The sequence below is a fragment of the Proteiniphilum saccharofermentans genome, from assembly GCF_900095135.1.
Classification (GTDB): Bacteria; Bacteroidota; Bacteroidia; order Bacteroidales; family Dysgonomonadaceae; genus Proteiniphilum; species Proteiniphilum saccharofermentans.
Genome location: NZ_LT605205.1, coordinates 922,742 through 980,412, shown reverse-complemented (window position 1 = coordinate 980,412; position 57,671 = coordinate 922,742). Strand labels below are relative to the sequence as shown.

Annotated in this window: 54 protein-coding genes, 1 tRNA gene and 2 pseudogenes (1 of these 57 cut by a window edge); 24 read left to right on the top strand and 33 right to left on the bottom strand. The window is 42.0% G+C overall.

What is annotated here, in order from left to right:
• Positions 1-70 precede the first annotated feature (70 nt).
• Complete coding sequence (locus PSM36_RS03885; RefSeq protein ID WP_076929025.1) at positions 71-1,705, top strand: ABC-F family ATP-binding cassette domain-containing protein; 1,635 nt, start codon at positions 71-73, stop codon at positions 1,703-1,705.
• 29 nt (positions 1,706-1,734) lie between these two features.
• Here PSM36_RS03885 and trhO read toward each other — a convergent pair whose 3' ends face one another.
• Positions 1,735-2,784, bottom strand: coding sequence for an oxygen-dependent tRNA uridine(34) hydroxylase TrhO (gene trhO / locus PSM36_RS03880; RefSeq protein ID WP_076929023.1), 1,050 nt, complete (start codon positions 2,782-2,784; stop codon positions 1,735-1,737).
• Positions 2,785-3,263: 479 nt separating this feature from the next.
• Between trhO and PSM36_RS03870 the strand changes: the two genes are divergently transcribed.
• Entirely contained in the window at positions 3,264-4,097 is an 834-nt protein-coding gene (locus PSM36_RS03870) for a DNA-formamidopyrimidine glycosylase family protein (RefSeq protein WP_076929019.1), read from the top strand.
• A gap of 84 nt (positions 4,098-4,181) precedes the next feature.
• On the opposite strand, the gene PSM36_RS03865 is transcribed toward PSM36_RS03870, so the two are convergent.
• Complete coding sequence (locus tag PSM36_RS03865) at positions 4,182-4,745, bottom strand: class I SAM-dependent methyltransferase (RefSeq protein WP_076929017.1); 564 nt, start codon at positions 4,743-4,745, stop codon at positions 4,182-4,184.
• A gap of 263 nt (positions 4,746-5,008) precedes the next feature.
• Here PSM36_RS03865 and PSM36_RS03860 point away from each other — a divergent pair.
• Positions 5,009-5,653, top strand: a pseudogene (locus tag PSM36_RS03860) (GNAT family N-acetyltransferase); the annotation flags it as partial.
• A gap of 16 nt (positions 5,654-5,669) precedes the next feature.
• Here the strand turns inward: PSM36_RS03860 and PSM36_RS03855 are convergent.
• Positions 5,670-7,376, bottom strand: a complete 1,707-nt coding sequence (locus PSM36_RS03855; protein ID WP_076929013.1) for a transposase — start codon at positions 7,374-7,376, stop codon at positions 5,670-5,672.
• Positions 7,377-7,581: 205 nt separating this feature from the next.
• On the opposite strand from PSM36_RS03855, the gene PSM36_RS17290 reads away from it, so the two are divergent.
• Positions 7,582-7,692: a hypothetical protein gene (locus PSM36_RS17290; RefSeq protein WP_154670957.1), complete on the top strand. Its 111-nt coding sequence runs from the start codon at positions 7,582-7,584 to the stop codon at positions 7,690-7,692.
• A 450-nt stretch (positions 7,693-8,142) separates the two neighbouring features.
• Here PSM36_RS17290 and PSM36_RS03845 read toward each other — a convergent pair whose 3' ends face one another.
• The 3 genes from PSM36_RS03845 to PSM36_RS03835 are packed head-to-tail and all read right to left on the bottom strand — an operon-like array spanning position 8,143 to position 12,185.
• Positions 8,143-9,744, bottom strand: coding sequence for a hypothetical protein (locus PSM36_RS03845; protein ID WP_076929010.1), 1,602 nt, complete (start codon positions 9,742-9,744; stop codon positions 8,143-8,145).
• Between the two features lie 18 nt (positions 9,745-9,762).
• Complete coding sequence (locus PSM36_RS03840) at positions 9,763-10,683, bottom strand: hypothetical protein (protein ID WP_076929008.1); 921 nt, start codon at positions 10,681-10,683, stop codon at positions 9,763-9,765.
• 5 nt (positions 10,684-10,688) lie between these two features.
• Positions 10,689-12,185, bottom strand: coding sequence for an RNA-binding domain-containing protein (locus PSM36_RS03835; RefSeq protein WP_076932028.1), 1,497 nt, complete (start codon positions 12,183-12,185; stop codon positions 10,689-10,691).
• Between the two features lie 410 nt (positions 12,186-12,595).
• Between PSM36_RS03835 and PSM36_RS03830 the strand changes: the two genes are divergently transcribed.
• The 9 genes from PSM36_RS03830 to PSM36_RS03790 all read left to right on the top strand — a co-directional run bounded on the left by PSM36_RS03830 (position 12,596) and on the right by PSM36_RS03790 (position 20,063).
• Positions 12,596-13,885 carry a site-specific integrase gene (locus PSM36_RS03830; RefSeq protein ID WP_076932027.1) on the top strand — a complete coding sequence of 430 codons (1,290 nt, stop codon included), beginning with the start codon at positions 12,596-12,598 and terminating at the stop codon, positions 13,883-13,885.
• A 157-nt stretch (positions 13,886-14,042) separates the two neighbouring features.
• Complete coding sequence (locus PSM36_RS03825; RefSeq protein ID WP_076929005.1) at positions 14,043-15,272, top strand: ATP-binding protein; 1,230 nt, start codon at positions 14,043-14,045, stop codon at positions 15,270-15,272.
• Positions 15,273-15,464: 192 nt separating this feature from the next.
• Entirely contained in the window at positions 15,465-16,160 is a 696-nt protein-coding gene (locus tag PSM36_RS03820) for a hypothetical protein (protein ID WP_076929002.1), read from the top strand.
• An 8-nt stretch (positions 16,161-16,168) separates the two neighbouring features.
• The gene (locus PSM36_RS03815) at positions 16,169-16,396 is read left to right on the top strand and encodes a hypothetical protein (RefSeq protein WP_083710918.1); all 228 of its coding nucleotides are present in this window, start codon (positions 16,169-16,171) and stop codon (positions 16,394-16,396) included.
• Positions 16,397-16,401: 5 nt separating this feature from the next.
• Positions 16,402-17,451, top strand: coding sequence for an integrase core domain-containing protein (locus tag PSM36_RS03810; RefSeq protein WP_076928998.1), 1,050 nt, complete (start codon positions 16,402-16,404; stop codon positions 17,449-17,451).
• A 96-nt stretch (positions 17,452-17,547) separates the two neighbouring features.
• Positions 17,548-17,829: a hypothetical protein gene (locus PSM36_RS03805; protein ID WP_076928996.1), complete on the top strand. Its 282-nt coding sequence runs from the start codon at positions 17,548-17,550 to the stop codon at positions 17,827-17,829.
• On the top strand, positions 17,810-18,454 hold the full coding sequence (locus PSM36_RS03800; RefSeq protein WP_076928989.1) for a hypothetical protein: 645 nt from the start codon (positions 17,810-17,812) through the stop codon (positions 18,452-18,454). The genes PSM36_RS03805 and PSM36_RS03800 overlap by 20 nt, the downstream gene beginning before the upstream one ends.
• A 53-nt stretch (positions 18,455-18,507) precedes the next feature.
• Entirely contained in the window at positions 18,508-18,807 is a 300-nt protein-coding gene (locus PSM36_RS03795; protein WP_076928987.1) for a hypothetical protein, read from the top strand.
• A 92-nt stretch (positions 18,808-18,899) separates the two neighbouring features.
• A complete protein-coding gene (locus PSM36_RS03790; protein WP_076928794.1) occupies positions 18,900-20,063 on the top strand; it encodes an IS4 family transposase in 1,164 nt (387 codons plus the stop codon).
• Between the two features lie 321 nt (positions 20,064-20,384).
• Here the strand turns inward: PSM36_RS03790 and PSM36_RS03780 are convergent, their stop codons facing one another.
• The 4 genes from PSM36_RS03780 to PSM36_RS03765 form a co-directional block, all read right to left on the bottom strand.
• Complete coding sequence (locus PSM36_RS03780; RefSeq protein WP_076928983.1) at positions 20,385-21,533, bottom strand: site-specific integrase; 1,149 nt, start codon at positions 21,531-21,533, stop codon at positions 20,385-20,387.
• Between the two features lie 142 nt (positions 21,534-21,675).
• Positions 21,676-21,749 (bottom strand) — tRNA-Asp (locus tag PSM36_RS03775).
• Between the two features lie 377 nt (positions 21,750-22,126).
• The gene (locus tag PSM36_RS03770; RefSeq protein WP_076928981.1) at positions 22,127-24,250 is read right to left on the bottom strand and encodes a S9 family peptidase; all 2,124 of its coding nucleotides are present in this window, start codon (positions 24,248-24,250) and stop codon (positions 22,127-22,129) included.
• A 41-nt stretch (positions 24,251-24,291) separates the two neighbouring features.
• Positions 24,292-24,948, bottom strand: a complete 657-nt coding sequence (locus tag PSM36_RS03765) for an ABC transporter ATP-binding protein (RefSeq protein ID WP_019539606.1) — start codon at positions 24,946-24,948, stop codon at positions 24,292-24,294.
• Between the two features lie 130 nt (positions 24,949-25,078).
• Between PSM36_RS03765 and pdxH the strand changes: the two genes are divergently transcribed.
• Positions 25,079-25,717: a pyridoxamine 5'-phosphate oxidase gene (pdxH, locus tag PSM36_RS03760; protein WP_076928979.1), complete on the top strand. Its 639-nt coding sequence runs from the start codon at positions 25,079-25,081 to the stop codon at positions 25,715-25,717.
• A 71-nt stretch (positions 25,718-25,788) separates the two neighbouring features.
• On the opposite strand, the gene tsaB is transcribed toward pdxH, so the two are convergent.
• The 3 genes from tsaB to PSM36_RS03745 form a co-directional block, all read right to left on the bottom strand.
• On the bottom strand, positions 25,789-26,487 hold the full coding sequence (gene tsaB / locus PSM36_RS03755) for a tRNA (adenosine(37)-N6)-threonylcarbamoyltransferase complex dimerization subunit type 1 TsaB (RefSeq protein ID WP_076928977.1): 699 nt from the start codon (positions 26,485-26,487) through the stop codon (positions 25,789-25,791).
• Positions 26,488-26,609: 122 nt separating this feature from the next.
• The gene (locus tag PSM36_RS03750; protein WP_076928974.1) at positions 26,610-26,924 is read right to left on the bottom strand and encodes an RNA recognition motif domain-containing protein; all 315 of its coding nucleotides are present in this window, start codon (positions 26,922-26,924) and stop codon (positions 26,610-26,612) included.
• A 203-nt stretch (positions 26,925-27,127) separates the two neighbouring features.
• Positions 27,128-29,221 (bottom strand): M3 family metallopeptidase, encoded by a 2,094-nt coding sequence (locus PSM36_RS03745; protein ID WP_076928972.1) that lies wholly within the window; start codon positions 29,219-29,221, stop codon positions 27,128-27,130.
• 313 nt (positions 29,222-29,534) lie between these two features.
• On the opposite strand from PSM36_RS03745, the gene PSM36_RS03740 reads away from it, so the two are divergent.
• The 6 genes from PSM36_RS03740 to PSM36_RS03715 all read left to right on the top strand — a co-directional run bounded on the left by PSM36_RS03740 (position 29,535) and on the right by PSM36_RS03715 (position 37,519).
• Positions 29,535-30,947 (top strand): PhoH family protein, encoded by a 1,413-nt coding sequence (locus PSM36_RS03740; RefSeq protein ID WP_232001512.1) that lies wholly within the window; start codon positions 29,535-29,537, stop codon positions 30,945-30,947.
• Positions 30,948-31,087: 140 nt separating this feature from the next.
• Positions 31,088-32,452: a histidine--tRNA ligase gene (gene hisS, locus PSM36_RS03735; protein ID WP_076928970.1), complete on the top strand. Its 1,365-nt coding sequence runs from the start codon at positions 31,088-31,090 to the stop codon at positions 32,450-32,452.
• Positions 32,453-34,372 (top strand): ABC-F family ATP-binding cassette domain-containing protein, encoded by a 1,920-nt coding sequence (locus PSM36_RS03730; protein WP_076928966.1) that lies wholly within the window; start codon positions 32,453-32,455, stop codon positions 34,370-34,372. It abuts the gene before it with no gap.
• A 111-nt stretch (positions 34,373-34,483) separates the two neighbouring features.
• On the top strand, positions 34,484-35,026 hold the full coding sequence (locus PSM36_RS03725) for a 1-acyl-sn-glycerol-3-phosphate acyltransferase (RefSeq protein ID WP_076928963.1): 543 nt from the start codon (positions 34,484-34,486) through the stop codon (positions 35,024-35,026).
• A gap of 121 nt (positions 35,027-35,147) precedes the next feature.
• A complete protein-coding gene (locus PSM36_RS03720) occupies positions 35,148-35,642 on the top strand; it encodes a hypothetical protein (RefSeq protein WP_232001511.1) in 495 nt (164 codons plus the stop codon).
• Positions 35,643-35,677: 35 nt separating this feature from the next.
• Positions 35,678-37,519, top strand: a complete 1,842-nt coding sequence (locus tag PSM36_RS03715) for an HAD-IA family hydrolase (RefSeq protein ID WP_076928960.1) — start codon at positions 35,678-35,680, stop codon at positions 37,517-37,519.
• A gap of 99 nt (positions 37,520-37,618) precedes the next feature.
• On the opposite strand, the gene dinB is transcribed toward PSM36_RS03715, so the two are convergent.
• Positions 37,619-38,704 (bottom strand): DNA polymerase IV, encoded by a 1,086-nt coding sequence (dinB, locus tag PSM36_RS03710; RefSeq protein WP_076928957.1) that lies wholly within the window; start codon positions 38,702-38,704, stop codon positions 37,619-37,621.
• Between the two features lie 214 nt (positions 38,705-38,918).
• Here dinB and PSM36_RS03705 point away from each other — a divergent pair, with 214 nt between their 5' ends.
• Positions 38,919-39,542, top strand: a complete 624-nt coding sequence (locus PSM36_RS03705) for a YiiX/YebB-like N1pC/P60 family cysteine hydrolase (protein ID WP_083710917.1) — start codon at positions 38,919-38,921, stop codon at positions 39,540-39,542.
• 64 nt (positions 39,543-39,606) lie between these two features.
• On the opposite strand, the gene PSM36_RS03700 is transcribed toward PSM36_RS03705, so the two are convergent.
• From PSM36_RS03700 to PSM36_RS03675, 6 genes are all read right to left on the bottom strand, one after another.
• Entirely contained in the window at positions 39,607-39,792 is a 186-nt protein-coding gene (locus tag PSM36_RS03700; protein ID WP_019539593.1) for a hypothetical protein, read from the bottom strand.
• A gap of 139 nt (positions 39,793-39,931) precedes the next feature.
• On the bottom strand, positions 39,932-40,990 hold the full coding sequence (locus PSM36_RS03695; RefSeq protein ID WP_076928955.1) for a winged helix DNA-binding domain-containing protein: 1,059 nt from the start codon (positions 40,988-40,990) through the stop codon (positions 39,932-39,934).
• 101 nt (positions 40,991-41,091) lie between these two features.
• Positions 41,092-41,598: a cupin domain-containing protein gene (locus PSM36_RS03690; protein WP_232001510.1), complete on the bottom strand. Its 507-nt coding sequence runs from the start codon at positions 41,596-41,598 to the stop codon at positions 41,092-41,094.
• 11 nt (positions 41,599-41,609) lie between these two features.
• Positions 41,610-42,170: an alpha/beta hydrolase gene (locus PSM36_RS03685; protein ID WP_076928953.1), complete on the bottom strand. Its 561-nt coding sequence runs from the start codon at positions 42,168-42,170 to the stop codon at positions 41,610-41,612.
• Between the two features lie 19 nt (positions 42,171-42,189).
• Positions 42,190-42,906, bottom strand: coding sequence for a carboxymuconolactone decarboxylase family protein (locus tag PSM36_RS03680; RefSeq protein WP_076932022.1), 717 nt, complete (start codon positions 42,904-42,906; stop codon positions 42,190-42,192).
• Positions 42,907-42,947: 41 nt separating this feature from the next.
• Positions 42,948-44,018, bottom strand: coding sequence for an alpha/beta hydrolase (locus tag PSM36_RS03675; protein WP_076928951.1), 1,071 nt, complete (start codon positions 44,016-44,018; stop codon positions 42,948-42,950).
• 214 nt (positions 44,019-44,232) lie between these two features.
• Between PSM36_RS03675 and PSM36_RS03670 the strand changes: the two genes are divergently transcribed.
• Positions 44,233-45,138: a helix-turn-helix domain-containing protein gene (locus tag PSM36_RS03670; protein ID WP_076932021.1), complete on the top strand. Its 906-nt coding sequence runs from the start codon at positions 44,233-44,235 to the stop codon at positions 45,136-45,138.
• On the opposite strand, the gene arsB is transcribed toward PSM36_RS03670, so the two are convergent.
• The 9 genes from arsB to PSM36_RS03625 all read right to left on the bottom strand — a co-directional run bounded on the left by arsB (position 45,131) and on the right by PSM36_RS03625 (position 51,684).
• Positions 45,131-46,174 (bottom strand): ACR3 family arsenite efflux transporter, encoded by a 1,044-nt coding sequence (arsB, locus tag PSM36_RS03665; protein ID WP_076932020.1) that lies wholly within the window; start codon positions 46,172-46,174, stop codon positions 45,131-45,133. The two genes, PSM36_RS03670 and arsB, sit on opposite strands and share 8 nt — an antisense overlap.
• A 15-nt stretch (positions 46,175-46,189) precedes the next feature.
• A complete protein-coding gene (locus PSM36_RS03660; protein WP_076928949.1) occupies positions 46,190-46,624 on the bottom strand; it encodes an arsenate reductase ArsC in 435 nt (144 codons plus the stop codon).
• A gap of 177 nt (positions 46,625-46,801) precedes the next feature.
• Positions 46,802-47,122, bottom strand: coding sequence for an ArsR/SmtB family transcription factor (locus PSM36_RS03655; protein ID WP_076928947.1), 321 nt, complete (start codon positions 47,120-47,122; stop codon positions 46,802-46,804).
• A 572-nt stretch (positions 47,123-47,694) separates the two neighbouring features.
• Positions 47,695-47,931, bottom strand: a complete 237-nt coding sequence (locus PSM36_RS03650; protein ID WP_232001508.1) for a four-helix bundle copper-binding protein — start codon at positions 47,929-47,931, stop codon at positions 47,695-47,697.
• A gap of 106 nt (positions 47,932-48,037) precedes the next feature.
• Positions 48,038-49,210 (bottom strand): IS4 family transposase, encoded by a 1,173-nt coding sequence (locus PSM36_RS03645; protein WP_076928944.1) that lies wholly within the window; start codon positions 49,208-49,210, stop codon positions 48,038-48,040.
• Positions 49,211-49,447: 237 nt separating this feature from the next.
• Positions 49,448-49,645 carry a CsbD family protein gene (locus tag PSM36_RS03640; protein WP_076928941.1) on the bottom strand — a complete coding sequence of 66 codons (198 nt, stop codon included), beginning with the start codon at positions 49,643-49,645 and terminating at the stop codon, positions 49,448-49,450.
• Between the two features lie 349 nt (positions 49,646-49,994).
• On the bottom strand, positions 49,995-50,696 hold the full coding sequence (locus tag PSM36_RS03635) for a type 1 glutamine amidotransferase (RefSeq protein WP_076928938.1): 702 nt from the start codon (positions 50,694-50,696) through the stop codon (positions 49,995-49,997).
• Position 50,697: 1 nt separating this feature from the next.
• Positions 50,698-51,177 (bottom strand): DUF6265 family protein, encoded by a 480-nt coding sequence (locus tag PSM36_RS03630; RefSeq protein WP_076928935.1) that lies wholly within the window; start codon positions 51,175-51,177, stop codon positions 50,698-50,700.
• Positions 51,178-51,396: 219 nt separating this feature from the next.
• Positions 51,397-51,684, bottom strand: a complete 288-nt coding sequence (locus PSM36_RS03625; RefSeq protein ID WP_232001507.1) for an RNA polymerase sigma factor — start codon at positions 51,682-51,684, stop codon at positions 51,397-51,399.
• Between the two features lie 183 nt (positions 51,685-51,867).
• Here PSM36_RS03625 and PSM36_RS03620 point away from each other — a divergent pair, with 183 nt between their 5' ends.
• Positions 51,868-53,001, top strand: coding sequence for an ATP-binding protein (locus tag PSM36_RS03620; protein WP_026327336.1), 1,134 nt, complete (start codon positions 51,868-51,870; stop codon positions 52,999-53,001).
• Positions 53,002-53,071: 70 nt separating this feature from the next.
• A pseudogene (locus tag PSM36_RS17685) lies at positions 53,072-53,215 on the top strand (SAM-dependent methyltransferase); the annotation flags it as partial.
• A 10-nt stretch (positions 53,216-53,225) separates the two neighbouring features.
• On the opposite strand, the gene PSM36_RS03610 reads toward PSM36_RS17685, so the two are convergent.
• The 4 genes from PSM36_RS03610 to PSM36_RS03595 form a co-directional block, all read right to left on the bottom strand.
• On the bottom strand, positions 53,226-53,825 hold the full coding sequence (locus PSM36_RS03610; protein ID WP_076928933.1) for an NAD(P)H-dependent oxidoreductase: 600 nt from the start codon (positions 53,823-53,825) through the stop codon (positions 53,226-53,228).
• A 241-nt stretch (positions 53,826-54,066) separates the two neighbouring features.
• Positions 54,067-55,293 (bottom strand): TlpA disulfide reductase family protein, encoded by a 1,227-nt coding sequence (locus PSM36_RS03605; RefSeq protein ID WP_076928931.1) that lies wholly within the window; start codon positions 55,291-55,293, stop codon positions 54,067-54,069.
• A 149-nt stretch (positions 55,294-55,442) separates the two neighbouring features.
• Positions 55,443-56,972 (bottom strand): SusD/RagB family nutrient-binding outer membrane lipoprotein, encoded by a 1,530-nt coding sequence (locus PSM36_RS03600; RefSeq protein ID WP_076928928.1) that lies wholly within the window; start codon positions 56,970-56,972, stop codon positions 55,443-55,445.
• 78 nt (positions 56,973-57,050) lie between these two features.
• On the bottom strand, positions 57,051-57,671 hold the 3' portion of the coding sequence (locus PSM36_RS03595) for a SusC/RagA family TonB-linked outer membrane protein (protein ID WP_076928926.1). Its footprint extends 2,577 nt past the window's final position; 621 of the gene's 3,198 nt are visible here — the last part of the coding sequence; its start codon lies beyond the right edge, outside the window; the stop codon is at positions 57,051-57,053.

The following is a 57,671-nucleotide window of genomic DNA, read 5'->3' as shown; positions in this document are numbered from 1 at the left end:
TTGAAGAAATAAAAGTATACTTAGTCGATTTCAAAACGTATCTTTGCACCCTGAAAAATAAAACAAGATTATGGTATTAGTCGATGGATTGGCCGTAGAGTTCGGGGGAGCGGCATTATTTTCGGACATCTCTTTTGTAATAAATCCCAAAGACCGCATTGCCCTGATGGGTAAAAACGGTGCGGGAAAATCCACATTGCTGAAAATTCTGGCAGGCGTGAGGCAACCGACCAGAGGGAGAGTTTCCACACCCAAAGATTTCACCATTGCGTATCTTCCGCAACACCTGATGACCGAAGATGAACGCACTGTTTTCGAGGAAACAGCACAGGCCTTTTCGCGTATCCATCAACTGGAAGAGGAAATTGCAAGCATCAACAACCAACTTACCGTACGCACCGATTATGAATCGGACGAATATATGCAACTCATCGAACGCGTTTCCGCATTGAGCGAAAAATTTTATGGTGTCGAAGAGATCAACTACGATGCAGCTGTGGAAAAAACGCTGCTTGGATTAGGATTTGTGCGAAGCGATTTCAACCGGATGACATCGGAATTCAGCGGCGGATGGCGTATGCGCATAGAACTGGCAAAAATCCTTTTGCAGGATCCTGACCTTATTTTGCTTGATGAGCCCACTAACCACCTCGATATCGATTCCGTTGAATGGTTCGAAGATTTCCTTATCAACAGTGCCAAAGCAGTGGTGGTTATTTCGCACGACCGTGCATTTGTAGATAATATCACCAACCGCACCATAGAAATTACCATGGGGCGTACTTACGACTACAAAGCAACCTACTCGCACTACCTTGAATTGCGGAAGGAACGCCGCGAACAGCAACAAAAGCAGTATGACGACCAACAGAAAATGATTGCCGAAACCAAAGAGTTTATCGAACGGTTTAAAGGTACCTATTCGAAAACATTACAGGTGCAGTCGCGTGTGAAAATGTTGGAGAAACTGGAGCTGGTGGAGGTCGATGAAGTGGATACATCGGCCCTGAAACTGCGATTTCCTCCGGCGCCGCGTTCGGGAAGCTACCCTGTTATTGCAGAGAATGTAAGTAAATCGTACGGTGAAAAATTGATTTTCAACGATGTGAATTTCACCATCGAACGGGGAGAAAAAGTGGCATTCGTCGGCCGCAACGGTGAAGGGAAATCCACACTCGTAAAATGTATCATGGAAGAAACCGGTTTCGAAGGGAATCTGCAATTAGGACATAACGTGAAGATCGGCTATTTCGCACAAAACCAGGCATCGCTTTTGGATGAGGAATTGACCGTTTTTCAGACCATCGATGATATTACCGTCGGCGATATCCGGACAAAAATCAGGGATATTCTGGGGGCATTCATGTTCGGACGGGAAGATATCGACAAGAAAGTGAAAGTTCTCTCGGGAGGCGAACGCACCCGCCTGGCGATGATAAAACTGCTGCTCGAACCGGTCAACCTGCTTATTCTCGATGAGCCGACCAACCACCTCGACCTGAAGACCAAAGATATCCTGAAACAGGCGCTGGTCGATTTCGATGGTACGTTGATTGTTGTATCGCACGACCGCGATTTCCTGAATGGTCTGGTGAAAAAAGTATACGAATTCGGCAACCGGAAAGTAGCCGAACATCTCGAAGATATCTACGGATTCCTGAAGAAAAAGAAGATGGAGAACCTCCGGGAAATAGAACGGAAATAGTTCGTTAAACAAGTGCAAAGTGCATTTATTTACTTTGCCGAAACCTGTTTTTTACGAAGCAGTGGGTTGTTTCTCGATTTATTAAAAATCATTCGTCCGCGATCAGTCCCTTTCCGCAATTTTCTACTTTCTTCTTCCGGTAGTTGAACCACCTGTTTGCATTCGTCGGAACAGCATCCGTCCATCTCTGCCGCACATTTTTCGCATTGGATAAATAACAGGTGACAGCCCTCGTTTTTACAGTTGGTATGTGTATCGCACGGCTCTCCACACTGGTGGCACCGGGCAATCACATCCTCCGTAATACGTTCGCCTAACCGTTCATCGAACACGAAATTCTTCCCTATAAATTTCACCGGAAGATTTTCTTCACGCGCTTTGCGAACGTATTCAATAATACCACCTTCCACATGGTACACGTTCTTAAATCCATTATGAAGCATATAGGCACTCGCCTTTTCACAACGGATACCGCCTGTGCAGTACATCACAATATTTTTATCCTTGTGCTCTTTCAGCATCTCCACCGCCATCGGCAACTGTTCGCGGAACGTGTCGGAAGGGACTTCAACCGCATTTTCAAAATGCCCCACTTCATATTCGTAATGGTTACGCATATCTACCACGACCGTGTCGGGATCCTGCGTGATCTCATTATACTCTTTGGCTTTGAGGTATTTTCCCGTCCTGGAAGGGTCGAATGCCGGATCGTCGATACCGTCGGCAACCACCTTGTTGCGCACTTTCATGCGTAACACCCAGAATGATTTGCCGTCGTCATCCACCGCGATATTCAAACGGATACCGTTCAACGCCGGATCGGCGCCATACAGGATATCACGAAAAGCATCCAGATTGCTTTCGGGGACGGAGATTTGTCCGTTAATCCCTTCATGTGCAATATAGACGCGGCCGAACACCTTTATGGCATCGAACTTTACATAAAGGTCATCCCTGAATTGACGCGGATCAGTAATATGAAAATATTTGTAGAATGAAATCGTAATACGAGGTTCAGTTTCCCGCAACATCCGCAACTTAAGTTCAGCGTTGGAAATACGATTATGAAGTACAGGCATGATAAATAAACTCTTTTTAAAAACTATTCCCACCGGACAGGTGCAGTCCAATCAGTCCAAAGTGTACCATGGATGAGAACAGCCGGAAATTCTGTGAAACGAGCATAAAAACCGTTCTTATACAAGAACATGACTAAAAGCGAGTTTCATATGACTAAAATGATAAACATATATGTGCCGGATTATCCCATTTACAGGATAACTATGCATTCGGCACGACAAAAATACAACAAGAATATCTATTATTTAGTTTATTCTGTAAAAGTTTATGATTTTCCATCGTATAAAAAGAGTAAAAAAACAGACCGTCTTTTTTATTTTGTATCTATGTAGAAAAATACCTGTTTCAGGCAACCATATCCGGAGTAGGTATTGTATCTTTGTGGTATGGATCAGACTGTTGACATGCAATATTGCCAGAGTTGCGGTATGCCGCTCCGGAAATATATATATCCATTGAAAAATAAAACCAGAATAGTATGTTAGAATTACCCGAAGTACTGACTCTCAGCAAACAGGCCAATAACATGCTGAGCGGCAAAACAATCACACAAGTGTTCAATGCCACCAAGCCGCATAAATTTACATTCTATAACGGCAACCCGAAGGAATACGGAAAACTGCTTGTCGGCAAAACCATACTTTCCTCCGAAGGGTATGGCATGTTTGTAGACTTCAGCCTTTCGGACAACGCCCTGATCAATATCGGCGACGGGGTTATTGCCCGTTATTACAATCCGGACGACAAGATACCTGCCAATTACCAGTTGTTGCTGACGTTCGATGACGGATCGTTCCTTGCGTTCTCAGTCGCCATGTACGGATTTATCAACGCCTATCCTGATCGAAATATCGATAATAAATATTACAAGTTAAGCAGGGAGAGTATTTCTCCGATAAGCAACGACTATGGTGAGGAAGAATTTGAAAAACTATTTGTCGAAGCGAAAAAAACATTGAGTGCCAAAGCCCTGCTGGCCACTGAACAACGTATTCCAGGTGTAGGCAACGGTGTGACGCAGGATATTTTGTTCAACGCGCGGATCAACCCAAAGCAGAAAATATCAATCCTGTCGGACAGGAAAAAGGAAGTTCTCTTCAAATCCCTGAAAGATACCCTGATAGATATGACCATTGAAGGTGGACGTGATACGCAGACAGACCTATACGGCAATAACGGAGGTTACCGGACAATCATGTCTGCCAAGACATGGAAAAATCCCTGTCCCCGCTGTGGCGGTACCATCGTAAAAGAAGCTTATTTAGGCGGTTCAGTTTATTACTGCCCCGAATGCCAAAGAATTGAAGAATAAATTATCTCTTCACAAAATCATTCCACCCCACTCTCCTCCTATTGTCTCCGGCATTACTTATACAAGGATGTTGGACAATTGGGTCTATTTTCCAATTTTCATAACAACACTTCTGCTAAAAAATATCTTCGGTCGCCGGCAAACGACAAATCCATTGTTTATCATTCTGATCACTATGCTTTTAAACACGTCTTTTGAGACGTGCATTTTCTGTTCAGAAATTAAAATTTCCGTATTTGGTTTCATTACTTCTTTCAGGGCCTGAATGATATGGTCTATGTGTTTCATTTCGTGGAAAGAGTAAAAGGCAAGGATAAAATCTACTTTCTCTGAAAATCCGAGGCTTTGTGGCTCGTTCTTAAGAATTTGGATTCGCTCTTTCAGTTCGCTGCCTTTCAACTTTTGTTTCAATATTTCAAGCATCCCTTCTTGCACATCAACCGCTATGACTTTTCCTTCTTCGCCAACTAATTTTGCAATTTCAAGTGTAAAAAAACCGGGGCCACAACCTAAGTCAAGGACTGTCATGCCTTGCCGAATATATTTCTTCAGTATTCTCCTCGGATTTTGCAGTAATCTGCGAAATCGGCTCTCCAACGCACTTGCGTTTTCTAACGGATGTAAATGTGTATTGTTTTGGTTATTCATTAGAAACCTTACTGTTTACTTATTACTGACAAAAGTAGTAGTTATTTGACAATCAGCAAAAATCAACTAATATGCAGGCATTAATAACAAAAAATAAAATTTCACACTGAGATATTTCAAAAATATCATCCGGGAAGTATATTACAATAAAATTGGCGGTATTGGACAACAATTATTATGTTGAATTGCATACCTTTGCCTTAAATAATAAAGAAGTATGCACAATACCATTGAAAATATATACACCAATAAAATAGAAAATTATGGAAAATAATTACATCACTCTTACAAAGGAAAACATTGACAAAGAGCATATTTGCTGTGCTCTTTCCGATAAAAAATGCAGGGAAGGCTATGAACTCAAAAAAGCATGGCTAAAGAAGGAGTTTGATAACGGATATGTTTTCAGGCGACTGGATGTACATGCAAAAGTCTTCATAGAGTACGTTTCCGCTGAAAAAGCATGGATTCCGGTCAGTGCACCCAACTATCTGATGATAAACTGTTTTTGGGTTTCGGGACAATATAAGGGAAAAGGCCATGCTAAAACACTACTTCAATCAGCCATTTCCGACGCAAGATCACAAGGTAAAAACGGGTTAGTCACCGTTGTCGGGACAAAGAAATTTCACTTTATGAGCGACACTAAATGGCTGTTGGGACAAGGGTTCGAGGAAGTGGAAAGATTACCAAATGGTTTTTCACTTCTGGTATTGAAGATAAATGCAACAGCACATAATCCCTGTTTTAAGGAATGTGTCAAAAGTGGAGAATGTCCGGAGAAAAATGGTTTGGTTGTTTATTATACCAACCGATGTCCTTTTACAGAATTTCATGTACATAATTCCTTAGTGGATGTCGCCGCAGAAAAAGGATTGCCTTTGAAAATAATAATCTTGAGTCTGCTCTGAAAACCCCATTTTTTCAAATTGCTGAAAAATGAAGTTTAACCGGACAAATGTGATTGTTTTTATTAATTGAAAGTATGTTTACAATAATATACATATTGAAACATAAATTAATTATATATTGTGGCAGTTTTTGCCAAAAAAGCGCTCTTTGACTTATTCGCGTCATATAATTCACTATCCTGACGAAGTTTATCCACAACGAGCGGGAGTATGCCCATAGTTTGTGCTTGGCAAGTGACCTGTAACGGCTCTTGTCATTCGGGTAATGGTATCCTAACTGGAAAATGCTTGCTTCGACATTGTTCCTGATATTTTTTTCATCTATCGGGATATCGTCCAATTTCTTCCTCAGAGCGGCAGCCCTGAGGTTATCCTCATCGAAGTAGCGGTATTTTCCTTCTTCAGTCTTGATCCTCCATTTCCTCTGTGTTTTGTCTTTGCGGAGTTTTACCCGTTGTGCCTGTATTGTTGTTCCTGTTTTGTTGTCGGTTACTATTAAATTGATTTCATTCTGTTCGTCCAAACGGATGTCATATCTCGGTGCGGGGCCTTGCATGCCTGTGAGTATCAGCTCGATGCCATTTTTATCGCTTTGGCAATACTCCTGATTATCAGCACTGTGGTAAGCCCCGTCGGCATATACTTTCTCTATTTTGTCGGATATTATTTCCTGTGTCCGATCCAGGGCTTGTTCAAGGAAGCCGTTGTCCGGAGCCGATGCCACCGTTACCTCGGTATCGGTTATCAGGTTCAATGCCGTATCTTTGTCATCTCCCGGTTGGTCGCATGTCTCGGTGACGTTCACCGAATACCCTTTGACCTTGTTGCCGTCTTTGTCACGGTAATGGCAGTCGGTGTCATGGGGTGACTGTATGGATTTGGCGCTGACTTTCTCCTTTTCCAGAGGAACGACAGTTTTGTCCCTGCCAACCGAGTATTGTTGTTCGAAAACCGCTTTAAGGGTCTGGTAATGACCATAGTCATGCTTCTTGAAGAGCCCTATAAAACGGTACATCAGTTTGCCCAGTTCAACGAACCTGGCATCAACCTCGGCCTTTGTACTGCGGTACACCACCTTGTTGCCCGTTTCACCCTGTATGCTTTCGATAAGGGAAAACATCTCTTTGGACAGGCTCTTATTGAAGATATGTTCCTCCCTTTCATTGATAAACAGACGCAGGGTTTCATGAATCAACTCGTAACGGGAGTACCAGGCGATATTGCTGCCGACCAGTTTACTGTCCATGCGCACCTGCTTGCCGCTCACCTCAAACTCCAATAGCTGGTCACGGGTGATTTGCCCCTGGCACTTTTTGAACAGGTCTTCGCCGTGTTCCCTTGCATAGTCAACCAGATGGCGACGGAAAAGGTAGTAAGTGGATGAAACAGGCTCAGCGTCCTCTAACGACATCAGACCCAGAGCACTGCGAACAAGTAAATTGTATGCGCAGTTCTCAAACAATTGTGCGTCGCTCCATCCCTGGCCTTCCTTGAGGATCATCATACCGACCAAAATACGGATAGAGGCATTAGGAGCCCCCGTTCCATTAGAATAAAGTGGTCTGAAAATAGACTCATCCACACGCATTACAACATGGTTTCGGAACCGGTTATGCCAGGAGTCATTTTTTAGGTATTCTTTCTTCTTAGAGTCTCTGAAGTACTCCGTCGGTGATGAAAAAATGCCCAATTGAGGGTTTTCGTCCGATTTTTTGAACATATTATACAGTTTTAAGCCCTACTAAGGTAGTGAATAATAGCTATATACGCAAATATTTCAAAGAACTTTTCAGGTGAAATTTACCTGATTTATAAAATTTATTGTACAAAAAATTTTAAACTAAATTATCACTCCGACTTTTCGGAGCGGACTCAAAATTAGAAACATTAGAACAAGCACAAACATCCCCTACTCCTGGGGTGTGATGGATATTAAAGACGGTGAAGCGACATTCAGCAATAATACGTTCACCTTCTGGTATGATTACATGCAGGGGACTATCCGCTATCGCATGAAGGGGACATTCAGAAAATAGGGATTCTTTTGAAGAAGAACCCGATCCCATAGATTCTGAATATCACTGAATATGGACGAATTTTCACTGTCAAATTCCTGAAATTCATCAATAATAAGGATGGAATAATCTTTCATTGCAGGTATTTTTACCTGAAAAAAGCAAAAAAAGAGCGCTGACAACCAATATATAAAATTTATTGTCAGCGCTTTAACCATTTGTTGATAATGGACGGAATATGAACCACAAGGCCAATCACCGTCCGACCAATATGTTAGCAAAGCCTGAAAATCCACGCCCACGAATTGTCCCCGTGATTTTTTCGATGATTTTCAACCTTCTGCAATTTTGTCAATGAACTACCTCACAAAGGTAAGGAATATTTGTGAAGATGCAATTATAAAAAAATTCCTGTCCGAAAAAAAGTAATAATTTCGGACAAAAACCAAACAGTTTAGAATATGTAAAAGTTCACAGTCTTGATTTACTGAACCGTGTAAATATCTCAATCATTGCTCTCCGGGGCTTGTATCTCGATTGATAATCATCGATCATCTGTCTTACAACCTTTTCACCTCCATCTATTTTGAGCATCGACTCGAAATGCTTGACACTGTTTTCATATACATCCCGACCGGTATTTCTCATGTATTCATCAACCGCTTGCTTGAAAAGGGCTACTGTTTCTTCCGGAAACTCATCGGCTATATGCTTGTAATATTGTTCTAAAATATTACAGCGGAGATGTTTCGTCAGGTATGCCAATAAACGTGCAGTCTGTTTCTCTTCCACAAAAATATCAGCAATACTTGAGATAAACCAATTGTTCCCTTTCTGGTAATGCTTTATCAACTTCTCATTTTCCGTAGCCCATTCGTCTTCTGAAAAAGTTGATTTATAGAGCCGGTAATATGTAAGGTGAAAAGCCCTATCAATAAACTTACGGGATATTCTCCGTATCTCTTTTGTATTGCTTTCTTTCCGGGCTATTTCCAACAGGTATTCATCCCAGCAAGAATGATATCCATTAAAACTGTTGTTCGTATCTTTACTTTGGATATACTCATTGATCAATCTTTTCGCCTCCTTGTATTTATTATCTGCGATCATCTCTTTGACAATAATTTGACGAAAGTCTTCGATCTGTAGATTTTCTTCAAGTATTCTCCGTGCGATCTGAGCGTCTCCTCGCTGCTTATAAAAGTCGATTTTCCGCTCCAGGATTTGTTTGGCTTCATAAGAGCTTTTATCCGAAAGATTGCTGAACAACCTATCTTGCATCGAAATATAGGCTTCAGGATCGGTATCTTGCGTCAGATTCATTAGCAGATCGTTAAACAGATTCCGGGTAACCTTGTCATATTTGTTCTTTCCTACCTCTTTTTTGCAATATGCCAAAAGTTCTTCCGCTGTTAAACAACCAGCTTCGTATGCTTTTTCAAGAATATCGAATGGCCCATACAAATACTCTTCACTGATATATCCATCCGGATCAACATCAATTCTCCTCGTCCATTCAGCATACTCTTCAAGACAGGCTTTGGCTATCAGGATTGCTTCCTTCCAATTATCCTGTTCAATATACTCTCTTGCCTTATTTAGCCATTGATCCAAAACGTCGATTTCAAAGCTGTCGTAATGATAATCGTATATATCATCCATATCAAAATCGATATCCTCCAAGGCACAACGTATGATTTCCGAATAATCAATATTTCCGTGCTGTTTTTGTTGAGGAGTTAATTCCAGCAAAACAGCCTGTTGGAATGAGCTATTGTGCGATCCGAAACGAATAACAAACTCCTGCAAATCATGCAAGGATATTCCCCTCACCACACTCTCAAACACAGGCTTTTCAGGTTTTACCTTGTTCCGGTGAATACGCTCATTGATAGATGCCTGCACTATCGGGATATGTTTGCAAGGATAATAGTCACTGGGGCAGGAGCATGAAAAATTCCGGGTATTTTTGCCGTCGGTTTCTATTTTTATGGTGTAGGTTCCATAGTTTCCCCGATACCTGGCCTTCCAAAAGTTTGGACTCGTTTCCTGTAATTCGATTATCTTGTTCATAAAGCGATAGTATATTGCTTACCGGGCAGGTTTAATAATAAATAGCGCATCGAAAAGAGGAGTTTTATGAATCAATTTGGCATGATTTGGACTGTATCTATTCCTTTCATCTATGGTAACAAGTCCAAGATGATAAAACAACACGTCGAATATCCTATATGAATAGCAATATGTAGCCACTTCCTCTTGTGAGCTATATCCCTCTGTAACTTCGCCAAGCAATAAGGGGAATGCTTTAAAATATTTATCGGAATAGAATGTATCTTTTTGGTCTTTCTTCCCGTATTTATGCAATAGCACAAGATTAAAACCGAGACCTACATATCCGATATTTTCAGACGAATAGAAATCGAAATAGGCGGGATTATATTTTGTAAACATCACGATTAATAAGCCCGACAACAACTTGCGGTTATCCTTCATGAATTCCTTTCCTTTCTTTGTCAAAGAAAGAGTATTGTTACGTTTCTTTACTGCCCCCATCAATTCTACAGCTATTCTTGCCATTTGGACAGAGACAGAATCTTTCTCCGTACGCAATTTAACGATACCACTCTGGATATGAGGTTCAGGGGCTCCCGCGGAATACACTTCCTTCACGATACGTGGTGGAAGGTTCCCCGTTTGGGTTAACTTAAGATTTTCTTCCTTTTCGATAATTTCCAGTAATTCTTTTATCTGCCGGAATAACGGCACGGAATTACAATCTTCATCGACAAAATTTGCCAATTGAACAGGGCAGTTCTCTCCAAACAGATTATGCATGATCTGTTGCATTTGAGTAGGAGAATAACCATCGAAATGTGCTATCGGGCGACTATTTTCAATTTGCATCCATTCGGCAAGAAATCCGTTGAGTTGTTCGATAGTTGGAGTGCCGATACCTGTTTCCCGTATCCGTTTTTCAACGTATTTTTGTAGTTCCTCTTTCTTATTCATAAAATTCACTTTTTCAATAACTCTAAAAAGATGATGCCCCGTTTGGTTATACGAAGTTTTTGTTTCGGATGATTTTTATTTCCCGGAATAGTATTCTCTATGAGTTTATCTTTTGTCAACTTAGCTAATATCTTATATAATTGGCCTGAAACTTGTTTCTGACCAAGAGCTTCCGAAATTTCTTTTCGAGAAAGAGGCGCATCTACTATTTTGAATAGTACTTCAGAATATAATGTAGGGTTATATAACTCCTGCTGCAACTCCTGCTGTAACTCCTGCTGTAACTCCTGCTGCAACTCCCCCTGCAACTCTTGCCCTAATTCTTGCTGCTCTTGCTCTGAAATATAATTCAGTTTCACAAACTGCACCTGAAAAGATAATCCCGTTTCTTTCCAGCGAAATTCGATTTGAGGATATTCTTTCAATTCATCGGCTATAAGCTTCAATCCATTCCCCCATTGATCAATAATTCCCATTCGTTTGAAAACAGGTGCGATAACTTTGTTGCGGGCATCACTCTGCCTACTCTCCATGGCAGCATAATCAATCGAAGGAGGTAAAAGCCCCGGACTTGTTATTTCGACCATATCGTCATAAATAGCCACTTTAATATCTTTTCCGGAAAGGGATAGATCCCTATGAACCACGGCATTCCGGATGGTTTCTCTTATCGCTTTTACCGGATATTCCCAACGGGAAACGGTATAAATCCCCTCCACAACAGCACCTTTGTTTATATGGCGCAACACAAAATTATAGGCTTCCTCCGCTTGTGTAGCGATATTGGTCAAAATGCTTTTCTGATCAATAAATTCTTCCGAAGTAACTCCTTTGAATCTTGCACATTCCACCTTGACAAAAGGAAACAGTGAACGACGAAGCTCATCATCAGAGAATAAGACCAAAGCATTCGTCGGGTATTCCGTTCCATTCACCTTTTTGACAAGTTCCAACTTACGAAGGGCTTGCGTGTCCAGAGCCTCTCCGGTTTTATCCTGATATTCCTGCTTGAAATTCTCAATGTTTAACTCTCTTGCAGGCTTATCCATTACCAGTTCACTATCGAATGATATGTTTCGTTTCCTGCGCTCCAATTCCGCTATGATTTCCTCATCTGCCAATCGATTAGATGAACCAACCCGAATATAAGTTCCTTTCAGCTTTCCCTTGTCTTTCCGATAATAAGGCAACGCACTACCACGATACACCGTTACCCGTATAATATGCTTGTCATCTTCTGTCAGAAAAGTGATATCCGGTAAAATTGCCGGATAACACCGATCAAATATAATATTGCTGATCTGCTCCTCAATTTTCACAAGCTCTTCCTCCGGAAGTCCGACAATTTCTCTCGGATCATTCCGAACACCAATATACAGTTCACCTCCGGCATCATTTGCAAAGGCAATGATGGTATTTGCCAAATCAGCATTCTCAGGAAGAGTTTCTTTGAACTCTAACCGCCTGCCTTCGGGCTGTTTTATGATTTCTTTGATTGACATCGTATTAAGTCTCATGCTAAGTATTTATTTCACGTGCTTTTTAAATCCAATTATCTGAATTGATTAATGGTATTGTCTTGCATACAATGGTTATCAAATTGAGGCAAAAATAGTAAAATTTCTTTGGCTTTGAAATATTTCTTCATATTCAGAAAAACAAGACCAGAGTAATACAAACAGGAATATGCAACATAACAAAAGACAAAACGCTTGATAATCTATCGATTATCAAGCGTTTAGCGGTATGGACGGGACTAATACCAAAATCCTCATAAAATATCATAAAATGTCAAATTGCAGTATATCAATACTTTATTCTGAATATTTTTTCATAAAATATCTTCAAATATCCTTTGATATATCAAAAACTGGGTGTAATTTTGGGTGTAAATTTTCAAGCACCCAGATTTATGAATATTAAGAGAAATGTGATTTTTGCATTAGAGAGCAGAAAGAAGAATGGAAAGCCAATTGTGGACAATGTACCCATTAGAATGCGTGTGATTTATAACAATAAGCGAGTGGAATTCACTACCGGTTATCGAATTGATGTGTCCAAGTGGGACTCGGATAAGCAACGAGTGAGGAATGGTTGTACCAACAGGTTAAAACAATCATCTTCGGAAATAAATAGTGACCTATCTGACTACTTTTCTGAAATTCAGAAAATATTTAAGGAATTTGAGTTAAGAGAAGAAATTCCATCTCCGACTCAACTTCGTGAAGCATTTAATCTTGCAATCAAGAAAACAGAATCGGAGGAAAATTTCAATCAAGAAGAACAATTATTATCCTTTTGGAAAATATTCAATGAATTTGTTTCTGAAAACAGCAAAAGGAACAATTGGGCAAATGGAACTCTGCAAAAATTCAATGCCTTAAAAAAGCACATTGAAAGATGGAAATCTAATCCAACAATGGATGATTTTACGGAAAAAGGACTTAGCGATTTTGCTGATACTTTGCTCAAGCAAGATTTGAAAAACTCCACTATAGACAAGCAAATTGGACTTTTAAAATGGGTGCTTCGCTGGTCTGCATCTAAGAATTTGACATCGGATAATGCTTTTATTAACTTCAAACCCAAATTAAAAACCGCACGGAAAACAGTCGTATTTTTGGATGCTCAAGAGTTAAAACAACTAACAGATTTTGAGATACCTGAAGATAAAAAATACTTAGAAAAGGTTCGTGATATTTTTCTATTTTGTTGCTACACGAGTTTACGTTATTCAGATGTTTGCAATTTATGCCATTCAAACATAAAAGACTCTTACATAGAAATAGTTACGGTAAAAACCAATGACAGAATTGTCATTGAATTTAACGATAAAAGCAAAGCCATATACTATAAATATAAAGATTTTCACTTTGAGGGCAAAAAGGTATTTCCCGTAATATCCAACCAAAAAATGAACGATTATTTGAAAGATTTGGCAGAACTGGCTGGGCTTAATAATCCGGTACATCAAACGTATTACAAAGGAAGTGAACGTATTGAAACAATTCTGCCTAAATATGCTGTTATAAGTACTCATGACGCCCGTCGTACTTTCATTTGCAACGCCCTTTCACTCGGCATTCCGGCTAACGTGGTGATGAAATGGACGGGACACAGCGATTATAAAGCAATGAAGCCCTACATTGATATTGCGGATGATATTAAAGCGAGTGCCATGAGTAAATTTAATCAGTTATAAGGACGGATTGAGAGTTTTTCTGTGCATTTAATTGTGGTTACATAAACCCTCATCATTACATCTATACATGAAAAATACCATAAAATATAAAAATACTGCATGTATGTCTGTAATATTTGCTACATTTGCAGAGAACTAAATTTATAAAGCAATTAATATGTCTAAATTTCCAACCGTACTCTACCGCAGAGATATTTATATTGAACGCATAAAGCCATTTATGCAGACGCCCATCGTAAAAGTAATGATTGGGCATCGAAGGGTAGGCAAGAGTTATATTCTTTATCAACTTATTGAGGAGATAAGGAAAAAAGAGCAAGATGCTAACATCATTTATATCAACAAGGAAGATATTGCCTATGTGGATATTGTGTCGGCAAAAGATCTGCACGATTATATCGCACCGCGATTGACTGATAAAAAGAAAAACTACATTTTTATTGATGAAATTCAAGAAATAGAGGACTTCAAAGTAGCCGTCAGATCCTTGGCACTTGATGATAACAATGATATCTACATAACAGGAAGCAACTCACAGATGTTCTCAAGCGATTTAGCTAATGAGCTTGGTGGCAGATATGTAGAGTTTAAAATATACAGTCTTTCCTATACAGAGTTTTTGAACTTTCACGAACTTCTTAATGACGATGAGTCGCTTGAAAAATACATTCATTTTGGAGGATTGCCTTACTTAATCCACTTGCCAATGCGTGAAGAGGTGGTAATGGAATACATTCGCTCGGTTTATTCAACCATTGTTCTTCGTGATGTTGTTGCTCGCAATAATATCCGCAATACAGCCTTTTTAGAACAATTAATCCGTTTCTTGGCAGATAATATCGGAAGTCTCTTTTCTTCAAAAAGCATTAGTGATTTTTTGAAAAGTCAAAATATACGAATGTCGCCAACGTTGGTGTCCGAATATGCAGACTCTCTGGCTTCGGCATTTGTGGTTCATCGCTTAGGACGTTATGATATTGTTGGGAAACGTTTATTTGAACGTGGCGAAAAGTACTTTTTCGAAAATATGGGAATCCGCAATGTGGTGGCGGGCTACAAACCGCAAGATAGAGCAAAACGATTGGAAAATATCGTATGCAATCATCTTTTATATTGTGGCTATGAGGTGACTGTGGGTACACTTTCAACCGAGGAAATAGATTTTGTCTGCACACGAGCCGGTGAAACTCTATATGTACAAGTGGCAGTTGAATTGTCTAAACCCGAAACTATCGCCAGAGAATTTGGCAATTTGTTGAAGATAAAAGACAATTATCCCAAAATAGTAGTATCCGGCGAACGTTCATTCGAAAATACTTACGAAGGAATAGAACACATTTACATTCGAGATTTTTTGACTTCTTCTGTTACTCCTAAAATTGTGTAAACAAAGAAAACATTACTCGACGCCCTGGCATAGATGATTATAAAACTCCTACCAATGAGGAAATTAAACATATTTCCGCCTGAATTTGCAAGTTTTTTTGATGAATGATTTTGATAAAACAGTAAATGATTATTTTAATTTGCGCAAGAGGTTCTTGCGTGAATTAAAAATTACTCAAATACCAATAAAACAATGCTCAATATTGCCGACATCCTTCCCCGATACACCCAACTCAATACAATTGTAGCAGAAGTTTCACGCAGACAATCGATTGAGTTTATTCAACAGCAGTTAGTTGTGGATTTCTATACTCAATTCAATAATATCCAAGCATTTGAAGCGATGCTGATTAGTTTGACGATGCAAGCCGAATCGGAACGTTACAAAACTTTGACAGAAAGCCTTTCGACTGAAATACAGAATAATATCCGGCTTATTTCATCAAATAATAACGTGCTTGAAAACTTGAATATAGAAGAAACTTGCGATAAATTTGCCAATCAATACGATACCCAAATCAGCGACCAACTGCACATAACTCAACAACATTGGAAAGAGTTGAGCGAGGTAAACAATTCATTAGATGCCATTGGTTTTCGTCAACACACCGAACAAGAAGAAATACGCCTTTGGGAAAGGCACGAAACATTGAGCGAGAAATACAATTCTGAAAAAACGATACTGGATGAATGGTATGAAAAACAAAACATTGCAAGAAAAACGGCTGAGAAATATCGAGAAAATTATTTTCCTAAACTTCTATCGCTGAGCAATAAACTAATACACTATATTAGCCCTCAAAAAAACCGAGCAGTAAAAAATAAAAGTTATTTTTACAACTGCTATGGAAAAGAGGGAATTTTACATCGAAAATCAAGGCTGAAATAGTTTTATCCTTGTTGCGTGGAGAGGATCCGGAGCTGCTTAGCCGTGAATACGGAGTTACTCTGGCTGATATCAACCTTTGGCGGGATCAATTTATCGAGAGTGGTACCGACGGGTTCAAGCGTAAACCCGACGATTCGAGGCTGGGTGCTGCCGAGCGTAAGATCGGGCAACTGCAGATGGAGCTCGAACTCACAAAAAAAAAGAACGAATTGGCAGCAAAACTAAAAAGGAAATAATCTCCATGCTGATAGAGGAACATTATCCATTAACCGGGAAACCATATCCGAAGCGTTTGATATTCAAGGTAGTCGGCTACAGCAGCAGCACCTGGTATGAAAACCCTACTCCCAAAACAGGGAAACGGGGCAGAAAACCCAAGCATAGCGATGAAGAGGTTTTACAGGAGATTAAGGAAGAAATTAAGAAGAGTACATTCAACGCTGAAGGTTATCTGAAAGTGAAAAACCGCATGGGTAAAAGGAAGATAAACGCTCTGGTAGCCGGCAAGGCACGTGTGAACCGCATCATGCGGGAAAACAACCTGCTGAGCCCCTACAGAAGGCCCGGGGAGACGAATAAGCGCGAACATGATGGTACTATAATCACGGATGCACCCAATGTCATGTGGGCCACTGATGGGAAGAAGTTCTGGATTGATGGGTCAGGTTGGCATTGGTTCTTTGGTGTGATCGATCACTTTAACGATGAGATTATCTCATGGCATATTGCAAGGAAAGGCAACCGTTTTGCCGCCATGGAGCCTGTTAGGGCCGCTGTACGGAAGACTTTCGGTTCGGTAGGTAAGGATGTGTGTAAAGGAATGAAGTTGCAATTAAGAAGCGACCATGGCTCGCAGTATGACTCTGCTGATTTTATGAATGAAATGAAATTCCTGGGATTGGAGATGTCCAAAGCGTTTGTACGGTCACCGCAATGCAACGGGATAATAGAGCGGTTTCACCGCACCCTGGAAGAACAGGTGTTGCAAACAGAAACATTTTCTTCTTTTGAGGAAGCTTATAACAGTATTAATCAATTTATTAATGATTACAACACGGATTGGATACTTCATAGACTGGAATACTGTTCACCTGTAGAATACAGGGAAAAGTACGCTGAAAACCAGCGAAAAGAAAATGATGACATACCATCGGGCAATAAGGATCCTGAGGTTCAGCTTGTCCTCATTTCAAGTGGCTCAATGCCACGAAGAAATGAAATAGCTCTTCAGGCAATGGTAAAAGGGGCAATTACTTACAGTAACACCCCTTCTATAAATCCTTCGGTATAATATATCACCATCGGATCAGCTTGTCCGATACAAAAGTAATAAAAAAGATTAAATACAATTAATGTGCTCGGTTATTACGGGCTGAATTGGAATAATATGGGAGCATGTATATATTGCGGAAAAAGCGCAGGAATATTCCGAGGTGTGCATAAAAAGTGCGAAGAGGATCACGCAAGAAAAGAGGATGAGCGGAAAAGGAAAGAAGAGATAGTGCTTAGGACTTTTCAAAATTCGATATACGAATTAATTATTTCTGGTTTTGATAAATCGGATGTGATGCGTAAAATTGAAAACGTTGAACCAGATATGGGATTTATCCCTGTTTATAAAGCGATGAAGAATTCCTTTGATAGAAGCGGTGGATACATTATTAGATGATGGCGTATTAAGTGATAAGGAAAAGAGTAATTTAGATAGATTCGTTTCATTTTATTCTGATCAGTTCAAGAAGCTAAAAGCTAAGCATGGATGGGATGTTGTTAGCGAAATTGACAATATACAGGATGGAGAACAGTATCAAAGGTTTATCAAAGGAGCCATCCTTTCAGATATCATAAATGGTCGACCGTTAGAAAAAAGATTTACTATTAATGAATCGCCTATTATTTTCCCAAAAGGCGAATCTCCGTTGTGGCTATTCAATAATGTAGGATATTTCACATACAAGACTAAAACTGAATATAGAGGGAGTTCAGACGGCATTAGCATTAGGATCGCAAAAGGATTGTATTACAGGACTGGAAGCTTTAAAGGGAATCCAATCAGGACAGAGGTGTTAGAGAAAAAGAAAGATGGATCCTTAATATTGACAACAAAGAACATTTATTTTTATTGTGGAGGATCGCTCGAGAAAACACCTCTATCCAAGATAATACTTGCCCAGACTTTTGCCGATGGAATTTTAATTCAAAAAGATGGAATGAGAGAAAAGCCTAAAATCTTCAAGCATGTTGATTCATGGTTTATTTCCAATGTTATATCGAATCATGAAAATATACCATAATTACTTCATTTATTGATCCCTTTTTATTATTTTTGTAAACCAAACGTACGGATATGAAAAAGATTCTGTTTCTATTGCTCATCATACTTGTCTCCTGTGAAAAATCGGAAGTAGTCACTGAAAATGATTTTAGCCTATCCGGCACCACGTGGACAATGTATAAGGAGGAGGTTAAAGAGGAGAGGGTGGGAATTGACGGAACAATCAGAAAGAGATCCACGTATTGGCACTGTAATAAAACAGCGAACGGTGAATCTTGCACGCTTGTCACTCTTCAAAACCAATGGGATAATTACCGGGATGATGACGTGGTTCATGATATAACTTCATTAGTGTCCACTAAAAAATCATAATAGTTCTTTGAAATTGTTGATATTCAATTTATTGTATCCGATTTTCGAGTCAACGGATTTGAATTTATCTTTGCGGTCAGAATCAGACCGTTATGCATAAAGACCCATTCGTTTTCTCCCAATTAGTCCAGTTCATGGATAGGAATCACTTCAATTACCTTGTACGCAAGTATGAAGGTGATAGATACGTCAAGAGCTTTACCTGTTGGAATCAGCTACTTACGATGATGTTCGGGCAACTGACCAACCGCGAAAGCCTCCGCGATCTAATTGTAGCGACCGAGGCGCATAGCGGCAAACTTTACCATCTTGGAATGGGAAAGTCGGTGACCCGAAGCAATCTTAGCAAGGCTAATGAGCAGCGCGACTATCGTATATTCGAGGACTATGCCAAGTTCATGATCAACGAGGCAAGGAAGCGGCGGATTGACAAAATCTTCGAGCTTGAAGGGCATGTCTATGCGTTCGATTCGACTACGATTGACCTGTGTCTGTCGGTGTTCGAATGGGCTAAATTCCGTAAGCATAAAGGCGGCATCAAGATGCACACGCTTTACGATATAGAGGCTCAAGTTCCTGCTTTCGTGCATATTACTCCGGCAAACGTACACGATTCCAAGGCTATGCTTGAGATACCATACGAGCCAGGGGCCCATTATATTTTCGATCGCGGCTACAACGATTACGGCAACCTGTACACTATTCACCGCACTAAAGGATTCTTCGTTCTGAGAGCCAAAAACAACGTCCAGATGAAGCCGAGAACTTGGAAAAGGCGACTTGCGCGAGGCATCGTTTCCGACATAGTCGGCACTTTCACCGTGTATAAAAGCACCAAGGTTTATCCGGAGGAACTGCGAAAGGTGATTTGCATCGATCCTGAGGATGGTAGCAAATACATTTTTCTTACCAATAATCTGACAGCCACGGCCTCTCTGATTTCGGAACTTTACCGCAATCGGTGGAGTGTGGAACTATTCTTCAAATGGGTGAAGCAACATCTCCGAATCAAGAAGTTCTGGGGTACATCAGAGAATGCCGTGCGTGTCCAAATCTATTGTGCAATAATTACTTATTGCCTTGTAGCAATAGTTCAACACGGCATGAAATTGGAACGCAGCATCTACGAAGTCCTTCAAATTCTTGGAATCTCGCTTACCGACAAGACCCATTTGCGGGACTTGTTCGACAAAAAGAATATCAATGATGTCAAAGATCTCTATGGTTCGAGTGAACTAAATTTATTCAACTTTTAACCGTGTCCAATTTTTAGTGGACACTTGTGATATAACTTATAAAACAACCGGAAAGATTGAATTTACAGCAAAATCGGTGAGGGTTCACTTAAAAAGATCTTATAGCACCGTTTTTGGAGAGTTCCATCTGGCTGACATTCATCGAGATGATGAATATTTTATTATCGGAAGAATTGGACAGGACGTTTCGGGTGGTTATTTATTTACCGTGCTGAAGGACGAAAAGGTAATAAAGTACGGCGGCGACTATTATGCAAGGGAATAATCAAAATCATCACACGAAACGATGAACAGTGAAAGGTCGTTGTTTCTTTGCTCTCTTCACCTCCCCGCCACCTCGTCAATCACCATCCTGTTTGCTTCATCTATTTTACGCCTATCGAAGTTTATATAGAGGGATGTCACCCTGCTTCCATGAGAGTGCCCTAAGGCGGCAGAAATGGTGTCATTTGGTATATCTATAGAAGAGGCAATGCTCGCCCATGAGTGCCTGGCATAATAAGTGGAAAGCTTACTGTTAATCACACCCTGATCGTCGGATAACTTCTTTAGAGAGTAGTTTATACCCCTTTTGAACCCGTCGTAATCTTTGTATAGATGGATAAAATTGAGCAGATACTCGTCTTCGCCTTTGTATTTTTCAATTAATTTCATCGCTTCCGGCTCAACCTTAATCCCTAAAAATGATCCCGTCTTTGACCTGTTATAACTTATCCTATCCTTGTGTAATGCTGTTTTTTCGAGGTATAGTAGGTCTTTCATATTCATCCCGATGAGATAGAAGGACAATAGGAAAAAGTCACGGAAAACGCCGTATTTTCCGTTATATGCTATTATTTTTTTCATCTCGTCCAATTCTAAATTTCTATGCGCTGTCCTTTCGCTTTTTATTTGATACTTCCTGAAAGGATAAGAGGTAGTAATCCCGTCGTCAAGGGCGAGGTTAAACACCGCCCGGATATTTCTTAGATGGATTGAAATAGAATTAACGGACATTCTTTGCGAGAGATGCTTGACAAATTCATCAAGCCATTCCCTGTTTATTGACCTGAAATTCACCCTGTCGTCATATTCTCTGACGACATCTAAGGTATATTGGTATATTTCTGCTGTTTTTGGAGCACGGCGGGTTTTTATTACTCTTTCAAAAGTCTCAAAAAACAGATTGACGTCTTCTCTTTTGGTTAATATGTTTTTCAGTTGCGTATCGGAAAGACTGTTCAACCTGTCCTCTCTTTCGAGATCGAATAAGGCTTTCTCTATCTTGTCAACACTTCGTGTGAGAATGGCATTCTTTGAAGCGCTGTTTTTTGCCGATGGGATTAACCTGCCGTCCTTGAATTGCGACTTAAATGCGCTGATCCCCGTTGATATCATTATATCTTTGCGATGGTTTACTACAATTTTCACCGGGTATTCCCCGCTACTCTTCGCCCTTCGTGTATCCAGATAGACCCTTAAAGTTGCCATATTTTTGCAGATTATTTGCAGACAAAGGTACAATTTAAACGGATATGACCCGAATAAAACCGATATATGTTTAATTTTAAGACAAAGAAAAAAGCGTCTGCCATAAAGACAAACGCTTTTAATTCCAACTATTTAGCTTTTGCGGTATGGACGGGACTCGAACCCGCGACCCCCTGCGTGACAGGCAGGTATTCTAACCAACTGAACTACCACACCATTTTTGGTTACTATGTATGGACTTGTTAGCTGCGACCCTCCCGAGGAAGTCGGGATATTCTAACCAACTGAACTACCACACCATTTTTGGTTACTATGTATGGACTTGTTAGCTGCGACCCTCCCGAGGAAGTCGGGATATTCTAACCAACTGAACTACCACACCTTTTTTGGTCGCTATTGAAGACCTTCACCACTGTGAACAGTATCATTTCGATAGCGAGTGCAAAGGTAAGGATATTTTCAGAATTACAAAACTTTTGAGGGGATTTTTTCTGCCAAAAATTCACTTTTTTACACTCGCTATTAAAAATGGAGCCGTCTTTCACAAAAACAATCTATTTTATACCAAAACAATCCCGCAGGGAGGTCGTGGGTTACTTCAACCACTCATCAAACCAGCGGAAGAACTCGCGCTGAAACAGGACTCCGTTCTGAGGCTTGCTGATCCAATGATTCTCGTCGGGGAAGATAAGCATACGCGACGGAATACCTCTCAATTGGGCGGCATTGAACGCCATCATTCCTTGCGATGCCAGAATACGATAGTCATATTCACCATGGGTAATCATGATCGGTGTATCCCATCTATCTATGAACTTATGGGGAGAATTGGCATATGTCCGTTGTGCAATGGCATTTGACTTATCCCAGAACGGGCCTCCCATATCCCAGTTGGCAAAGAACATCTCTTCCGTCTCCAGGTATTGCGCTTCCAGATTGAAGATACCTGCATGCGACAAAAACGCTTTAAAGCGCCCGTCGTGATTTCCGGCAAGCCAGTAAGTAGAGAAACCGCCGTAGCTGGCTCCGGTACAACCAAGCCGGTTCTCATCTACAAAAGGTTCTTTCGACACAGCATCGATGGCTGCAAGATAATCCTTCATATTCTGTCCACCGTAATCACCACTGATCTGTTCGAGCCATTCCTGTCCGAATCCGGGTAAGCCGCGGCGATTAGGCGCTACCACGATATAACCATTGGCTGCCATCATCTGGAGATTCCAGCGATACGACCAGAACTGGCTTACCATACTCTGTGGCCCTCCCTGACAATACAACAAAGCCGGATAGCTCTTTTTAGGATCGAAATCGGGTGGATAGACTACCCATGTGAGCATCTCCTTACCATCGGTAGTGGTGATCCAGCGCTCTTCCACCTCTCCCATCCGTAGCCGGTCGAGTATCTCTTTATTTTCAAACGATATTTCGGTAGCCTGCCCCGACGCAATATCCACACTGTAGATCTCCGCCGGTTGCGACATGGACTGCCGTTTCGCGATCAGTTTGCCATTTCCCAGGGCGACAGAGGTATAGTCATATTTTCCCTGAGTAAGAGGAGTGATCTCTTTGGTAACGATGTCTGCCGTGTGCAGTTGAGTGGTTCCTTTTACGGACGATACCATATATATAGTACGGTTGTCACTGTTCCAGACAAAATCATCGGTATTATAATCGAACGCTTCCGTAACGTAGGTCTTTTCACCTGTCGCCAGATCCATCACGAACAACCGGTTCTTATCAGCTTCATATCCGTCGCGTTCCATACTCTGCCAGGCAAGATATTTCCCATCGGGCGAGAACTGCGGATTCACGTCGTACCCCATCATCCCTTCAGTCATATTTTGAGTCTGACCGCTTTCCACATCGTAAAAATAGATATCGGAATTAGTAGAAAGAGTGTACTCTTTTCCTGTCTTTTTGCGGGATGTGTAGGCTATAGTTTTGCCGTCGGGGCTCCAGGCAAGTTGCTCTATACCCCCAAACGGTGCCATCGGCGCTTCATAGGGCTCTCCTTCCAAAAGATCTTTTATATTTGATAACTTATTACCTGAAAGATCAGCCACAAAGGGATGGGGCACGCTTTCCACCCACTTGTCCCAATGCTTGTACATCAGATCGTCTACTATCCTACCCGATGCATCCGGCAGGTCGGGGTATTTTTCAGCTGCCGTCTCCACCGTTTTCACACTTTTGATGAACAGCACTTTCTTCCCATCAGGAGAATATTTAAATCCATCGATTCCACCTTCTACATTGGATATCTGCTTCATCCCTCCCCCATCAGGATTAATAGTCCATATCTGCGAAGAACCGGTCTCATTGCTAAGGAAGGCTATCTTTTTACCATCTGCGATCCATTGCGGGTTATTTTCCTGCGTATTGGTGATGGTGAGTTGTTTCTTCTCCGAGCCGTCGCTTTTCATGATAAACAACTCCGAGTTGGTTTTATTCTGGGGAATACTCACATAAGTCACCTGATAGAGGATATGCGATTTGTCGGGCGAGACCTCCACACTCCCTACCCTGCCAAAACTGTAAAGGATTTCAGGCGTCATGATACCGTCCTTTATAGTGGGTTTTGCTTTGCCTATCGTCTCGGTCAGCTCTTTATTTCCTTTTTTACCCGTCTCTTTGGAAGCCGGCGTCTGGGAAGCTTCGTTGCAGGCCAGCATGCTCCCGGTAATAATAATTGCCATAAATAGTGATTTACTCTTCATACGGTTTGGATCGATATACTTGATGGTTATACTTATGATTTTTATTGATCGACTATCTGTCCGTCTATCATATGGATGGTTCTGTCGGTGATCGATGCCAGCTGCTCATCATGCGTCACAATGATAAAGGTCTGGTTAAGCTTGTCCCGCAGTTCGAAAAAAAGCTTGTGAAGCTCCTCCTTATTATCGGAGTCGAGGCTACCGGAAGGCTCATCGGCAAACACTACAAGGGGATCGTTTATCAATGCACGGGCTACTGCGACACGTTGTTTTTCACCGCCGGATAATTCCGCCGGCTTATGGGTGATACGTTCTGAAAGTCCCATCATACACAGCAGATCCTTTGCTCTCGCTTCTGCTTCGACATGTTTCGCATGCCCTATCAGCGCCGGGATCATCACATTTTCGAGGGCGGTAAACTCAGGCAGCAACTGGTGAAACTGAAAAACAAATCCGATATTCCTGTTCCGGAAATCAGACAATTTTTTTTCACTCAGTGAACTTAATTCGTGATTATCGATATAAATCCTGCCTGAATCGGCTTTCTCCAAAGTCCCCATGATCATAAGCAGGGTAGTCTTACCCGCGCCACTCGGCCCCACGATAGATACTATCTCTCCTTTCCGCACCTCCAGATCGATCCCTTTCAGTACCTGAAGCGGGCCGAAGCTCTTATAAATTTTTTCTGCTTTTATCATCTGATCCGTTTACCACAACATAATCAATCTGCGAAGATAAGAAAAATGCATAACTATTTAAAAGAATCAGCGTGGTTTTCAGCAGAAAATCATGTACTTTTGTGAGGAGCAAATGTAGATTTCACAGCAGATGGACGAATTAAGTAGAATGAGGCATGAATACCAAGCAGGAAGCCTTAACGAAACAGAGATGGCACCGAATCCTTTCGATGAATTCAAGGTATGGTTGGAAACAGCCATTGCCTCCGGTTTGTCGGAACCCAACGCCATGACCGTAGCTTCAGCCACTCCCGACGGAAGGCCTTCAGCGCGTGTGGTACTTTTAAAAGAGCTGAATGAGAAAGGATTTGTATTTTACACCAACTATATGAGCCGGAAAGGACAGGAATTACTTGCTAATCCTTTTACTGCAGCCGTTTTCGACTGGCATGAGATCGAACGGCAGGTAAGGATCGAAGGTATTGCCGAGAAGGTGGAGGACGAAGAGGCGGATGCCTATTTCAACGTACGGCCCAATGATGCCAAGATAGGGGCATGGGCATCACCCCAAAGCAGGATAGTAAGGGGACGCGAAGAACTGGAAGAGCTGGAGAAGAGGTATGCAAATCAATTCTCCGGCAGTGAAATACCACGACCTCCTCATTGGGGCGGTTTTCTGATTCGACCGACAATGATCGAATTCTGGCAGGGACGCCCCAACCGAATGCACGACCGCATGGCGTATTATAAAGGAGACAAGGGCTGGAATATGCAACGATTAGCTCCCTGAAATCCTGAATTATGAAAGAATTCTATTTAACTCACTCCGGGTTAATTACGGAAATACAAAAAGAGGAATGATTAGCTTTTAACGTCAATCACCTTATTCTTTGGTACGGTAGCTACAAACTCTTTCAGGTAAAAAGGTTCAAAATAGGCTACATCCACAAACGTTTTATCGGCAAAGGCCTTTTCGGCCAGAGACACCATTGCCGAAGCCAGCGGGTGAATATCATCAAAGAACAGCGCATTGGGATGCGTGATGACAGTACGGCATTTCTCTGCACCGTTTCCGAAAAAGATGATCTTCTGTTTCTCAAGAAGGTCGCTGTAACTGTCCTCTTTCACTATGTCGGCCGATGTTTCACGGATCATATTCAGCGACCGGTCGAAGAAGGTGGCATAGACCTCCATCCGCCGGGCATCAATCATCGGGCAAAGCAGCGTATCTTCATCTGCTTTCTCTCTCATCATCGAAGCCATGATACGGGCCGTGGGAATGGCGATCATTGGAATATCCAGGCCGTAACTCAATCCCTTGGCTTCCGATACACCGATACGCAGTCCGGTATAAGAGCCGGGGCCGCTACTCACAGCGATAGCGTCCAGGTGGATATCCTGTTCTCTGGCATACTCCATTATCTCATGGACAAACAGACCTATCAGGCTTGCATGCGACCGGCCTTCATAATTCTCTTTATTTACCAGGATCTCCCCATCACGCGAAAGCGCACAGGAACATACGGGAGTGGATGTTTCAATTGTAAGCAGCGTACACATAAGAGGAATAAGGGCAAAATAGTTTAACGGCGTAAAGATAACAAATTTTCTCCCGGCAGAACCGAAAGGGCATAAAAAAACTGCATCGGTTGTGATGCAGTTTCTCTAAATCTAATAAAAGATTAATACCTGTTCCTGTCGCGGTTTCCGTAACCACCTCCACGGTTGTTATTATACCTCGGACGATCTCCCTCAGCACGAGGGCGAGCTACAGAGACAGACAATGTACGTCCGTCGTATTCAGCATCGTTGAGTTCTTCAATGGCGCGTTGTCCATCACCTTCGTTGGACATTTCTACGAAACCATAGCCTTTTGAACGGCGGGTTTCACGATCAGTAATAATCTTGGCAGAAGAAACGTCTCCGTATTCTTCAAACAGTTCTTTTAAATCGGCATCAGTAATCTGATAACTTAAGCCAGCTACAAAAATGTTCATGTAAAAAAAATAAAAATAAAAAAATAAATAAATTGTGCAGAAGTCCTTTCAATTAAAGAGGAGTTAGGAAATAACTTAACAATGAGTGAAGAAACTAAATAACGGCCCGCTAAAAAAATACTTATGCACAACAAAGATAGGGATAAATTAATTCCGACAAAACAAATCAGCAATAAATTTGCAAAAAAATATCAAACACTATTTTAGTTATCAATACCACTTCTTCTGAGTAGGGCTTCCACACTAGGTTCCTGACCACGGAAACGAATAAAAAGCGTCATTGGATCTTCAGTGTTTCCTTTCTCTAAAATATTGATTCTGAATGAACGGGCGGTTTCCTTGTCAAAAATACCATTCTTCTTAAAAACGGAGAAAGCATCCGCATCCATCACTTCCGACCATTTATAACTATAATAACCAGCCGCATAACCTCCTGAGAATATATGACTGAATGAAGCAGACATACATGTTTCGGGAACTACCGGCAGGAGTTGTACACGTGCCATGGCATCCTGTTCAAATGCACGGACATCTCCTTCAAACGGTGCTTCCAAAGAATGCCACGCCATATCGAGGTATCCGAATGAGAGTTGACGCAAGGTAGCATAACCGACGTTATAGTTGGATGCATCCACTATTTTCTGCAACAGCTCTTCAGGCATCTTTTCACCTGTTTGGTAGTGGAAAGCGAACTTATCGAGATATTCCTTCTGTACCAACCAGTTTTCCATGATATGCGAGGGTAGTTCTACGAAATCGCGGTAAACACTGGTACCTGAAAGTGTTTCGTAAGTGCATTTCGACAGCATACCATGTAGCGCATGACCGAACTCATGCAGGAATGTCTTCACCTCGTCGAAAGTAAGCAACGCCGGTTTGGTCTCGGTTGGACGGGTGAAATTCATTACAATGGAAACATGGGGACGGCTATCTTTACCGTCTCTCATATATTGCTCTTTAAAAGAGGTCATCCATGCACCGGAATGCTTGCCATCGCGGGGATGGAAGTCAGTATATAAAACGGAAAGGAAATCGCCGTTTTCATCAAACACCTCATAGGCCTCCACCTCGGGATGATAGACCTGAATATCCCTGTTTCTCACAAATTGTAAACCGTAGAGATCCGTTGCCAGTCCGAAAACGCCCTTTTTCACATTCTCCAATTCGAAATAGGGACGCGTCATCTCGTCATTCAAATCAAAACGGTTGTCTTTCAGCTTATCGGCATAATAGCTCCAGTCCCACGGTTGCAGGTCGAACGGTTTTCCTTCCATCTCTGAGGCAAACGACTTCACATCTTCCAGTTCCTGGTGGGCTGTCGGCGTAAATGCCTCTGCCAGCCTGTCGAGTAATCCGAAAACTGCCGCCTCATTCTTCGCCATCCTGTTCTTTAATATGTATTCAGAATAGGTGTTATACCCCATCAGACGGGCGATCTCCAGACGGAGATTCACGATCTTCCGCACATTTTCCTGGTTGTCGAATTCTCCACCGGCCACACCTTTCATGCTGTAAGCCATATAAAGTTTCTCACGTAGATCGCGGCGCGAGGAATATTTCATAAATCCCATATAGCTGGGCGCCGACAGATCGATCAGCCACCCTTCTTTTCCTTTCAACTTTGCTTTTGTGGCGGCAGCATCTATCAGGGTCTCCGGCAATCCCGTCAGATCGGCCTTATCGGTAAGCACCATCTCAAAAGCATTGGTTTCCCGGAGGTTGTTCTGCCCGAATGCAAGGCTAGCCTTGCTCAGTTCCATCGACAACTCGCGGTATTTCTCTTTTCCTTCGGGAGATAGCGTGGCTCCACTGTTTTCAAAGTTTTCGTAGTATTTCTCGGTCAGCCGGATTTGCTCTGGAGTAAGTCCGGAAGTATGGCGTACGTCATACACCGCTTTTACCCGTTTAAAGAGCTCTTCATTCAGGTTGATATTGTTGGAATGTTGTGATAACTCCGGACTTAACCGTTGCGATATCTCCATCATCTCATCATTGCTCTCAGCGCTCAGCAGATTGAAGAAGACACTGCTCACCCGGGATAACATCTCACCGGAATATTCGATCGCTTCGATGGTGTTGCTAAAAGTAGGGTTCTGGGGATTAGCGACAATTGCATCAATCTCCGACTGATGTGCTTTTATCGCTTTTTCGAAAGCAGGTTCATAATGCTCTATTTTGATTAAATCGAACGGAGCCGTTCCATAAGGGGTAGCAAAAGGTTTAAGAAAAGGGTTCTCTTTTGCCGGGGTAGTCATCATTATCATTGCACAGCTGATTGTTAATAATATTTTCTTCATAAAATTCGTTACATTTGTAGAATAATTAGGGTGCACCTCGGATAAGTTCAACAAGTTAGACTTATCTCTCGGCTTCTACTATATTTATAGAATGTAAGATGCGTCTCGGGCAAGTTCAAGCAAGCTTGACTTGCCTCTCAACTTTCATTACATTTGCAGGGAGTAAGAAACCCGGCAAAGATAGTTTTTTTGTTCCAGCAGAGCAAAAAATCATACCAGCCAAAACATTCTTCCCTGAATTGTGTTTTTTATTACAATGGGTAGCGACAAACAAAGAATGGGATCTGAATTACACATATTAAATTAGAAAGATATGGCAACAACTGAGAGTAAAACCAGCGAGAAAACAAAAACCACCAAAACAAAAAGCAAGAGTAAGACCAATACAAGACCTACAGCAGCAAGTGCCAAGAAAAACTTTATCCTCGACACGAATGTGATCCTGCATGATTTCAACTGCCTCGACAATTTTGAGGAGAACGACATCTATATCCCTTTCGTGGTACTGGAAGAGCTGGACAAGTTCAAGAAAGGAAGCGACCAGATCAATTTCAATGCCCGCGCTTTTGTGCGTGAACTGGATCTTATCACCGATGACGACCTGTTCACCAATGGTGCCGATATGGGAGTCGGCAGAGGTAAACTCTATATCGTAAACGGTTCAAAAGATAACAGAAAGATTATCGACGCTTTCCCCGAAAAAACACCGGACAATCGTATTCTTACTGTAGTTTCGGAAGTGGCAGAGAAGCACCCGGAGATGAAAACCATTCTGGTATCAAAAGATATCAACCTGCGGATGAAGGCGCGTTCCCTCGGCATGCTGGCCGAAGACTATATCAACGACAAGGTGACGAATGTCGATATTTTTTCCCAGGGCGAAGAGGTGATCGAAGGTATCAATCCCGACCTGATCGATAAGGTATATACGCAGGCAGGCGGTGTGGATATCGATGAGTTCAATTTCGAGATCCAACTCGATCCCAATCAATGTTTTATCCTCAAGAGCGAAAGAAACAGCGTGTTGGCACGTTACAACCCGTTCACACAAAAAATAAAAAAGATCGAGAAAGAATTCAATTTCGGCATCCAGCCACGCAATGCGGAACAGGCATTTGCTTTCGAGATATTGAACGATCCGGAAATAAAACTGGTAGGACTTACCGGAAAAGCGGGTACGGGAAAAACCTTGCTGGCGCTGGCATCCGCTCTGAAGCAGAATAAAATCTATAGCCAGATATTACTGGCACGTCCTATCGTCTCACTGTCGAACAAAGACCTGGGCTATCTGCCGGGTGATGAGAAACAGAAGATCGCACCCTATATGCAGCCGCTTTTTGATAACCTGAATGTGATCAAGGCAGCCCTCGGACAGAATAGTTCCGATCTCAGGCTGATCGACGAAATGCAGAAATCAGGACAACTGGAAATAGAAGCGTTGGCATTTATCCGCGGACGAAGCCTTACCGGCACCTTCTGCATCATTGATGAAGCGCAGAACCTCACTCCGCATGAAGTAAAGACTATTATTACCCGCGCCGGAGAAAGTACCAAGATGGTGTTCACGGGCGACCTTCAGCAGATCGACTCGCCATATCTCGACACACAGTCTAACGGGTTGGCTTATATGATCGACAAGATGCGGGGACAGAACCTGTTCGGACACGTAAACCTCGTAAAAGGTGAACGGAGCGAACTCTCCGAACTAGCAAGTAACCTTTTGTAAAGTGAAGAATGAAGAATTAAAAGTGAATAACGAGTTTCGGGTTACAAATAAATAAAGTAATCCGGAACTCGTTTTTTAGTATTATTCCTGTACGTCAAAAATCATTATCTTTGTAGCCCTAAACAAAGATCAAGAGAACAATGCAAAAACCTTCTATACCTAAAGGGACAAGGGATTTTTCGCCTGAAGAGACGGCGAAACGGAACTATATTTTCTATACGATCAAAGAGGTGTATCGTCTTTACGGCTTTCGCCAGATTGAAACGCCGGCAATGGAAAACCTCTCCACCCTGATGGGGAAATATGGCGAAGAGGGCGATAAACTGCTGTTCAAGATACTCAACTCCGGCCACTTCTTAGGAGATATGAGTGCGGAAGATATTACCGAAGGTAATTCCGCGAAGACAGCCAATAAGATTTCGGAGAAAGGGCTTCGGTATGACCTTACCGTTCCTTTCGCCCGTTACGTTGTGATGCACCGAAACGACATCACCTTTCCCTTCAAACGCTACCAGATACAACCGGTATGGCGTGCCGACCGTCCCCAAAAAGGACGTTACCGCGAGTTTTTCCAGTGTGATGCCGATATCGTGGGATCCGACTCCCTGCTCAACGAGGTGGAGTTGATCCAGATCATCGACGAAGTCTTTTCCCAATTCGGCATCCGTGTTTCGGTGAAACTGAACAACCGCAAGATACTTTCCGGTATCGCCGAGATCATTGGTGAAGCCGATAAGATCACCGATATCACCGTCGCCATCGATAAACTTGACAAGATCGGCACGGAAAAAGTGAACGAAGAGCTGGCATCGAAAGGGATCACACAAGAGGCGATAGAAAAGTTACAACCAATCCTGTTGCTGAGTGGCACCACCCGGGAAAAATTCAGTCAGCTGAAAGAGGTACTGGCATCCTCTCCTACCGGATTGAAAGGCGTGGAAGAGATAGAATATATTTTCGATAAGACAGACCTGCTTTCACTGAAAAATGAGTTGACACTCGACCTGACTCTGGCACGGGGACTCAACTATTATACAGGCGCTATCATCGAAGTGAAAGCACTCGACGTGGAAATCGGAAGCATCACCGGCGGTGGCAGATACGACAACCTAACCGGCATCTTCGGGTTACCGGGCGTCTCCGGCGTGGGAATCTCATTCGGCGCCGACCGGATTTACGACGTACTGAATCAACTCGACCTTTTTCCAGAAAATTTCACGTATACTACAGACCTGCTATTCGTCAATTTCGGCGAAAAGGAAGCCGCTTATCTCCTTCCCGCAATGCAACAACTGAGAAGCGCCGGTATCCGTTGCGAACTTTATCCCGATACGGCCAAGATGAAAAAACAGATGTCGTATGCCGACAGTAATCATATCCCTTTCGTGGCTATCGTGGGCGAAAACGAAATGAAAGAGGGAAAAATCATGTTGAAGAATATGGAAACCGGAGAACAAAAGCCGGTAACCATTCAGGAGATCATCAGTGATATAAAGAACTACTAAATGCTCAGTATAGAGAACCTTACCGTTGAGTTCGGCGGTTTCACCCTACTTGACCGTATATCATTCGTCCTGAACAGGAACGAGCGGGTAGCCCTTGCCGGCAAGAACGGTGCAGGGAAATCGACGCTCCTGAAGATTATGGCGGGGCTGCAACAGCCTTCCGGCGGTGCTGTCTCCTTACCCAAAGGCGTCTCCATCGGTTACCTGCCGCAGCAAATGAAGCTGAGCGACAGCCGTACCGTACGTGAAGAAGCTTCCCTCGCTTTCTCCCACCTGCAAAAGATGGAGAAAGAGTTAGAACAACTGCACACCGAAATGGCCGAACGCACCGATTACGAGACAGAAGCCTACCAGACGGTGATTGAACGGGCGACTGACTTGCAGGAACTTTTACAAATGTCGGGGATCCACAATTTCGAGGCCGAAGTGGAAAAGACGCTGATGGGGCTTGGGTTTCTGCGGAGCGATTTCGACCGCCCTACTCGTGAATTCAGCGGTGGCTGGCGCATGCGTATCGAATTGGCGAAAATCTTGTTGCAGGCGCCGGATGTGCTGCTGCTCGACGAACCGACCAACCACCTCGACATAGAGTCGATCCAGTGGCTGGAGAATTTCCTCACTACACACTCCAACGCCGTTATGCTGGTGTCGCACGACCGGGCTTTCCTGGATGCCGTGACCAACCGGACTATAGAGATCGTGCTGGGCAGTGCCCACGACTATAAAGTGAATTACTCCAAATATCTGGAGTTGCGCCGGGAACGGCGGGAGCAACAGCAGAGGGCCTACGAAAATCAGCAGAAGCAGATCAAGGATACCGAAGAATTTATAGAACGGTTCCGATACAAGGCGACTAAATCGAACCAGGTACAGTCGCGCATCAAGCAATTGGAGAAAATAGAACGGATCGAGGTGGATGAGGTGGATAATTCGCAACTCAACCTGAAATTCCCACCCGCACCACGCTCAGGCTCCTACCCCGTCGTCATGGAAGAAGTATTGAAAAGCTATGGCGACCATCTTGTTTTCAAAGATGTCACGCTCACCATCGAGCGGGGTGAGAAGGTGGCATTCGTAGGAAAGAACGGTGAAGGGAAGTCCACCCTTGTGAAATGCATCATGAACGAGATCGATCACGGTGGAAAACTGGAACTGGGACATAATGTGAAGATCGGTTACTTTGCCCAGAACCAGGCACAACTGCTGGATGAGGAGATGACGGTATTCGATACCATCGACTATGTGGCGGTGGGAGATGTCCGCACCAAAATACGTGATATCCTCGGCGCCTTTATGTTTGGTGGCGAAGCGTCCGACAAAAAAGTGAAGGTGTTGTCGGGTGGCGAACGAAGCCGTCTGGCGATGATCCGCCTACTTCTGGAGCCGGTCAACCTGCTTATTCTGGATGAGCCGACCAACCACCTCGATATCGCTTCGAAAGAGGTACTGAAAAAAGCGATCAGCGAATTCGACGGTACTGCTATCATCGTATCGCACGACCGCGACTTCCTGAACGGACTGGTGAGCAAAGTATATGAGTTCGGCGGAGGAAAAGTGACGGAACACCTGGGTGGCATCTATGACTTTCTGGACAAAAAGAAGCTGGAAACCCTGCAGCAGTTGGAACTCTCTACAACTGTGGCAGCTAAAATGGAGAAGAAACAGGAGCAACCGTCGGAGAGCAAACTCTCTTATCAGGAACAAAAAGAATTGAATCGTAAACAGCGCAAGTTGGAGAAGCAGATTGAAGAGGCGGAAAATAAGATAGAAGCGCTTGAAAAGAAGATCTCGGAGATGGAAGCGACACTCTCCACTCCGGAAGGTGCATCGGATATGGATTTACTGCAGAAATATCTGGACACCAAAGCCCGGTTAGACCAGACAATGCACCATTGGGAACAGTTGCAGAACGAACTCTGATCTGTAAATCAGGTGATGTTACGGCTGTACCGGGCGCTATAGCGCCCTAAACCGGAATAATCCTTCAAAATGCACTCCTACCGGCATATTAATCATTAAGAAACAGAGAGAATGAAACGGATCAGTAAATTTATTTTCAATCAAATCCTCGGCTGGCGAGTCAGGGGCGAATTTCCCGTTCTCTCCAGATGCGTGATCGCCGTGGCGCCTCATACCAGCAACTGGGATTTCCTGATAGCAAAGGTGGCTTACTCCTCTATCGGCAGGACCGCCAACTTCCTTATTAAGGCAGAGTGGTTCGTCTTTCCTTTCAACCTGTTCTTTAAGAGTTTAGGGGGCATCCCGGTAACCAGGGAAAAGAATTCCTCACTCACCGATACCCTGGCATCGGAGTTCAACCGACGCGACCAGATGCAACTGGCTATCACCCCGGAAGGGACACGTAAGCCGGTGAAAGAGTGGAAAAAGGGATTTTACTATATTGCGTATAAAGCGGGTGTGCCGATATTGTTGGTCGGTCTGGATTACAGCACAAAGGAAGCCTTGTCTCTGGGCCTCATCCATCCTTCCGGAGATTATGAGAAGGATATCGAGGAGATAAAATCCCGTTACAAAGGTATTCAGGGAAAGAAGCCTGAGAACTTTTTACTATAGGATATCAAGGCAATCCAAAATCCCGCCTGTTTATCAGAAGTTCAACTCCCCATTTAAGATGGACACTATGGCACCGGAAACAAATTCTGATCTAAAAACCAGACTATCCCACCGGATAGGAATGCAAGACATTCATGAAATCACCTTTCTTGTCCAAAATAATAATCAGAAAAAGCAGGAATTGTATGAATGCCTTTTCGACAATGACGACAGTATAGGTTATAATGCAGCCTGGGTAATGACCCATTTCTCCTCAGGCGAAAATGTATGGTTATATGATAAACAGGATGAATTGATCGACGCTCTCCTGGTGTGTGAACATCCGGGAAAACGAAGGCTGATCCTCTCTTTATTGTTCCGGCAGCCATTACACCATCCACCACGGATCGATTTGCTGGATTTCTGCTTGGAACGGATGATCTCGAAGCGGGAACTACCGGGCGTACAATCCCTTTGCATGAAGCTGGCTTATGAACTTTGCCGTCTCACACCGGAATTATTGCAGGAACTTAAAACAATACTCGAAATGATGGAACACGATTTAGTTCCCGCTATACGTACTGTCCGCAAAAATATACTGAAAGCCATGCCGAAAGGGAAAAGCCTGCAATCTTAACTTCAAAATATTACCTTTACCGAAAATTGCATTCAATGAACTACACTGCCTATCTATTCGATTTCGATTATACGCTGGCCGATTCATCACAGGGAATCCTTATATGTTTCAGGAATGTCCTTGATCGTCGACAATTCAGGGATATTACTGACGATGCGATCAAACGTACGATCGGGAAAACCTTAAAAGAATCGTTTTCTATTCTTACAGGGATAACCGACCCGGAACAATTGGCGTCCATGCAAAAAGAATATTCCGAAGAGGCAAATATCCATATGAATGCAAATACGGTTCTCTTCCCCGCAACTATTGCCGTTTTAACCAGGCTGAAGGAACAGGGAGCGCGGATGGGTATTGTCTCCACCAAATTCCGTTTCAGGATAGAGACCTTCCTGAAAGATTACTTTCCCAATGATTTTTTTAATGTGATCATCGGAGGCGAGGACGTAGAATCGCATAAACCCTCGCCGGAAGGTGTATTTCTGGCGCTTGCGCAACTGGGTTGTTCCCGGGAAGAAACATTGTATGTCGGAGACTCTCTGGTCGATGCCGAAACAGCAATGGAGGCCGGCGTGGACTTCGCCGGCGTGCTGACCGGAATGACAACAGCGGGGGAATTACAGTCTTTTCCGCACCGGGTCATACTGACTGATTTAAACGATTTGCTGTTCCCTCCAACACGGAAAGGTTGGAAAAGTATTTACCATAGATACTTTCAACTCCGGAAATGGGTAGCATTCCGAAGGATGATCCATATCAAACAGATCAGGGGACGTTCCACCCCTGAGGCTGATCCGAAAGAAACCACCATTTGTAAAAACTGCAGACATACGTTCACCGGAAACTATTGTAATCATTGCGCCCAAAGCAAAGATATACGACGGTTCAACTTCCGGTCAGGCATTTTGCATGCATTGGGCGGATTAAGCAATATCGACCGGGGGTTCGGATACACATTACTTGAACTGTTATACCGGCCGGGATACATGATCAATGATTTCATTGCGGGAAAACGTGTCCGGTATTTTCGTCCTTTTCAGACGCTTTTTGTATTGGCTGCCGTATATATTTTGCTGGTTCAGTTTATCGATCCTGATGCATTAAAAAAGGATAATACCGTTAAATCGACAAAACAACAGGAAATAATGGCTGCCAGAGATCAGTTACAAATGCAGTTGGACACCATGCAGGATGAAACCGGTAAAAAAGTGTTGGAACAAGCTATCAGATATTTAAACAGACCTGTTGAGTTGGAATCCGGTCAATCAGACACCCAAAAGTCCCAATCGGGCCATGATGGGAAAGAGGATACTGACATCTCTCCTGACTGGATAGATAACATTGTAGATAACACGGTACATATTTCTGAAAGAAAACTGATAGAAAGTCCTTTCATGCAAAGGGTATGGAATATTCTGAAGAACTGGGCACATGGAAACAAGGCCGTCAGTATCATTTTTACTCTTCCTCTTTTTGCGTTGGCTACCCGTATGGCTTTTCGCAAACGGGTCTATAACCGCCACTATAATTATACCGAACATATTTTTGTGCAAACATATATTGCCGGTCAGATACTGCTTGTCAGCAGCATTTATTTGTTATTTCGAGGGAAGGCTGAAGTAGGCAATTTATATGATCTTTCCGTTTTAGGTATCTTTGTATTGTTTGTATGGGATTATAAGCAACTTTTCCGTGGCACCTGGTGGCAAACTATCAGACGGACAATGTTGATGTTCTTTTATAGTCTTCTGCTAATTATTTTTACAGCGGTCATACTCGTTACTCTTCTTATAGGGGGACTATCTCTTTTAGAATTATTCGGCTTTGGAAATGGACAATGGATAATGGACAATGGACAATGGACAATGGATAATTGACAATGGATAATTGACAATGGTAATGGCACTCGGTAATTGGTAATTGGTAATTGGTAATTGGTAATTGGTAATTGGTAATTGGTAATTCTTAATCAGTATTCAGTCCTTAAAATCAAGTGATAACTGAAATCCATCGACCGGTAGGTGGGTTGAGTCGACATCGGCATTTTTCAGGGTAAGTCCCATCAGGCGGATCTTTTTCTCTTCCAGATCATCGACCTGTAATAACAGTTCCTTACCTAATTCGAACAACTCTCGGTAGGTCTTGATGTAATAATTTACAGTTCTGCTTCGGGTTATGATGGTGAAATCGGCATACTTGATCTTCAGCGTGAGTGTCCTGGCAAGAAATTTCCGTTTTTCGGCCCTGCGGAATACCTCGCGCGCGATCCCATCGAGTGCGGCCAGCATATCCACAATTTCATTCAGGTCTTCCAGAAAAGTCTCTTCGGCACCCAGCGACTTACGGACTCTCTCCGACTCCACCTCCCGGTCATCTATACCTCTGGCAAAATGATAATAGCCAATCCCCGCCTTCCCGAACTCGCGTACCAGATCGACTTCACTCCACTGCTTCAGGTCGTATCCCGTGTTGATACCCAGTTCCACCATTCGTGCCGCCGTCACTCTCCCTACCCCGAAAAACTTACCTATAGGCAATTTTTCTATAAAATCCTCCGCCTTATCCGGTTCAATGACGAACAGCCCGTCCGGTTTATTATAGTCCGAAGCGATCTTTGCCAGGAATTTATTGTAGGAAACACCTGCAGAGGCAGTAAGGCGCGTACGGTTAAAAATCTTTTGTTTGATCTCCTTCGCAATCATGGTTGCGGAACGTAATCCTCTATAGTTCACCGTCACATCAAGAAATGCCTCATCAAGTGAGAGAGGTTCCACCTTATCGGTATATTCAAGAAAGATCTGCATGATCTGGTTGGAGATGCTTCGGTAGACATCGAACCGGGGCATAACAAAAATAATATGAGGACATTTGCGTAGAGCCGTCACCGAAGCCATCGCCGAATGAACCCCATATTTACGTGCTTCATAACTCGCCGCCGCGACCACACCCCGTTTTTCACCATATCCCACCGCGACCGGTTTACCCCGAAGGTCGGGATTATCGCGCTGTTCAATGGATGCGTAGAAAGCGTCCATGTCGATATGGATTACCTTTCGATTCATAAGTAACAAATATAGTCTCAATTTATTATAATTCAAAAGGAACGAGGAAAAATTATTCAGGTGTCATAAATCTATCTGAAGAGTATCAACATCAAACTCAATCTCTCTTTATCACTCCATTTTTAATAGAATGTTCCCACCATTCAAGGATTGATATTCACGAGGAAAAGATTATCTTTGGATAAGATAATGAGTTTTTTCACGTTTAATCGGAATGAAAAGAAGGAATATCATACTTTTTTGCTGCCTATTGGCACTGGCATACTCCTGTTCCAACAAGAATGAGATCAGGGATGGGGATCTTTTATTTGTAGTGGCAGAAGATCACGGACTCTCCTCCGCCATTAGCCGGGTCACTCAAACGGAAATGAAAACAAACTACGAACATGTAGCTATTATCCATATCAGTTCTGATACCATCTGGGTACTGGACGCTTCTCCAAAAGATGGAACCCGTAAGATATTACTACAAGATTTTATGGATGAGCGGGGGTCAGCCGTTTACCGTTACAGGTTAAAGGATGAATACAGAGGTAGTATCGAAAAAGGATGGATACTGGCTGAAGAGATGTTAGGAAAACCCTATAATTTCTCCTATATATGGAACGACACAAGCCATTATTGTTCGGAATTTATCTACAGGATGTTTGAGAATGATTCCATCTTTGAACTGAATCCCATGACTTTTATCAATCCGGAGACAGGAGAATTCGATGACACATGGGTAACCTATTACGACAGTCTTGGCGTAACAATTCCCGAAGGAGAACCGGGATGCAATCCCAATGGACTGGCAGCAAGCGACAAACTGGAATTCTTAGGCCCGTTTCATTTTTAAGATAAATTACCGGTACTCTATGCCCTTATTTTATCTTTGAGCCGGGAAAAATCAATCTCCCCGATCAGGCCAGCAGGTATCTGAAAGCTTCATACACCAGGAATGCCGGCCATACAATCGCTTTCAGGAATCCCAGCACTCCCATCCAAAACGTCGTGGCGGTGGAGATAAAATAGATGGCTGCACCTATCAGCCCCAATCCATAGACAGCATCGCTTGAGGAACCTGTTTTTCGTGTTTTCTCACACATAATGCCCATATTTATATAATTAATAACTAATACATTATCCGTAAAATATTCAAATTATATAATCACTGCAAATTTAGTCAAAATTTAATAAAACAATAAAAGAGACATAAGATTATTTGATAATTTTTTATTCCTGCTATCAGATGGAATAGAAGTGCTCCAATCGTTTTATTTCGGATTTGAAGAGGTCTTGTTTTCTTTTAGGTGTTTTTTCGAAAAAAGAGAGTTCTATTCGGGGAGAGCCTTTTTGAGTAACTTTCTTCCAGGAGCCGATAATCTCCCCATTCAGTATAATTGTTGGGGAAAACAGGCCGTTTTTCGTCATCACTTTGCCATAGTGTGTGTCTTCAATTATTTCGGAACGGTTTTTATAGCTCACCACAAATTCATCGAACGGAGGAAGCAACAAAGCATAGTTCTCATCCGCAGGAGGAGTTTTGGTATCGTTTCTCATCCAGAAATCACGCCCGTTTATCGTCTCGCAAATAAAGTCCGTCCGGATCATTTCGATAGCCTGTCGACATTCTGTCATAGTCAATCCCGACCACCAGACGAAATCATGGATGGTAGCAGGGCCGTGGCTTGTAAAAAATCTCCGTGCCAAACATTCCAGCGCCTCTTCTTTGCTCAGGGTTTTCCGGCGGGCAACCCACTCTTCAAACAGAGTGAAAGTCTGCTTATTTCCTTTTAACCGCCCGTTAATCAGGATTCCTTCCATCTCGGCATAAGATAGGGTCAGTTGCAGGTGTCCATCATCCAGTATTATATCCTGTTCGTGCAAGGCATCCCCGATTTCCTGTTTAGTCAGGTGCTTCCCTCCCATCAGTACCCTTTCCAGTACAGGAACAGCACGATATATCAGCGACTCGTCTGCACCGAATGTTTTCGCATATGAACGATAGATGGGTTTCAACCGCGGATTGGAAAGGTCGAACATCCAGTGAATATCCTCTGCTGACACAAAATGCCAGGTAGGGCGTAAAATATGGGTACGGATAATCTTCCCCGCGTTCAATGCTTCATCGATGTCCTTCACATTCCTGTTTTCCAGACGTGCACCAATTGCCCATTTAGCCAAGTCAAGCGCCTGGGCCTGCATGGCACCCATCCATGAAACGATATCGCAGGGTTCTTTTATTTCATGAGTTAAAAGCAATTGGTTGTATAGACGGATATTGAGCAATTCTGATGTATTCATGCCTGTGCCGATTAATGATTTTCACAAATTTACAATTTAAATCGGGAAAATATCATCAGTCACGAAACAGGATATTTTATATCATTCCTACTCTTTGTCCCTTAATTATAGTACTCTTCATCCGTTACTTCTTCCAACCATACTGTTTCGCCATTTTCCCTACCGGTAATGGCAATCTGTACAAACTCAGTATCGGCACTTGCTCCGTGCCAATGTGGGATGTCGGCAGGACATTTTACCGCATCACCTTTTTTCACGATAACCTTTGGACTTCCTCTCTCCTGATAATAGCCAACTCCGTCTATAGCCAATATAATCTGTCCCGCGGGGTGGGTATGCCACCTGGTTCTTGCTCCGGGCTCGAAGGTTACACTTCCTACTGCATTCTGATTAAGGCTATCAGGAAAAATTAAGTTATTGAGCCATGCAGTCCCTGTAAAATTATCGTTGGTAATTTTTTCTCCTTTTGCAAAGACAGGTTCTTGTGATTCAGTTTGTACGGCCTGTTCCGACTGACTTTGTTGATTACACGACAATACCAATGTCCCGAATAGGAATATTACAACTATATTTTTAAATCCCATTATTTTGAAATTTTCAAAGTTCATTCTTCTAAGTTTTAAAGATTAGCCTGATAAAAGTTCAATAATTTATTCACCGCTTGCGATACATATTCAGGCTTCCAATAGGTTTCTATATGGGTAGCACCTTGAATGAGGAACAACTCTTTATTCTTTGCATTGATTGCCTTGTTAAAAGCATCGTCCGTCATATAATAGCTGTCAGCTCTACTACCGGCGATCATCAGTAGGGGCTGGTTAATCAGTTCGATCTGGTCGGTTGCATCCCAACTCATCAGGTCGAGCAAGCTACTTAGTGTGTAAGCACCTCCGGAGTTGGGATAAGCACCGGAATTGGGATGCGCAATTACAATGGCCGGATATTTTTGAGAAGTATCATAATTAGCCGGAGTGTAAACATTGGCAGCTATTGTAATATCTTTGATTTTATAAGTAACGGGATGGATATTTACTTTTCCTTTTTCATTTTGAGTTATAGCACCATCATACACAAGGCTGTAAGGATTTTGTTGACGCTCATTTTGAATGGACTGTGCTTCTACCACATCTGTAGCTGCTATTGACGTTGCTATTGCGATTATTGATGTTATTTTTTTCATTTTCTGAAACTTCTAAATTTTACTTCTTATTTTTTAGGACTTCATCCAAAACCAACCGGGCAGATTTTCCCTCTTCCTCGCCAATGGTCGATTGAATAATATCCACAAATTCATTTAATTGTTGCGGGGCCAGGCCTACGTTCAGGCAAATGGTCAAATGCGAACGGAGCATCGGTTCTGCATTCCCAATCGAGCTGATTACCGAAACGGTTACCAGTTCCCTTTCGGCATAAGTAAGTACATCACGTTCAAAGATATCCGCAAACAGATGTTCTTTCAGAAAAGTGTCTATGGTCGGTGCAAAAGCCGAATATCCCGAAAGCGTTTCGGGTTGGGGTGTTTGGGTAAGTTCTCCTAAAATCTTTTTGCCCCTTTCATACTTGTTACCGTCATCATTTATAGGAGAGGCTTTTACACCCAGTTTATCGGTAATCCCGCCGGCTCTTCGTTCGTCCAGCACTTCCATGAAAGTTTGTAGTCCCCGGATACTGCGGGGAAATCCGCAATATGCGTAAAGGTGTATCAATACTTCCTTTATTTCATTGATGGTAAGTCCGGCTTCGAGACCGGCATTTAGTTCTGTTTTCAGCTTCTCTAAATCACCTTTTGCCGTCAGTCCGGAAATGGTAATTATCTTTTTTTGTTTCTCGTCCAACATATCATTCTGCGCATTTATATTACCGGATATACCCAGTAACAGCGTAATTATTACTATACATAAACTTACTTTCTTCATATTCTTATTTTTATCCATGTTCTTTGTTTTGAACCTGTTTCCTAATCCAGTCGTTTTTCTTTCAACCACTCTGATAACAAATCGGCTATTTCGATATTATTCAGGTCTGAAAACGGGAAATGGGTATTGCCTTTAATCCCGATCTCAGGCAGATGTACCACTGTTACATCCCCACCGTATTTATTTACAACGTCTCTCCACTTTCTTGCCATTTCCAGACGGGTGCGCCAACCGTCGATACCCGGGTTTTCTATTTGCTTTTCAGGAATAAAATCGCCATAGTATATGATGATTGGAATTTTAGTAAGTTTCATAAAGTCCTCCATCGACACACTATTGGCTGTGAGTGCTCCCGACGAACCGGGTATGGGGTCGGGTACTTCACCCTCGGGGAATACAAACCCGCTTCCGGGTTCATAAGATGCGATAGCTTTTACATTGGGATTATCCATAGCGGTCAGCCACCCGAACCCTCCCGAATGGGAATGTGTAACAAGAACACCCTTACCTATTTTGTCGAAAAGTCCAGGAATGGCATCAGTGATTACTTCCGTATCAAATGCTCCCATATTTGGGGTCATTTGCCGGAAATACTGGTTGAGTGTTTTTTCACTCCTGTCGAATTGTACCCCGTCGAAAAAGTCAGGCCATACCCCCAAACGAAATGTGCTGAACCATTCCTGCTCATCGGGAACCGGATTTATAGTAACCGGTACGGTACTGCGCCCGGCATTGCCTCGTCGTGGTTGGGTAATAAGATATACACCAAAACCCCGGCGCAGGAATATATTCTGAAATCCCTCCCGTCCGTCGGGGGTTGTCTCCCATGTTTTCGAGAATTGTCCTATACCGTGCCAGAACACTAAAGGCAGTTTGCGGGCTTTAACAGGGATTTGATAAGTGATATATGCATGATCTCCGTGGAAAGTCTGCCCCTCCGGGGTTCGCGTGATCGGATCGAATGTACCGGGATTGGTGATTACACTACCGCCCACGGCAAAACTTCCCTGCTGTTCAATAACTAAAGGCTTCTGTTTCTTTATTGTTTGAGCACCCATATTAGATGCAATGGTGAATAAATATAATGCACTAACGAATAATAATTTCTTCATATCTATTTTTAATTTTACCGGACACTAATCTCTTTATATGGATAATAACAGAATGATTAATTTTTGCCTTTTTATCAATCACAAATTTCGGGCTTTAGCATATTATAATCGTATATATATTACTGTTTATTCTACCAATATTACTGATTATCACATAAAAGTAGCAGAGTGTCTATCGGAATGATTAAATTTGCGCTAATAAATTATGACGGCAATGGAAAAGGTTCTCAATTTTGATACAATTAGCGAGTACAATGCTTTTAACAATCTTGAAACGTTACATCCATTAGTGAGTGTGATTGATTTCTCAAAAGCAAAGGAAAGGACGGGACATAAAATGAATTTCGGAATTTATTGCATCTTCCTGAAAGAGGTTGATTGTGGTGATTTGAAATACGGACGCCATTATTACGATTATCAGGAAGGAACATTGGTTTTTATTTCGCCCGGACAATTTATAGACGTTGAAAATAAAACGGATTACTACCAACCTATGGGACATGCACTGGTTTTCCATCCCGACCTGATACGTGGCACATCTCTTGCCGGGCGTATGAACGATTATACCTTTTTCAGCTACAACACTAACGAAGCTTTGCATTTGTCGGCAAAAGAACGTCATTTGGTGTTGGATTTGTTTTCTAAAATAGAAGATGAACTGCAACATTCGGTTGACAAGCATAGCAAGACATTGATTGCTTCCGGTATCGAGCTTTTCCTCAATTACTGCGAACGTTTTTATGACCGCCAGTTTATCACCCGAGAGGATGTCAATAAAGGTATTCTGGAAAGATTTGAAAACTTATTGGACAGTTATTTTTTATCAGATAACCCCGTAGAAACAGGTTTGCCTTCTGTCGCTTACTGCGCTGACAAACTCAACCTGTCAGCTAATTATTTTGGTGATTTAATCAGGAAAGAAACAGGAAAATCTGCGCAGGAATACATTCAGGCCAAAATCATTGACGTTGCCAAAGACAAACTTTTCGATAGTGACAAAACTATCAACGAGATTGCTTATGAATTGGGGTTTAAATACCCGCAGCATTTCAGTCGCATGTTCAAAAAATCAGCAGGTATTTCTCCAAGTGAGTATAGAGCGATAAGCCAGGCTATGTAGCTTTAAACCACTCTCGCGTATTGTTAGCTATTCTGACAAGCATAAGCATAACAGGAACTTCTACTAATACTCCGACAACCGTTGCCAGCGCTGCGCCTGACTGTAATCCGAAAAGTGAAATGGCAACAGCCACAGCCAGTTCAAAAAAATTGCTTGCCCCAATCATTCCTGCAGGGGCAGCAATGTCATGCGGAAGTTTCCACCATTTTGCCCATCCATATGCCACGAAGAAGATGAAAACGGTTTGTATTATCAATGGAATGGCTATCAGTAAAATATGCAGGGGATTATTTAATATGGTTTCTCCCTGAAAAGAAAAAAGAATTATCAGCATAAGCAAAAGTCCACCAATTGTGAGGTTGTTGAACTTATTTATAAAAACGTTATTGAAGTATTCCATCCCTTTTTTCTTTATCACTGTAATACGGGTGATAACACCCGCCACAAGCGGTATTACAACAAAGAGAAATACTGAAATTATTAATGTATTCCAGGGTATGAAAATTCCACCCATCCCCAGCAAAAACGCCACAACAGGTACAAATGCCACAAGTATGATCAAATCGTTTACAGCCACCTGTACAAGTGTATAGGCTGCATTTCCTTTGGTGAGATAACTCCATACAAATACCATTGCCGTGCAAGGCGCAGCACCAAGCAATACTGCCCCAGCCAAATAATCTTCTGCCAATTCCGACGGGATGAATGCTTTAAACAATACAAAAAAGAATAAATAGGCAATCCCAAACATCGTAAAAGGCTTAATCAACCAGTTGGTAATACAGGTGATAATTATTCCTTTCGGCCGTTTACCCACATCTCTGACACTCTGAAAGTCGACTTTGAGCATCATTGGAAATATCATTAACCATATCAAAACAGCTACAGGAATTGATACATTGGCATATTCAAACTTACTCAACGTTTCCGGGATGACCGGAAACCATTGTCCTATAGCAATACCTACGACAATACAAATAGCCACCCATATGGTGAGGTACTTTTCAAAAGCACTTATCCCCTGTTTCTTTTCCATTCCAATAATCATCAACTATCCGCGGGATAACTCCGGCTTAATCTGATTCATATATAATTCCTGAAAACGCATTTTTATCTCATCCCTAACCCGTAGAAATTCGTTTTTAATAAACTCGGGGGTCCCGGTAACTTCGGAAGGATCATCAAATCCAATATGTAAACGATGTTTTACCTTACCGGAAAATACCGGACAACTCTCTTTTGCGCTATCACATACCGTTATTACATAATCCCATTCCTGGTCTTTATACTTCTCAATACTACGCGGAATGTGGTTAGTGATATTTATACCTATTTCAGACATAACCTGAACGGCCATTGAATTAACTTTTTCCGCAGGTCTTGTTCCGGCAGAAAAGACTTCTAACATATCATCAAAAGATTGTAAAAATCCGTGAGCCATCTGGCTTCTGCAACTATTACCGGTGCAAAGAATTAATATTTTCATTTGTTATTTGTTTTTCAATTAAAGCAAGAAATATAATTGTACTACCCTATTTGCTTATGACTTTCTGAGTTTCATTCATACCTTGAGCATTCTGTATCGAATATTTTTATTTCCATACAATTATCATCAATCGTTGTTCGCCAAACAACGAACATAATTATAAAAAAATATATGCCATTAACAGCATACATCTTTTGTGGCATATACACTAAAAAGGTTTGCGAACAGCTTACTGGCTATTACCCAGTTCTCTTTGTTGATGCAATACCTCACTTTGGGGGTTTCTATCTCTCCCTGAATTAGACCTGCTTCCTTGAGTTCTTTCAGATGCTGAGATACGGTAGCTTTTGCTATCGGAAGTTCATCGTGAATATCACCAAAAAAACAACTTTCCTGTGATGCTAAAAATAGCAATATCGCAATCCGGGTAGGATGCCCCATTGCCTTGGCAAAACGGGCAACAATTTCCTGTTCTTCGATATTATTATTGATCTTCATATTCAAAATTACATTAAATTGTTCAATTACATTAGTCGTTTTGAGTCGCCTTCGCTCCTTAATTGGTAATTGAGTCGCCTTCGCTCCTCGATTTTCAATTCTGCGTTCGGCAAGATAAATAAATTTGACTTTGCCATCTTCCTTCTCAGCTCATCAAAATCCAAACAAGTTTGTCCTTTGATTTCGGTTTGTCGTCTGTTACTCTGCTCTTGCTTAACAATAATGTTCGTAAAATTACGAACATTATTTTAAATGAACAAATTTTTAATCTATTTCTCCTATGATTTTTTTAAAAAGAAGTACCTCCAATCCTATCATATGGGCAAATAATGTAATCATTCTTGTTTATATTGCTTCAGATTCAGATGTTTTTGATACCTCGATACTTTGATCAGGCTAAAAATTCAGATCATAACCGAAAAATCAGCCCAATACTTCGATTATAATCGAAGTATTGGGTCTAAAATTCAGAATAGAAACAAAATTTTATTGGGATTCAAGTATCCGCACCATTTCAGCCGGATGTTCAAAAAGATAGCCGGATTCTCCCCTACAGATTTTCGATCACAGAATTAATAATGGGATCCTACCATTTTCCGACATTCATCGGCACACTTCCTGCAAGCTTCCGCACATTCCCGACAGTGATCGTGCGAATGTTTTTCACATTCATCGGCGCATTGGTCGCATATTTCGGTGCATAACCTGCATATTTCTTTCGATTTTTCGCTGCCCAGGCTCATCAATTGGGCGGCAGCGTAACATATAGCAGCACATTCCATATCCGTTTGGATACATTTTGCCATCATTTTCACATCTTCTTCTTTCGTACATGAAGAAGCACAATAATTACACGCGCTTGCGCAGGCAAGACAAGCATCAATACATGATTTATAATCCTGCACTAGTGTCCGGTTATAAATCAAACAAATTCAATTGTTTATTATCATTCGGACTTGTTAAATTGTAATCGCTCTTTGTAAATAGTTCATTTATAGGCATCTTTTCAAAAAGAGTAAGGCTGAAAATCTGTAATAAATTGTAGAGTGAATGCTCCAGATTGAGCCTCTTCTTTACGATCGCTACTAAAAGATATGCACAGACGGAAATCCATATCTGGCAACATACCGCATTGTAGCTCGTGCCGTAAAAATTTTTAATTCGAAGATGTTGTTTTATCCATTTGAAAAACAATTCAATCTTCCAGCGTCCTTTGTATAACTGAGTTATAAGCAAGGCGTCTAACTCAAAGTTATTCGTCAGGAATACGTAAGTGTTTCCGGTATCGGGGTCCAAGGATTTTATCCTGCGAATCAGTTCCGGATATTCTTTCTTCGATTTGTAGACTGTAAACCTTACGGATTGATCACACCTGAGCCCCGTGGTTTTATCGACCGGCCGGCTATAAACCCTCTTCACCGCAGTGTTCCCCTTTGCCCGGGTAATAAAAAAAGCACCTTTGCAATGAATGGAATGGAGCCTGTCCAGGTCAAGATATCCCCGATCCATGATATAGATGGCACCGGGTTCAATTGTGATATGGTCCAGTATATTGACATCGTGCACACTCCCGTCTGTTATTTCAATAATAGTCGGGATAGAGCCCCGAAGATCCAAAAGGACATGAGCCTTTACGGCTGCTTTCTTTTTGCGGAACTTCGCCCATGGGAACAATGAGAGACAAAGGTCTATCGTTGTGCTGTCAAGGGCATAGGCCATGTTGTCAATGTCAAGTAAAAAATCGTTGTCTGTTTTATACAGCTTGCGCGCATCCTTTATCAGGACTTGCGCAAAGTCTGCATAAATGCGCCAGTCACGATTTTCATTAGCCTCTGCCAATGTGGATTTTGAGACTGCCTGTTTTATACCGCTATGGTATAATTTACTTGAAAGTGCTTTCAAACAGGCTTCGATATCCCTGAGACTTTCCCTGTAGGTGAGTTGGGCAAAACTCATTACATGGAAATGTTCACGGCAGGTAAAGCTTCGCACTTTATAGTTGCCGTTGTATTTAGTAACACATTTATTAAACTCATAGTCCGGGAAGAATGACATTAATTGAGCAAATACGGTTTTCCCTACATTCATATCTGGCGTTTTTACGACAAATATGAAAAATATTTTCAAATCGAAAAATAAAAAAAACGCTCAAAACCGTTTGTTCATCAATCCTACAAGCAAATCGCTATTCGCTTAACCGGACACTAGTGATAATCCTGATATGTTGTCATAGTTATTATTTTTTCAATGGTAAAAATTTGTCTTATAAAAGAATAAGGGAAATTGTCTGGTGACAACTACCCTTATCACAGTAAAGTATCTGACTTATAGTTTGTCCAATTGCTGATTAAACCAGTTGCGTATTTCATCTTTGGCTTTGCCGGTCTTTTGTTGGATTTTTCCATACAGTTCATCTTCTTTGCCTTCTTCATAGAGAAGATCGTCGTCCGTCAGATCAGCCCATTCTTGTTTGGCGCGACCTTTCAACTCGTTCCATTTTCCTTTAAACCTTAAATCATCCATAATTAACAGTCTTTAAAAGAGTTTCTTTATTGAAAGCTCCATACATGAAACAAGGCCGACTTTACGAATGTTCGTCCTTTCAGGCTCCTTAACCAGGTTCCATTTTATTTAACTTTCTCATAAACCAAAATTGGCAGGTGTCTCCTGTCGCAAAAGTAACAGGTCTGACAAATTGCATATGGTGTTTCCCGGGATCAATACCGTTTATCCAAAGTAAATCCATTTCACACAAGATCGGTTGTAATTCTTTCCTAGCTTTGTCTGCAATACAGTACGAAGTTATTGCCTGTAATTTATTCCCGTAAAATTCATAGATATCATAAGTGAAAACGCAATCTAACTTTTCACACTATCCATCCAGTAAATTCTGCAAAATCCCTTCCATTATCCAATTGCAGTTATCAGCATAGATCATTGTTCCGGTTTTTATCTGCTCTCTGGTTTGTACCCAAGGGTTTTCACAGAGCTCATCGGCACAGTTTTCCGATATTAACCCGACCGTTTCTTCCGTTACCTCCAGGTGAAATTGCAGACCTATTACATTTTCGCTGTAATAAAACGCCTGGTTGGTATTGGCGTCGGATGAAAGCAGGTTGAGTCCTTCCTTCGGTATTTCAAACCTGTCGCCATGCCAATGAAAAACGGTCGGATTGTCTTTGAACAACTCGTAAAACCACCCTAACTGCTTACTTTCTTGCGTGCACATTACAGGAAACCAACCGATTTCCTTATGTACAGCTTTATCTACCCTAGCACCCAGACATTCAGCTATAAGTTGAGCGCCCAGACAAATACCCAATACTCTTTTACCGGATTGAATGCAGTTACTGATAAATGCTTTTTCTTCCTTCAACCAGGGGAAAGAGTCTTCGTCATATACACCCATCGGTCCGCCCATAACGATCAATACGTCTATATCTTCCGCTTCGGGCAAATGATAGGCAGATTCATAAAAACGGGTGGATGTAATCGTGTGATTATTTTTCGTCAACCAGTTTCCAATATAACCCAATCCTTCAAAGGGTACATGCTGCAGGGAATGTACTTTCATATTACTTTTCAAATATAAACGGGATTTTTATTTCATCGTCTGCAATCTCCGCATTCAGTATATTATCTGTTTTCCAGTACCTGATCGTTTTAGGGAATTCATTCTGCCTGTTCTCACAAGTAAAAGAATTGTTTTCATAATCGATCACTTTGAAATCGGTAGATTCCTTATCACCCTTCATTTTCACCTGATAATACCAAACTCCATCAATGGGTGACAGGACCGTATTCTCTTTCCAAATCGTATCGTTATCTCTTAATGTAAAGCTCTCTCCTATATAAGTTGAGTCGTTCTCCTTTTTCCAATTTTCAAAAGTCCTTTTTCCCTCCTCATCATTGGTTCTATTCCATTCACCAAGTAAAAAATCAAAATCATATCCTGTATAGGATAGTGGTTTATTTGAGTTTTCGCTCTTATTGGAAGAACAGGCAATCATAAAGAGGGAGAGAAAGAGGATCATTATTCGGCTGATTGTTTGCATTTTATATCTATTTTAAAAGGGTTGTTATAGATATTGAACTCTAAACTGTCGGTTGTCGACAGTTTAGAACCGGAGTTTCAATTTATTAGGAACATCTGCAAAGTCGTTTTTGTTTTGTTGATTCAGAAAAAATCGTCAGATTTATATAAAGGAGATCAACCCGGCAAAGATGACCGGAGATTGCTTTGCAGAACGAGTACAAAACATTGCTTAACAGCGCTATATGCGATTATCCCCTTTCAGGCGATTGATCTCTTTTTGTAATGTTTGTTTTTCCATTTTGGATTTTGTAAGCCGGATGGCTTGTTCATATTGATTGACAGCCTTTTCAATATTTATATCGGCATACAGGTAACCCAACAACTCGTGATAGTGGTTGTTACCCGTAAGATTCAGCTTTTCTGCTTCAACAATGGCTTTTTCGTGTCCGTACACTTTAGCGAAAGCAAATGTCCGATTCAATGCAGCAACAGGAGAATATTCAATCAGAATGAGTTGATTATACAATTGCAGAATGTGCTGCCATTTGTTTTCATCAGCGGAGGCCGTATGCCAGTATGCAAACCAGACCGGGAATTTAGATCATAATCGAAAGATTACGCCTAATATTTAGATTATAATCGAAAAATTACGCCTATATTTTAGAATAGAAAGTTTTTTTGCTACTTTTGAGGTTTAAATTGGTTAATTATGAAACTTCGGGATTTACAGCAAACTATTCAGAGCAGTTGCTTTAAAGGGAAAATCATACTTCTTTTAGGTGCTCGTCAGGTGGGAAAAACGACATTATTGAAAGAGGTCATTTCTCAAATTGACATACCATCCATCTGGTTGAACGTAGATGAGGCTGATATTTTACAGGCTTTTGAAACGGCAACCACCAGCACACAACTATTACAACTGATTGGAAAAAACAACAAACTGGTTGTAATAGATGAAGCCCAACAAATTACGGATATTGGCAAAAAACTAAAATTAATTTACGACACTAACCCCGATATCCAGATTATTGCTACCGGGTCCTCTTCTTTTGATTTACAGAATAAGATGGCAGAACCACTCACCGGGAGAAAACGAACATTTTATCTGTATCCTCTTAGTTATAAGGAAATAGCACAGGATCAGTCTGTTCTGGAAGCGAGAAGACTTTTGGAAACACGGCTGATTTTTGGCTCATATCCTGAAGTAGTAAACAATCCGGGTAGTGAAAAGAGTACACTTATTGAGATTGCGAATAGCTATCTGTATAAAGATATCCTGAAACTGGACAATATCCGTAAGCCTACTCATATTGAAAAATTGCTACAGTCTTTGGCGTTCCAGGCTGGCAGCGAAGTCAGCTACAACGAATTGGCCCAAACCATCGGGAATATAGATACTGCGACAGTAGAAAAATACATTGATCTACTTGAAAAAGCGTTTATCATATTTAAATTACCTGCTTTAAGCCGAAACCTGCGCAACGAAATAAAAAAAGGGAAGAAGTATTATTTTTACGACAATGGTATACGCAATGTACTTATTAATAACTTTTCCGGTATTGATTTAAGACAAGACAAAGGGGCTTTGTGGGAAAACTTCCTGATTTCGGAACGGATAAAAAACAATCACTATCAGGGACGATATACCAATATGTACTTCTGGCGAACGCATGATAAGGCGGAAATTGACTACATTGAAGAAGAAGACGGATTGCTGAGCGCTTTTGAATTTAAGTGGAAAGCACAAAAGGTTCGTTTTGCCAATTCCTTTCTGGAAGCATATCCTAACCACGAGACAGCAGTAATCAGCCGAGAAAATTTTGAACACTTTGTCGGCTTGTAATTATAATCATAACCTTCCAATCTCATATTTTGCCATCTTGAAAGAGCCTTTTAATAATTTGACCGTCGGCGGCAAATCATCTTTAAACCAGATTGAAACAGCTTTATTGGGCAACATAACGGGAAAGAAAATTCTGCACCTGCAATGTCATTTCGGGATGGATTCTATCTCACTATCCAGAATGGGTGCAAGTGTCGTGGGAGTTAATCGTTCATTAGCCCATACTAAATAGTCCGGATCACATTTTCCATATCCAGACGGAATTTAGGGGTTATCGAGGGCTGGTTGGCATCTTCTTTATCCCTGTAACCGATAGCGACAGCAAACAGTGTTTTGTACCCGTCCTGTTGTAAAATACGATCGTACGCTTCCGTTTGGATCCCTTCCATCGGGGTGGAGTCAATTCCCATGCTTGCACAGGCACTCAAAAAGAATCCTAAAGAAAGATACACCTGACACGATAACCACGATTTAATTTCCGACTCACCTTTGGGTTTTACCATACGGTTATAATAACCAGCTTTTTCAGATCCCAAAAGGGTAAGATTCCCGTTCTCAAAATCTTCCACATTCTCAATCACACTGAAAACAACTATATGACTGGCATCATTGATTTTCTGTTCGTTATGATAGGACACCTTCGACAACTCGCTCTTCGTTTTCTCCTCCGAAATAAAAGTAAATTTCCATGGCTGGCTGTTTATCGAGGAGGGACTTAATCGCAGGATCTCCTTCAACTGTTCGATCGTTTCATCGGCGATTTTCCCATTTGGATCATATTTTTTGGTGGTGTATCTGCTCTTTGCAATATCTAAAAAACACATATCATTAAAATTAAATTATACTATATTTTTTGCAGATACAAATATAGTGAAAGTCGAGAGGTAAGCCAAGCTTGCTTAAGCTTGCCCGAAACGCATCCTATATTCTACAAATATAGCGAAAACCGAGAGATAAGCCAAGCTTGCTTGAGCTTATCCGAGGTGCATCCTATATTCTACAAATATAACCATAGTACACCTTACGGCAAAACAAAAAGAATGATCAGGTGTAAAGATCATTACGTCATTCCGATAAAAGACTATCTATCAAAGAATTGAAATCCTTCTTAAACTCTTCATAGAAAAGTCCTGTTGCCGGGCCGTTAAAACCCGTATGTATTTTACGCACTTCTCCTTTCTTGTCGATAAACAGCGTGGTGGGATAACTTGAAAAGTTCTCCACTTCGGGAAGTGCATTGGCTACGCTTTCCCGTCCGACTTCCCCGCCAAACAGAATTTCGTAATTTGTACCGTATCTGTTCTTCAACCGGGTCAAAGCGGTCTTCGCATAATCGAAATCGTTCTTGCGCTCAAAAGCGATTCCTATAACCTCAACACCTCTGTCTTTGTTCTCATCATACCAGGGCGCCAGAAACTCCATTTCATCCAGACAGTTGGGACACCAACTTCCGAGAATGGATACGACCACTACTTTACCGCGATAGCGTTCATCGCTCAATGATATGTTCTGACCCTCAAGATTCGGCAGGTTGAAACCAAGGGAACTGTATCCCGGCTTTAATTTGGCCAATGAATAAGGATCTGCCAATTCGGCGTAATCATTTCTCGCACCAATGATTTCCGTCACGCCACGGGTAGTATAAAATTTCCCGTTAAAAGCCGAATCGTTTGAAAATTGAATCTCAATAAGGTATGGGCTTAAACCGCCGAAAGCAGAAAGATCAACACCCGATCCGGTATAAGCTCCTTCCAGAAAGCGCAAATCTCCCGAGTTAGTAAGGATAGAGCCGGTTACAACATTGTTTTCCGATTTAAAAACTCCCACATTACGGGTCGTATCGCCTTCTTCACTGATGAAAAGTACATCCCATTTCCCATCGATACGGGTATCAGGTGTGGTTTCAGCCGGACTAAAACGTTCTTTCACCCCGAATGTGGCATGGAACAAAACTCCGGGATCGTTCTCGATATAGTTTTTAATAAATTTTCCTTCGATAGCATCACCGGAAATAATCCCTTCTATATAAGCATCATAAGCTGCAATAGGGATGATAAGCGTGTCGGATTGAAAGTGGACGCTGTCTAACTTCACCCGCTCCACGCCGTTCAGTAATGTAACCGAAGCTTTGTCTGTACCTGCATCACTGACTTCAAAGAGAAAAGGAGCTTTCTTATTTTCTGCAACGGAAAGTTCCCCCTTCCAGATTCCGTTTTGCAAGGTATTTTGCTTTTGGCAGGACACTATCAAAAGCGCTGCCAATAAATAAACCGTCCATTGAATTTTTAGCATGATTTTTTCTTTTTTATTTAGAGAATATAAGATGCGCCTCGGAAAAACTCAAACGAGTTTGGTTTTTCGCTCGGCTTTCATTATATTTTACAAAGCTAAGAAACTGTTTTCAGTTTTACGAATGTCCGTTTTAAAAATTTCCTCAACGATCATTTGAAAACCCACAACCTGGTTTCAATTACGTCATTCCCCTGGGCTGCTATTGCATCCTGATAGCTTTGCAGATTGACGGTCTGCTCTTTGATTGGATAATATAATCTGGACGGAACGCCTCCATCACCGAACAAAGGTGAGAATGTATAAGTGACCGGCTGACCTTCAATCACTCCTGAAAAGATCACATCATCCTTTTTTATCAGGAAATCGGGATAACCGGTTCTGCGATAATCACTCCACGCTTCGAGAAACTGGGTGAACAGGGCAATATATTTCTGATTCAGCACATTCCGCTCGTTGGCCGGCGGCAGTTGCGACACATAAGCATTTATATCAGCAGAGGCAACACCCCATTTTTCGAGAGATGCTCTTACTCCGTTCACATAGTTAGCCTGACTCCAGTTATTGTATTCGGAGATTAAAAACTCCACTTCGGCATATTCCAATAATACCTCTCCATAATCAGCGGCGCTGTAGATACTTCCGGGAAGGCTGACATCACCTGCCGCAAAACTGCCTGCCTGCGCTTCAGTCAACCCGTAAGCCAATCCTTCATAAACACCAAGGTTATTTACTGATGCGTACTTACTTAGCCGCGGATCAGCAACCGGGAGCTGGTTGTTTTCACCTTTCAGCAAATCTATAAATGGTTTCGACAGGGCAAAATCGCGCCTGTTTGCAGTGACAGTAGCACGATAATAAGGTGCCTCGTTGGGTGCAGCGGCGGCATACTTGTAAACAGCATTGTCCGCATTGCTTGTGAACACGCCTTTCTCTAACGCATCGGCAAAATGTGATTGATAAAGGGAGTTGTTTTTTGTCTTTAAGCGGGTGGCAAACCGCAACCGCAATGAATTGGCAAACTTTGCCCATTTCGCATTGTCGCCACCATAGATAATATCCGATACACCAAACGTTCTCTCCTCCGAATATTTCAATAAAGTATCGCCCGCCTGTTTGAGTTCGTTGAGGATATCCGTATAGATCTTTTCCTGCGAAGCATATTTGGGCGTAATGTTATCGGGATTCTGCTGCAATGCCTGAAAATCGGGATCATCGCTGTCGTAAGAATTATAGGGTACATCGCCGAAGATATCGGTGAGCGCATAGTATGCATACGATTTCAGGACACGACTGATCGCTATCTGGTTAGCATTCCTGCCCGCTCCGTCCGCCGTGACCAGATCTTTGGTGACAGGATCGGTGTTCAGGTTGATAATTTCCTGCAGATTGTTCAGCACACTGTACAATCCGCTCCAAATATCCGCCGAATAGCCGAAAGGAATATCATAACGCGATTGGCTGGTATAGGTAATCTGGCTGATCTGTTGGACAAACAATGCCGAGCTTCGTAACGATGCCTGTTCGCTTCTCACATTATCAGTCAGATGCTTTTGCGCCGTTGAGATCAACGAGGTAGTCGGAACCGACGAGGGCCGGTTAGGGTCGATATTCAGGTCTTCATCGATGCAGGATGTAAATCCGATTGCCGACAGGATAAAAAGTATATATAATGGTTTCATATGATTATTTTATTTCGGTATATGGAATTATTGATTTGCTAAATATCTTGAATCTTGAATCTTAAATTTTGAATCTATTTAAAACTTAATACTCAGATTAATTCCGTAAGTAAGAGGAGTCGGCATATTACCGCCTTCAATTCCCTGTACGTTTCCACTGCTGTTCGTGAGTTCAGGATCGATAATTTTACTTTTCCTGTACAGGTAAAACAGGTTGCGTGCATAAAGCGAAGCTCCGATACTTTTAACCGGCGCATTTTCGGGTAATCTGAAATCATATCCTAACGACAATTCCCTGAGTTTAATAAATGTGGCATCGAAAATATCGAATGCTGTCGGCCCGTTGTAATGGTTTCTTGCCCATGCCTGCGCTGTCACATTTTGTGTGTTCTGGGCTGTATTGGTTACCGAATAAGTTCCGTCAGGATTGAATGTTACATCAGCAGTCACACCATCAGCGACAACCCCCGTTTCACGGATTCCATTGGCTGCCGTTTCCGGTAGGATTCCCGAATACATCGCCACCTTATAAGTTTGGGAGAAGAATTTACCTCCCACACGGGAGTCTATCAGGAAATTGAACCGCAAGTTCTTATACCGCAATCCGTTTTGGAAACTCCACAGGAAATCAGGTAAAACGCTGCCAAGTGGCACCAGTTGTTGTGTACGCATATAAAGTCCATCGTCACCGATCACCTT

Coding starts and splice junctions, on each gene's coding strand:
- PSM36_RS03885 (WP_076929025.1), top strand. CDS start 71: ATGGTATTAGTCGATGGATTGGCCGTAGAGTTCGGGGGAGCGGCATTA.
- trhO (WP_076929023.1), bottom strand. CDS start 2,784: ATGCCTGTACTTCATAATCGTATTTCCAACGCTGAACTTAAGTTGCGG.
- PSM36_RS03870 (WP_076929019.1), top strand. CDS start 3,264: ATGTTAGAATTACCCGAAGTACTGACTCTCAGCAAACAGGCCAATAAC.
- PSM36_RS03865 (WP_076929017.1), bottom strand. CDS start 4,745: ATGAATAACCAAAACAATACACATTTACATCCGTTAGAAAACGCAAGT.
- PSM36_RS03855 (WP_076929013.1), bottom strand. CDS start 7,376: ATGTTCAAAAAATCGGACGAAAACCCTCAATTGGGCATTTTTTCATCA.
- PSM36_RS17290 (WP_154670957.1), top strand. CDS start 7,582: ATGGATATTAAAGACGGTGAAGCGACATTCAGCAATAATACGTTCACC.
- PSM36_RS03845 (WP_076929010.1), bottom strand. CDS start 9,744: ATGAACAAGATAATCGAATTACAGGAAACGAGTCCAAACTTTTGGAAG.
- PSM36_RS03840 (WP_076929008.1), bottom strand. CDS start 10,683: ATGAATAAGAAAGAGGAACTACAAAAATACGTTGAAAAACGGATACGG.
- PSM36_RS03835 (WP_076932028.1), bottom strand. CDS start 12,185: ATGTCAATCAAAGAAATCATAAAACAGCCCGAAGGCAGGCGGTTAGAG.
- PSM36_RS03830 (WP_076932027.1), top strand. CDS start 12,596: ATGAATATTAAGAGAAATGTGATTTTTGCATTAGAGAGCAGAAAGAAG.
- PSM36_RS03825 (WP_076929005.1), top strand. CDS start 14,043: ATGTCTAAATTTCCAACCGTACTCTACCGCAGAGATATTTATATTGAA.
- PSM36_RS03820 (WP_076929002.1), top strand. CDS start 15,465: ATGCTCAATATTGCCGACATCCTTCCCCGATACACCCAACTCAATACA.
- PSM36_RS03810 (WP_076928998.1), top strand. CDS start 16,402: ATGCTGATAGAGGAACATTATCCATTAACCGGGAAACCATATCCGAAG.
- PSM36_RS03805 (WP_076928996.1), top strand. CDS start 17,548: ATGGGAGCATGTATATATTGCGGAAAAAGCGCAGGAATATTCCGAGGT.
- PSM36_RS03795 (WP_076928987.1), top strand. CDS start 18,508: ATGAAAAAGATTCTGTTTCTATTGCTCATCATACTTGTCTCCTGTGAA.
- PSM36_RS03790 (WP_076928794.1), top strand. CDS start 18,900: ATGCATAAAGACCCATTCGTTTTCTCCCAATTAGTCCAGTTCATGGAT.
- PSM36_RS03780 (WP_076928983.1), bottom strand. CDS start 21,533: ATGGCAACTTTAAGGGTCTATCTGGATACACGAAGGGCGAAGAGTAGC.
- PSM36_RS03770 (WP_076928981.1), bottom strand. CDS start 24,250: ATGAAGAGTAAATCACTATTTATGGCAATTATTATTACCGGGAGCATG.
- PSM36_RS03765 (WP_019539606.1), bottom strand. CDS start 24,948: ATGATAAAAGCAGAAAAAATTTATAAGAGCTTCGGCCCGCTTCAGGTA.
- pdxH (WP_076928979.1), top strand. CDS start 25,079: ATGGACGAATTAAGTAGAATGAGGCATGAATACCAAGCAGGAAGCCTT.
- tsaB (WP_076928977.1), bottom strand. CDS start 26,487: ATGTGTACGCTGCTTACAATTGAAACATCCACTCCCGTATGTTCCTGT.
- PSM36_RS03750 (WP_076928974.1), bottom strand. CDS start 26,924: ATGAACATTTTTGTAGCTGGCTTAAGTTATCAGATTACTGATGCCGAT.
- PSM36_RS03745 (WP_076928972.1), bottom strand. CDS start 29,221: ATGAAGAAAATATTATTAACAATCAGCTGTGCAATGATAATGATGACT.
- PSM36_RS03740 (WP_232001512.1), top strand. CDS start 29,535: ATGGCAACAACTGAGAGTAAAACCAGCGAGAAAACAAAAACCACCAAA.
- hisS (WP_076928970.1), top strand. CDS start 31,088: ATGCAAAAACCTTCTATACCTAAAGGGACAAGGGATTTTTCGCCTGAA.
- PSM36_RS03730 (WP_076928966.1), top strand. CDS start 32,453: ATGCTCAGTATAGAGAACCTTACCGTTGAGTTCGGCGGTTTCACCCTA.
- PSM36_RS03725 (WP_076928963.1), top strand. CDS start 34,484: ATGAAACGGATCAGTAAATTTATTTTCAATCAAATCCTCGGCTGGCGA.
- PSM36_RS03720 (WP_232001511.1), top strand. CDS start 35,148: ATGCAAGACATTCATGAAATCACCTTTCTTGTCCAAAATAATAATCAG.
- PSM36_RS03715 (WP_076928960.1), top strand. CDS start 35,678: ATGAACTACACTGCCTATCTATTCGATTTCGATTATACGCTGGCCGAT.
- dinB (WP_076928957.1), bottom strand. CDS start 38,704: ATGAATCGAAAGGTAATCCATATCGACATGGACGCTTTCTACGCATCC.
- PSM36_RS03705 (WP_083710917.1), top strand. CDS start 38,919: ATGAAAAGAAGGAATATCATACTTTTTTGCTGCCTATTGGCACTGGCA.
- PSM36_RS03700 (WP_019539593.1), bottom strand. CDS start 39,792: ATGTGTGAGAAAACACGAAAAACAGGTTCCTCAAGCGATGCTGTCTAT.
- PSM36_RS03695 (WP_076928955.1), bottom strand. CDS start 40,990: ATGAATACATCAGAATTGCTCAATATCCGTCTATACAACCAATTGCTT.
- PSM36_RS03690 (WP_232001510.1), bottom strand. CDS start 41,598: ATGAACTTTGAAAATTTCAAAATAATGGGATTTAAAAATATAGTTGTA.
- PSM36_RS03685 (WP_076928953.1), bottom strand. CDS start 42,170: ATGAAAAAAATAACATCAATAATCGCAATAGCAACGTCAATAGCAGCT.
- PSM36_RS03680 (WP_076932022.1), bottom strand. CDS start 42,906: ATGAAGAAAGTAAGTTTATGTATAGTAATAATTACGCTGTTACTGGGT.
- PSM36_RS03675 (WP_076928951.1), bottom strand. CDS start 44,018: ATGAAGAAATTATTATTCGTTAGTGCATTATATTTATTCACCATTGCA.
- PSM36_RS03670 (WP_076932021.1), top strand. CDS start 44,233: ATGGAAAAGGTTCTCAATTTTGATACAATTAGCGAGTACAATGCTTTT.
- arsB (WP_076932020.1), bottom strand. CDS start 46,174: ATGGAAAAGAAACAGGGGATAAGTGCTTTTGAAAAGTACCTCACCATA.
- PSM36_RS03660 (WP_076928949.1), bottom strand. CDS start 46,624: ATGAAAATATTAATTCTTTGCACCGGTAATAGTTGCAGAAGCCAGATG.
- PSM36_RS03655 (WP_076928947.1), bottom strand. CDS start 47,122: ATGAAGATCAATAATAATATCGAAGAACAGGAAATTGTTGCCCGTTTT.
- PSM36_RS03650 (WP_232001508.1), bottom strand. CDS start 47,931: ATGATGGCAAAATGTATCCAAACGGATATGGAATGTGCTGCTATATGT.
- PSM36_RS03645 (WP_076928944.1), bottom strand. CDS start 49,210: ATGAATGTAGGGAAAACCGTATTTGCTCAATTAATGTCATTCTTCCCG.
- PSM36_RS03640 (WP_076928941.1), bottom strand. CDS start 49,645: ATGGATGATTTAAGGTTTAAAGGAAAATGGAACGAGTTGAAAGGTCGC.
- PSM36_RS03635 (WP_076928938.1), bottom strand. CDS start 50,696: ATGAAAGTACATTCCCTGCAGCATGTACCCTTTGAAGGATTGGGTTAT.
- PSM36_RS03630 (WP_076928935.1), bottom strand. CDS start 51,177: ATGCAAACAATCAGCCGAATAATGATCCTCTTTCTCTCCCTCTTTATG.
- PSM36_RS03620 (WP_026327336.1), top strand. CDS start 51,868: ATGAAACTTCGGGATTTACAGCAAACTATTCAGAGCAGTTGCTTTAAA.
- PSM36_RS03610 (WP_076928933.1), bottom strand. CDS start 53,825: ATGTGTTTTTTAGATATTGCAAAGAGCAGATACACCACCAAAAAATAT.
- PSM36_RS03605 (WP_076928931.1), bottom strand. CDS start 55,293: ATGCTAAAAATTCAATGGACGGTTTATTTATTGGCAGCGCTTTTGATA.
- PSM36_RS03600 (WP_076928928.1), bottom strand. CDS start 56,972: ATGAAACCATTATATATACTTTTTATCCTGTCGGCAATCGGATTTACA.